This is a genomic window from Paracoccus sediminilitoris, from assembly GCF_003259195.1.
GTDB classification, from domain to species: Bacteria; Pseudomonadota; Alphaproteobacteria; order Rhodobacterales; family Rhodobacteraceae; genus Paracoccus; species Paracoccus sediminilitoris.
In genome coordinates this window covers 56295-112525 of the sequence record NZ_QJPK01000001.1, presented here as the reverse complement: position 1 = coordinate 112525, position 56231 = coordinate 56295, and the positions used below count along the sequence as shown (strand labels likewise).

Sequence of the window (56231 nt, the reverse complement as noted above, 5' to 3'; positions counted from 1 at the left end):
GTCGAAGACAGCGAGGAACTTGCCGATGCCGTCGCCTCGCGCCTGCGGCTGGAGGGGCATGGCGTCGATCATGCAGCGACGCTTTCGGATGCTGGACATTTTCTGGGAACCGCACCTTACGACATGATCTTGCTGGATATATCGCTTCCCGATGGCGACGGTCGCGATTTCCTGGTGCGCGAAAGGGCGGCGCGGCGGGACACGCCGGTGATCATGATGACGGCCTCGGCCTCGGTCAGCGACCGGGTGATGACGCTGGATCAGGGTGCCGACGATTACATCACCAAGCCCTTCGATTTCGCCGAATTGCAGGCGCGCTGCCGGGCGGTTCTGCGCCGTCGCGACGGTGCGATCGACAGCCGGCGCCATTTCGCGGGCTTCGTCTTCGACCAGCTGGCCGCGACCCTGACCATCGGCGACGAGGTCCGAGAGCTGCGCGCCCGCGAATTGCGCCTGCTGGAGATCCTGCTGTCGCGCCCCGGCCAGGCCTATTCCAAGGCGCATCTGATCGACCGGCTGTTTTCGTTCGACGAAGAGGTCAGCGACAACGCCATCGAGGTCTATGTAGGCCGGTTGCGCAAGAAGCTGGACGGATCGGGGGCACGGCTGGAAACGCTGCGCGGCGTCGGCTATCGCCTGATCCCCGAATGATGCGTGGGTTGCTGGACCCGACGCGGATCGTGTCGCTGCGCCGGCGGCTGGTCTGGCAGTTCCTGCTGCTGTCGGCGGTGCTGGTGCTGGGGCTGTTCCTGGTGGTGGGCTGGGTGGCCGAGCGCGCGTCGCGCGCGTCGCAGGATGCGGTGCTGGGCGCGGCCGTCACCGCCATCACCGAAGGCATCCGCAGCGTCGACGAGGGGCTGGAGCTGGACCTGCCCTATGCGACCTTTTCCATGCTGGGGGCGATGGGGGATGAGCGCATCTTTTATCTGCTGACGGTCGCGGGGCAGGGCGTCACCGGATACGAGGATCTGCCCCCTCCGCCCAGCCCCGCCACCGACATGACCCCGGTTTTCTATGGCGCCGATTATCGCGGGGCGCGGCTGCGTCTGGCCTCGGTTGGTCGGATGATGCTGATCCAGAACCGCCTGCAGCCGGTGACCGTCACCTTGGGCCAGACGCGGCTGGGGCAGGCGGCCATCGCGCGGGACACGGCGCGCAGCGCGGCCTGGGCCGCCCTGGGCTTCATGCTGCTGGCGTTGCCCGTGGCGCTGTTGGCGGCGCAGGCGGTGCTGCAGCCGATCCGCGCGCTGGCCGATGTGATGGGGCGGCGCGGCCCGCGCGACCTGCGCCCCGTGCGACACGCCACCCCGCGCGAGCTGACGCCGCTGCTGCGGGCGCTGAACGGGCTGATCGCGCGCCTGCGCGCCGCGCTGGAGCTGGCCGAGACCTTCATCTTCGAGGCCGCCCACCGCATCCGCACGCCTTTGTCGCTGGTCCGCGCCGAGGCCGAGCTGGCGCTGGCGGAAACCAGCGACGAGGCAACCCGCATCCGCCTGCGCCGCATGGTCCGCGCCATCGGCGAAAGCAGCCGGTCGGCGAACCAGATCCTGGACCATGCGATGGTGATGTACCGCACCGACCAATATGCCGCCGCCCGGGTCGATCTGGCGGCGCTGGCCCATGACGGTCTGCGCGCCATCGGTCCCATCGCCGAGATGCGCGACATCCGCATCACCCATGACATCGCCCCCTGCCTGATCGAGGGCGACGAACGGATGCTGGAAATCGCCTTGCGCAATCTGCTGGACAACGCCATCAAATATGCCGCGCCCGAGGGCCATGTCGATCTGACCCTGACCTGTACGGACGGGCAGGCCTGCCTGATCGTCAGCGATGACGGGCGCGGCCTGTCCGACGATCCCGCCCAGCTGATCGGGCGGTTCCGGCGGGGCGGCAACGTGGGGGATACCGGCGGATCGGGCCTGGGTCTGACCATCGTGACCGAGGTCGCCCATGCCCATCGCGGGCGATTTCAGCTGAAGCCCGGTCAAAGGGGGGGAACATGCGCCTTGCTGCATTTGCCTTCGGCCTGATCGGGCTGGCGCTGTCCGCTGCGGGCCAAGCCACCGCGTTGGAGCCAGAGGCCGAACGCATCTTCGGGTCGCCCGATGCCCCCGCGATCCAGGTCCTGTCGGTGACCGACCTGGCGGCCTTTTCGCCCGTGCTGCAGGATTACGTGGACCGTCATCCGGACCGCAGCATCCGATATGTGCAGGCGTCCTCGACGCAGATCCATGCCGCCATCCATGACGAAGGCGCGCAGTTCGACCTGGTCATCTCCTCGGCGATGGACCTGCAGATGAAGCTGGCCAATGACGGCTTGGCGGCATCGGTCGAATTGCAGGTGGCGGGGCTGCCCGATTGGGCGCGCTGGCGCGATCAGCTGTGGGGCATCGCGCTGGAGCCGGTGGTGACGCTGGCCTCGCGGCAGGCCCTGGGGGATCTGCCGGTGCCGAAGACGCGGCGCGACCTGATCGCGCTGCTGCGCGAGAATCCCGACCGCTTCCGCGGCAAGGTGGCGGCCTATGACCCGCTGGTCTCGGGGGTGGGCTATTTCCTGATCGCGCAGGACGACCAGGTCTCCGACGGGTTCTGGCGTCTGGCCGAGGTGATGGGTCGCCTGAATGCACGGCTTTTCTGCTGTTCGGGCCAGATGATCACCGAATTGCGCGAAGGGCGCATCGCCATCGCCTATAACGTGGTGGCCAGCTATGCGGCGCGGTTCCGGCCCGACGACCCCGACCTGGTGCAGCTGGCCTTCGAGGATTACACCTTCGCCATCATCCGATCGGCCCTTGTGCCGGTGAACGCCCCCGACCCTGAAGGGGCGCGGGACCTGCTGGGCTATCTGCTGTCGGACCCGGCGCAGCGGCTGATCGCGGACAGCGCGGGCGTGGCGCTGATCGCCGGGACGGGCCCCGCGCCGGTGCCGCAGCTGCGCCCGATCCGGCTGGATGCGGGGCTGCTAGTCTATGACGACCGGTTGCGGCGGGCGGGGCTGTTGTCGGAATGGCGGGCGGCGTTGATCCAGCCCTAGGTGGTGGCGTCGATCAGCCGCGCCAGGCCCTGCGGGTCGGACAGGAAGGGCGAATGGCCCCAAGGGCGGTGATGGACGTGATCGACGCCTGCGCGGTCGATCATCATCCGCTGCAGGGCGGGCGGGATGGCGCGGTCGTTTTCGCAAATGACATAGTAACGGGTGATCCGGTGGCGGTGCGCCAGCCGGTCCCGCATCGGGCCCAAGGGTTGCGGTCGCAGGGCGTCGACCGGCGCATGGGGGCAGTCGTGATACATCATCCGCCGCGCGTGATCCGGCGGCAGGATCAGCCGCCCTGCATCGTCGCGCGGCCAGTGGCGCGGCGGTGCGGGTAGCAGGCGGTCCAGCGTCGCAAGGTTGTCCCCCGCCAGCGGCAGATAGGAACACAGATGCATCAGCAGGCGGGCGGGGGTGGTCATCGCCTCGGCCACCATGCCCCCCATGGAATGGCCGACGACCAGGGGGCGGTCCATGGCGGGCAGGGCCGCGGCGCAATTGGCCAGCGTGGTGTCCGGGGCATCGGGCAGGTCGGGACAGGCGACACGGTGCCCCATCGCGCGCAGCGCCGCCGCTGTCGCGTCCCAGCACCAGCCGCCATGCCATGCCCCGTGGATCAGAAGGATATCCGCCATGACGGCAAGCCTTGCCCGCTGCGCCCCGCGCATGCAAGGGCTTGACCGGGCGGCGGGGCCGGCCCTGAATGGGCGCGCTTTGGGGGGACGGCATGATCGACAAGCTGGAGATGTTCCTGGCGGTGGCCAAGGAATGCCATTTCGGACGGGCGGCGCAATCCCTGGGGATCACGCAGCCGACGCTGTCGGCGGGGATCAAGCAGCTGGAGGAACAGCTGGGCGTGCTGCTGATCTTTCGCGGATCGCGCTATGGTGGGCTGACGCCCGAGGGGCAGGCTGCGCTGGTCTGGGCGCGCCGCATCGTGGGCGACACCCGCCAGCTGCGCGACGAGATGCGCGCCACCCGCCACGGGTTGTCGGGCCAGCTGCGCATCGCCGTGGTGCCGACCGCGCTGACCTGGGCCGCGCGGATCGCGGCGCGCTTCGGGGATGCCCACCCCAAGGTGGGCTTCACCATCCTGTCGCGCGCCTCGACCGAGATCCTGAAGATGATCGACGATCTGCAGGTGGATGCGGGCATCAGCTATCTGGACAATGAACCGCTGGGCAAGGTCAGCGCCGTGCCGCTCTATGAGGAACGCTATGTCCTGATTGCCCCGGCGGGTCATCCCTTGGCGCAGGCGGGTGTCGTGGCCTGGTCGGCGCTGGACGGGCATCGCCTGTGCCTGCTGACCCCCGACATGCAGAACCGCCGCATCATCAACCGCCGCCTGGCGGATGCGGGCGTGACGCCGATGGCGACGGTCGAATCCAACTCGACCGTGGTGCTGGTGTCGCAGGTGTTGGCGGGGGGATGGCTGACGATCCTGCCGCAGGATCTGGCCAGCTTTCTGACCGAAGGCAAGCCGCTGTCGCTGGTCCGGCTGGAAGGGCCCGCCACCGGCCATGCCGTGGGTCTGATCGCACCGTGGCGTGAACCCCATACCCCCGTGTTGGAGGCCTTGCTGACAGAAGCGCGGCGGATGGGTGACGATAGATGAATTCTATCGATTGACGGATCAGCGATATTGATTTGCCATGGATCAGGGTGTCTGGTGACAGTCCAGACCTTTGAAAGGCCAGCCATGCTTGACCAAGCGCCAGCCCCCGACGATATCCGCGACCTTGTATCCCCCCTGCTGACGCTGGAGGGGCCGCTGCTGCCGATGCTGCATGCGATCCAGGCCGAATGGGGCCATGTCCCGCAGGCGGCGGTGCCGGTTCTGGCTGATCTGCTGAACCTTGGCGTGGCCGAGGTGCATGGGGTCATCAGCTTCTATCACGATTTCCGTAAGGAACCGGCGGGGCGGCACATGCTGAAGATCTGCCGAGCCGAGGCCTGTCAATCCGTCGGCGGCAATGCCATGGCGCAGCGGATGCTGGACCGTCTGGGCGTCGATTGGCATGGCACGACCCGCGATGGCGGCGTCACGGTCGAGCCGGTCTATTGCCTGGGCATGTGCGCCTGCGGACCTGCGGTAATGCTGGATGGCCGCGTCATCGGGCGCATTGATGATGCACGCCTGGACCGTTTGATGACGCAGGTGGGCGCATGAAGATCTGGGTTCCCATGGACAGCGCCGCCAAGGCGTTGGGTGCAGACGAGGTCGCCGATGCCATCGCCGCGCAGGTCGGTCCCGATGTGCGCATCATCCGCAACGGCTCGCGCGGCATGGTCTGGCTGGAGCCGCTGGTCGAGATCGATCGCGGCGACGGGCGCGTGGCCTATGGCCCTGTGACGCTAGACGATGTCGCGGCGCTGCTGGACGGGACGCTGGAAAGCCTTGGCCGGGTCGAGGATATTCCCTTTTTCGCCCGCCAGACGCGGCTGACCTTTGCGCGCTGCGGGGTAATCGACCCGCTGGATCTGGACGATTACGCGGCCCATGGCGGTCTGGCGGGTCTGCGCCGTGCCATCGGCATGGACAGCGCCGCCATTGTGGCCGAGGTTACCGCCAGCGGGCTGCGCGGGCGGGGCGGGGCCGGCTTTCCGACGGGCATCAAGTGGAAAACCGTGGCCGAGGCGGTCGCGGACCAGAAATACATCGTCTGCAACGCCGATGAGGGCGACAGCGGCACTTTTGCCGACCGGATGATCATGGAGGGCGACCCCTTCACCCTGATCGAGGGCATGGCCATCGCGGGACTGGGGGTCGGGGCCACGCGCGGCTATGTCTATCTGCGCAGCGAATATCCGGATGCGATCCGGGTGATGGAGGCTGCGGTCCGGATCGCGCGTCAGCGCGGCATGCTGGGCGCGGACGTGCTGGGATCGGGGCAAGCCTTCGACATGGAGATCCGCACGGGCGCCGGCGCCTATGTCTGCGGAGAGGAGACCAGCCTGCTGAACAGCCTGGAGGGCAAGCGCGGGACGGTGCGGGCGAAACCCCCTCTGCCGGCGCTGGAAGGGTTTCTGGGCAAGCCCACGGTCGTCAACAACGTGATCAGCCTGGCCACCGTGCCGGTGATCTTTGAAAAGGGCGCGCAGCATTATGCCGATTTCGGCCTGGGCCGGTCGCGGGGCACGGTGACGTTGCAGATCGCGGGCAATGTCGCGCGCGGCGGGTTGTTCGAGACCGCCTTTGGCATGTCCCTGGGCGAGGTCGTGAACGAGATCGGCGGCGGCACCCGATCGGGACGTCCGGTCAAGGCGGTGCAGGTGGGCGGACCCTTGGGTGCCTATATGCCGGTGTCGAAATTCGACACACCGATGGGCTACGAGGATTTCGACGCAGCGGGCGGGCTGATCGGGCATGCCGGGCTGGTCGTTTTCGACGACACGGCCGATATGCTGCAGATGGCGCGTTTCGCGATGGAATTCTGTGCCGTTGAATCCTGCGGGAAATGCACACCCTGCCGGATCGGCGCGGTGCGGGGCGTGGAAACCATCGACCGCATCGCCGCAGGTGATGCAGGTGCCGCCGACCTGCTGACCGATCTGTGCGAGACGATGAAGGACGGGTCGCTCTGCGCCTTGGGTGGCTTTACGCCCTATCCGGTCATGTCCGCGCTGACGCAATTTCCAGACGATTTCGCCACCCGGAGGGAGGCCGCCGAATGAAAGACTTCATCATCCCCCAATTCGCGCCCGGCGACGAACGCGACATGGGCACGCCCGCACGCCATGGCCCGCCAGTCACCCTGACCATCGACGGGGCGCAGGTGACGGTCCCCGAGGGCACGTCGGTGATGCGCGCGGCCATGATGGTCGAGGTGCAGATCCCCAAGCTGTGCGCCAGCGACAACATGGAGGCCTTCGGGTCCTGCCGCCTGTGCGTGGTCGAGATCGAGGGACGGCGCGGCACGCCCGCCAGCTGCACCACGCCGGTGACCGAAGGGATGGTCGTCCACACCCAGTCCGAAAAGGTCCGTCGCATTCGGCGCGGCGTGATGGAGCTGTATGTCAGCGACCATCCGCTGGACTGTCTGACCTGCGCGGCCAATGGCGATTGCGAATTGCAGGACGCGGCGGGGCAGGTGGGGCTGCGCGATGTGCGCTATACCCCCGGCCAGAACCATTTCGACGCCTCGGGCACCGGGGCGCGCAGCCAGGCCGAGGCGCGGGCGCGCGGCGGGCAGGACAATCCGCTGTTCATTCCCAAGGACGACAGCAACCCCTATTTCACCTATGACCCCAGCAAATGCATCGTCTGTTCGCGCTGCGTGCGGGCCTGCGACGAGGTGCAGGGAACCTTCGCGCTGACCATCGAAGGGCGGGGTTTCGACAGCCGCGTCAGCGCCGGCACGGCGGCGGACAGTTTCCTGACCAGCGATTGCGTCAGCTGTGGCGCCTGCGTGCAGGCCTGCCCGACGGCGACGTTGCAGGAAAAATCGGTGGCCGCGCTGGGAACGCCCACGCGGTCGGTCATCACCACCTGCGCCTATTGCGGCGTCGGCTGCAGCTTCAAGGCCGAGATGAACGGCGACACGCTGGTCCGCATGACGCCGTGGAAGAACGGCAAGGCGAACCGCGGCCACAGCTGCGTCAAGGGGCGCTTTGCCTATGGCTATGCCGCGCACAAGGACCGCATCCTGTCGCCGATGATCCGCGACAGCATCGACGAACCCTGGCGCGAGGTCGCCTGGGACGAGGCGCTGGCCTTCGCCGCGGGCCGCATGCGCGGCATCCAGGAACGCCACGGACGGCGGTCGGTCGGGGTCATCACCTCCTCGCGCTGCACGAACGAGGAGACCTATCTGGTCCAGAAGCTGACCCGCGCGGTCTTTGGCAACAACAACACCGATACCTGCGCGCGGGTGTGTCATTCGCCCACGGGATACGGGCTGGGCAAGACCTTCGGCACGTCGGCAGGGACGCAGGATTTCGATTCTGTCGAACACACGGACGTGGTGCTGATCATCGGCGCGAACCCCACCGACGGGCATCCGGTCTTTGCCAGCCGCCTGAAGAAGCGCCTGCGCCAAGGGGCCAAGCTGATCGTCGTCGATCCGCGCCGCACCGACATCGTGCGCAGCCCGCATGTCGAGGCCGCCTATCACCTGCCGCTGCGTCCCGGCACCAATGTCGCCGTGGTCAGCGCCATGGCCCATGTGATCGTGACCGAGGGTCTGATGGACGAGGCCTATATCCGCGACCGCTGCGACTGGGACGAGTTCCAGCATTATGCCGAGTTCATCCGCGATCCCCGCCACGCCCCCGAGGCGACCGAGGCGCTGACGGGCGTTCCGGCCGCCGACCTGCGTGCGGCCGCGCGGCTGTTCGCGACGGGCGGCAATGGCGCGATCTATTACGGGCTGGGCGTGACCGAGCACAGCCAGGGGTCGACCACGGTCATGTCCATTGCCAACCTGGCGATGCTGACCGGCAATATCGGCCGGCCCGGCGTGGGCGTGAACCCTCTGCGTGGTCAGAACAACGTGCAGGGTGCCTGCGACATGGGGTCCTTCCCGCACGAGTTGCCGGGATATCGCCACGTCAAGCTGCCCGATGTGCGCGCGATCTTCGAGCAGGCCTGGGGGGTCGAGATCGACCCCGAGCCCGGCCTGCGCATCCCGAACATGCTGGATGCGGCGGTCGAGGGGACGTTCAAGGGGCTTTATTGCCAGGGAGAGGACATCCTGCAGTCGGACCCGGACACGCATCACGTCGCGGCGGGTCTGAAGGCGATGGAATGCGTCATCGTCCACGATCTGTTCCTGAACGAGACGGCGAATTATGCCCATGTCTTCCTGCCGGGATCGTCTTTCCTGGAAAAGGACGGGACCTTCACCAATGCCGAGCGCCGCATCAACCGCGTGCGCAAGGTCATGGCGCCCCGCAACGGGTACGAGGACTGGGAAGTCACCCAGATGCTGGCCAACGCGATGGGGGCTGGTTGGCATTACACCCATCCCAGCCAGATCATGGACGAGATCGCCGCGACCACGCCCAGCTTTGCCGGCGTCAGCTATGAACGGCTGGAAGAGCTGGGGTCGGTGCAATGGCCCTGCAACGAGGCGCATCCCGAAGGGACGCCGCTGATGCATGTCGACGGCTTCATGTCGGGCAAGGGGCATTTCATCATCACCGAATACGTGGCCACCGACGAACGCACCGGGCCGCGTTTCCCGCTGCTGCTGACCACCGGGCGCATCCTGTCGCAATACAATGTCGGCGCCCAGACCCGGCGGACCGAGAACAGCGTCTGGCACGATCAGGACGTGTTGGAGATCCATCCCCATGACGCGGAAGTCCGCGGCATCAATGACGGCGACTGGGTGCGGCTGGCCAGCCGGGCGGGGGAGACCACGCTGATGGTCACGCTGACCGACCGGGTGGCGCCGGGGGTGGTCTACACCACCTTCCATCATCCCGCGACGCAGGCTAACGTGGTGACCACCGATTTTTCGGACTGGGCGACCAATTGCCCGGAATACAAGGTCACCGCCGTGCAGGTCAGCGCCTCGAACGGTCCGTCGGACTGGCAGGAGCGCTATGCCGAACAGTCCGAACGGTCACGGCGGATCCTGTCAGCCGCGGAGTAAGCCATGCCCCTGCCATCCCCCGTCCATCCCGTGGACGCCACGCATCACCGGTCTGGCAGCGCCACGCCGGTGCGGCGGATGCTGGCCGAGGAGACGCCGGTGGCGATGGTTTATGGCGGCACGACCCAGGCCGTGATGATGGCATCGCCCGCCGACCTGGAGGATTTCGCGGTCGGGTTTTCCCTGACCGAGGCGATCGTGACGGCGACCACGCAGATCGCTTCGATCGACGTCATGGATCATCCGCGCGGGGTCGAGGCGCAGATGTGGCTGAGCGAGGACCGGGCCGAGACGCTGGCCGCGCGGCGGCGCTTCATGGCGGGGCCGGTCGGGTGCGGGCTGTGCGGGATCGACAGCTTGGATCAGGCCACGCGGGGCTTGCCCGACCTGTCGGGCGTCGGGCCCGTGCTGGATGCGGCCCAGGTGGCGCAGGCGACCGATCTGTTGCGCGACTGGCAGCCCCTGCACGATCAGACCCGCGCCGTTCATGCGGCGGGGTTTCTGCTGCCAGGCAAGGGCATCGTTCTGGCGCGCGAGGATGTGGGCCGCCACAACGCGCTGGACAAGCTGATCGGCGCGATGGCCCGCCAAGGCGTCGATGCGGGACAGGGTGCCTTTGTCCTGACCAGCCGCGTCAGCGTCGAGATGGTGCAGAAATGCGCCATCGCGGGGGCGGGCCTGCTGATTGCCGTGTCGGCGCCCACGGCCCACGCGCTGCGACTGGCCCAGGACGCCGGCATCACCGTCGCCGCCTTTGCGCGCGGCGAGGGTTTTGACCTGTTTTCCCACCCCGAACGGCTGAATGCCAAGGTATCCGATGTCGCCTGAAAAGATGGTCATGATGGCCAACCAGATCGCAACCTTCTTTGACAGCCAGCCAGGGGATTCCGCCGACAGGATCGCCGCGCATCTGAAGGATTACTGGGAGCCGCGGATGCGGGCGCAGCTGCTGACCTATCTGGAAACAGGCGGCGGTGGGTTGAAGCCGTCGGTGCTGGCGGCCGCCGAACGACTTTAGGGACAGGATGCAACCCTTGCCTGCCATCCGGTGTTGCGCTGGAGAATGGTGAACCAACGGGCCCGGGGACAGGCATTACATGCAGCAGAATTCGGACGTCTTCGACCTTGCTTCGGCAAAGGTCTGCGTGGTCATGAACCGCAGTTCGGGCAAGAAGAAACATCAGGCCCTGACCGACAAGCTGCAATCGCAGCTGGCCCCGGCCTGCGGCAGCTTTCAGCTGCGCCAGAGCCGCAAGGGGGCGCAATTGCCGGCGCTGGCACGTCAGGTCGCGACCGAGGGGTTCGATCTGGTGATCGCGGCAGGCGGTGACGGCACGCAATCGGCGGTCGCGGGCGCGTTGGCGGGAACCGACACGGTGATGGGCGTGCTGCCCGGCGGGACCTTCAACTATTTCGCCCGCGATCTGGGCGTGGGCGAGGACATCGACAGCGCGCTTGAGACGCTGCTGGACGGGCGTGTCGATGCCACGGATGTCGGTGACATCAACGATCTGGTCTTTCTGAACAATGTCAGCCTTGGCGCCTATCCGCAGATCCTGAAGACTCGCGAAGGGATCTATAAGCGATGGGGGCGGTCGCGGATCGCGGCCTATTGGTCGGTGCTGGTGGCGCTGCGTCGCCTTCGCCGCCCGATGCAGCTGATCGCCGAGGTCGACGGGCAGGAGCGCGAATATACCAGTGCCTTGGTCTTCGTCGCCCGTAGCGCCTATCAGCTGGACAGTTTCGGGCTGGAGGGGGCTGATGGCATCCGCGATGGCAAGTTCGCCGTGCTGATCGCCAAGGCGCGTCAGCCTTTGCCCCTGATCCGCTCGGCCTTGCGTCTGGCCATGGGCCACAGCGCCAAGGACAGCGATTTCGACCTGATCGTGACGGACCGGTTGCAGATGCGCACCCCCAAGAAACGTCAGTTGGTGGCGCATGACGGCGAAAAGACCGTGTTGCACAGCCCCTTCGACCTGAAGGTGCGGCATGGCGCGCTGAAGGTGCTGTTGCCCGCCGACGGCAGCAACAAGACCGACGATGTGCGGGGGCGGTCGTGACCCGCATCATTCATCTGACCGACCTGCATTTCGGATTTCACCGCAGCGAGCTGATCGGCCCGCTGCTGAGCCGGATCGAGGCGTTGCGGCCCGATCTGGTGGTCGTGTCGGGCGACATCACCCATCGCGGATTGCCTGCACAGATGCAGCTGGCGCAGGATTTTCTGGGACGGATCACCGCGCCGGTGATGCTGATGCCGGGCAATCACGACGTTCCGCTGTTGAACCCCATCGCGCGGCTGTTCTGGCCGTTCTCGGGGTTCCGCGAGTATTTCGGGCCCGATGTGACGCCGACGGCGCGGGTGGGGCAGGCGCAGGTCTTTGCACTGAACAGTGCCGATCCGTATTCCTGGCAGCGGGGCAAGATCCGGCGTGGAGAGATCGGGCGGGTGATCGGCGGGCTGGACCCGTCGGCCACCAATATCGTGGCGCTGCACCATCCCATGGAGCAGTTGCCCGGCATCGACAAGCAGCCCGCGCGCCGTGCGGAGGAGGCGATGGGCAGGTTGCAGGAGGCGGGCGTCCATGTCGTGCTGAGCGGGCATCTGCATCGCTGGGCGGTGGACAAGGTGCTGGCGACCGGACGCTGGCCGCAGATCCTGCAGGTGCAGGGCGGCACCGCGCTTTGCGCACGGCTGAGCGACATGAAGAACGAGTTCGCGTTGCTGATCATCGACGGGACCGAATTGCATGTCGAACATCACGTCGCGCCGATGGGCGTGAATGCCTTCGAGGAACCGGTAATCAGCACCTATAGCCGGGCAAACGGCCCCTGGAGGCGCGTTTAAGCGTTGAGTTTCGCGGAAAATGCGCTTATAGCGGGCGCAGTCAAACGGGCGACATGGTCAGAACAGGCCGCTTACAGACGGGTCGGGTGTCAAGCCTCGACCCTTTGTCGTTGTCCGGACCGACATCATAAAGACCGGCGGAGCCAACCGTCAGGCCAGTAAAAGACACATAAAGGATACTGAACACGCATGTGCGCTAAAGCGACTATGGAGGAGTTCGAGGCCCTTCTGAACGAAAGCCTCGAGATCGACACCCCGGACGAAGGTTCGGTTGTCAAAGGCCGCGTCATTGCCATCGAGGCAGGCCAGGCCATCATCGACGTCGGCTACAAGATGGAAGGCCGCGTTGATCTGAAAGAATTCGCGAACCCCGGTGAAGACGCCAACCTGAGCGTCGGCGACGAAGTCGAGGTCTATCTGGACCGCGTCGAGAACGCCCGTGGCGAAGCCAGCATCAGCCGTGAGAAGGCCCGCCGCGAGGAAGCTTGGGATCGTCTGGAAAAAGCCTATGGCGACGAAGAGCGTGTCGAAGGCGCGATCTTTGGCCGCGTCAAGGGCGGTTTCACGGTCGATCTGGGTGGCGCTGTTGCGTTCCTTCCCGGTTCGCAGGTCGATGTCCGCCCCGTGCGCGACGCTGGCCCGCTGATGGGTCTGAAGCAGCCGTTCCAGATTCTGAAAATGGATCGCCGCCGTGGCAACATCGTCGTGTCGCGCCGCGCCATTCTGGAAGAATCGCGTGCCGAACAGCGCGCCGAAGTCATCGCCAACCTGACCGAAGGTCAGACGGTCGACGGCGTGGTCAAGAACATCACCGAATACGGCGCCTTCGTCGATCTGGGTGGCGTTGACGGCCTGCTGCACGTTACCGACATGGCATGGCGTCGCGTCAACCACCCGTCCGAGATCCTGGCGATCGGCGAGACCGTCAAGGTCCAGGTCATCAAGATCAACAAGGACAGCCACCGCATCAGCCTGGGCATGAAGCAGCTGCAGGCCGATCCGTGGGATACGGTCGCCGACAAGTTCCCGATCGAGTCGGTCCACCAGGGCCGCGTGACCAACATCACCGATTACGGCGCCTTTGTGGAGCTGGAGGCCGGTGTCGAAGGCCTGGTCCACGTTTCGGAAATGAGCTGGACCAAGAAGAACGTCCATCCGGGCAAGATCGTCTCGACCAGCCAAGAAGTCGAAGTGATGGTTCTGGAGATCGACGAAGCCAAGCGTCGCGTTTCGCTGGGTCTGAAGCAGACCATGCGCAACCCGTGGGAAGTCTTTGCCGAAACCCACCCGACCGGCACCGTCATCGAAGGCGAAGTCAAGAACATCACCGAATTCGGTCTGTTCGTGGGTCTTGACGGCGACATCGACGGCATGGTTCACCTGTCGGACATCAGCTGGGATGCACGCGGCGAAGACGCGATCCAGGACTTCCGCAAGGGCGACGTCGTCAAGGCCGTCGTTCAGGACGTGGACGTGGAGAAGGAGCGTATCTCGCTGTCGATCAAGTCGCTTGAGAACGAAGGCATGGCGGAAGCTGTGGACGGCGTGAAGCGCGGCTCGATCATCACCGCCGAGATCACCGCGATTGAAGAGGGTGGCATCGAGGTCGAGTATAACGGCGTCAAGTCGTTCATCCGCCGCAGCGATCTGGCCCGTGACCGCCAGGACCAGCGCCCCGAGCGCTTCCAGGTCGGTGACAAGGTCGACGCACGCGTCACCAACGTCGACACCAAGACCCGTCGTCTGGGTTTGTCGATCAAGGCACGCGAGATTGCTGAAGAAAAAGAAGCGATCGACCAGTATGGCAGCTCGGATTCGGGCGCGTCGCTGGGCGACATTCTTGGCGCGGCGCTGGGCAGCAAGAACTGATCCAGCCTGATGGCCAAGCCACTGCCCGTCCCGGTTTTTCCGGGGCGGGCTTTTTTTTGCCTGATATGCATGCACCCCGTCCAAGTGCCTTGCGCGAAACGGATAAAGCTGACAACGCTATGAAACCAGTGACTTCTGTGTCGCGTTGAGCGGGCTGACGGGGGCGATTACCCCCATTGAGCTGTTCCCGTCGCCAAGCGGCGTGCAGAACGCATCTATTTGGGGGAAGGCATGATCCGTTCCGAGCTGATCCAGATGATCTCTGACGAGAATCCGCATTTGTTCCGTCGTGATGTCGAGCGCATCGTCAACACCGTGTTCGAGGAAGTCATCAACGCCATGACGCGTGGCGACCGGGTGGAGTTGCGCGGCTTTGGCGCGTTTTCGGTCAAGCAGCGCGATAGCCGCGTCGGGCGCAATCCCCGGACCGGCGAGGCAGTCGAGGTCGAGGAAAAGCACGTCCCCTTTTTCAAGACTGGCAAGCTGTTGCGTGACAGGTTGAACGGCGACGCCTGAGCGTCGTAAAAGGGACCAAGCCTGGCGCGACCGGGCGGGACAATTCAAGGGACACCCCCCATGCGCTTTATCCGTCTGATCTTCGTGGCCTTCCTGGCATTGGTTCTGGTCGCCGTTGCCTTGGCGAACAGGCAGGTTGTCACGTTGTCGCTGTTTCCTGCCAATCTGGGGCAGTTTCTTGGCGGGACATGGTCAGTGGCGGTGCCGCTGTTCCTGGTCATCTTTGTCGCCTTCGCGCTTGGCATGCTGGCCGGCCTGATCTGGGAATGGATGCGTGAAGCCAGTATCCGCAAGACCGCCCGTCAGCGGAGCCTGAAGGTCGAGCAGCTGGAGAACGAGGTCGGGCAGCTGCGTGAGAACCATGCCGCGCCGCGCGACGACGTGCTGGCGATCCTTGAGCAGCCTTCGGTCAAGAGCCGCCCTGCAACCGGGCGTGCCCAATTGCCTGCGGCGCGCTGAGCGGTGGCCGATGTCAAGATTTGCGGGCTGAGCAAGCCTGCGCATGTCCATGCCGCCGCCGAGGCCGGGGCCCGTTTCGTGGGGTTCGTGTTCTTTGCGAAATCGCCGCGCGCCGTGACAGCGGATGAAGCGTCGCAGTTGTCGCAGTTGGTCCCGGTGGGCGTCGCGCAGGTCGGGTTGTTCGTGAACCCGGACGATGCGCTGCTGCAGCAGGTTCTGGCGAAGGTGCCGTTGGACATCATTCAGCTGCATGGGTCGGAGACGCCGGATCGGGTCACCGAGGTCAAGGAACTGATGGGATTGCCGGTGATGAAGGCGGTCGGCATCAGCGGGCCGGAGGATCTTCCGGCGTTGACGGATTACGGGTTGGTGGCCGACATGCTGCTGGTCGATGCCAAGCCGCCTAAAGGGGCCGATCTGCCCGGTGGGAACGGGTTGGCCTTTGACTGGCGGTTGCTGGTCGGGCGGCATTGGCTGCGCCCTTGGATGCTGGCGGGTGGTCTGACGCCCGAGAATGTGGCCGAGGCGGTGCGGTTGACCGGCGCGCCTGTGGTCGATGTCAGTTCGGGCGTTGAATCGGCCCCGGGAGTGAAGGAATCGGGATTGATCTCGGCGTTTGTTGCGGCCGCAGCGGGTGATGTTGCGCGTTGATATGCGTGATGTTGCGTGGCGTTCGCCGGGGGTGTTGCGTGGTCAAGTCCTTGTATCGAAAGGGAAACCGGCGGCCCTTACGCAACCCTTGGTTTAGCGATTGACTTTGCGAACGGCCCAAGGTAGAACCTTTACATGCTGGGAGAGATGGGCAAGCGGCCAAGGGAAACCTTGGGCCGCTTTTTTCGTCTTTCGGCTCGTGCGGACAGGACACGAGGCGGGACAGTTTGCATGAACGATATGGAATGGCGCGGGGGCACGACCTCCGAAGGACCTTTCGTGGCCGGATCTGTGCCTGAGAAGGCGGAGCTGCGGTTTCCCGAAATTGCCCCCGACGAGGACGAGATCACCGTCCTGAGGTGGCTGTTTTGGGATTACGTCAAGGACCTTCGGGGGCATCAGGCCGAGCTTGTGTCGGCCAAGGCCGGGGATCTTGATCCGGCCAAGCTGAAGAAGGCCATGGACACCGCAAAGACCGCCCGTGAGGCGGTCCAGCTGCTGATGGCGGAAAGGAACAAGGTTGACAAACTTCGCAGAGAGATCGCGGGCGGGGTCGCCGAAGGCTGCCTTGACCTTGACGCGGCAAGAGATGAGATCGGGCGCCGGCTGGCTTGCCTCCGCCGGGCCGGAGGAGGTTGAGGCCTTCCTGGGGGGGCTGTCGGAAAACGCCTTGGGCAGTCTGCCGTGGCTGTTCGAATTCTGGGCCCTGCCGCACCAGTTGCCCCCCGAGGGTGACTGGAAAAGCTGGGTCATCATGGGGGGACGCGGCGCGGGAAAGACCCGCGCCGGGTCGGAATGGGTGCGGCAGATGGTAGAGGGACCGACCGTCGATGCGCCGGGACAATGTCATCGGGTGGCGCTGGTTGGGGAGACCTTCGACCAGGTCCGCGAGGTGATGATCTTTGGCGAAAGCGGCATCCTGGCCTGTTCGCCCCCCGATCGCCGTCCGGTCTGGGAGGCCGGGCGGCGCAGGTTGGTCTGGGCCAATGGGGCAACGGCGACGGTCTATTCGGCGCATGAGCCCGAGGCATTGCGCGGCCCCCAGTTCGATGCCGCTTGGGTCGATGAGCTGGCCAAGTGGAAGAAGGCCGAGGATGTCTGGGACATGCTGCAATTCGCATTGCGGCTAGGGTCGCATCCGCAGCAGGTGATCACGACGACGCCGCGCAATGTCGGGGTGTTGAAGCGGATCCTTGGCAATGCCTCGACTGTGGTGACCCATGCGCCGACGGATGCGAACCGCGCCTATCTGGCCGAGAGTTTCCTGGCCGAGGTTCAGAGCCGCTATGGCGGGACGCGGTTGGGGCGGCAGGAGCTGGACGGGGTGCTGCTGGACGATATCGAGGGCGCTCTGTGGACGACCGCGGTGCTGGAAAGCGCGCGGGTCGATCAGCTGCCCAAGCTGGACCGGGTCGTGGTGGCGGTCGATCCGTCGGTCACGAATGGCAAAGCCAGCGACGAATGCGGGATCGTCGTCGCGGGCGTGGTCATGGAGGGCGAGCCACGCGATTGGCGGGCCTATGTGTTGGAGGATGCCAGCGTGCGGGGCGGCCCGTCGGACTGGGCGCGGGCCGCGATCGCCGCGATGGACCGGCACGGGGCCGAGCGTCTGGTTGCCGAGGTCAACCAGGGTGGCGACATGGTCGAGAGCGTGATCCGGCAGATCGATCCGCTGGTGCCCTTCAAGGCGCTGCGGGCGTCACGCGGGAAGGGTTTGCGTGCCGAGCCTGTCGCCGCGCTCTATGAGCAGGGGCGGATCAGGCATGCGCGGCAGGGAGGTCTGGGACGGCTGGAGGACCAGATGTGCCAGATGACAGTTCGCGGCTTTGAAGGGCGCGGCAGCCCCGACAGGTTGGATGCCATGGTCTGGGCCATGCACGAGCTGATGATCGAGCCGGCCGCAAATTGGCGACGTCCGCAGATGCGGCGGCTTTAGCGGGCAGGGCGGGGGCATGGCCCCCAGGAAAATTGGACAACGAAGAAGGGGCTGACCTGCGGGTCGGCCCTTTTTCATGTCAGATGACGGAGGCGAAGATGGCGTTTCGGATGTTTTCACGGGAGGGCAAGCCCCAATCCGTGCCTGAAAGGAAGGCGAGTGCCACGGGCCGGGTCGTGGCCTTTGCCAGCGGCGGCGGGCGGACGGTCTGGTCGGCGCGCGACACGGGCAGTCTGACGCGCGGCGGCTTTGTCGGAAATCCGGTGGGGTTCCGTTCGGTTAAGTTGATCGCCGAAGCGGCGGCGGCGGTACCGTTGATCTGCGCCAACCGCGATCAGCGTTTCGAGATGCATCCGGCGATCGATCTGCTGCGCCGACCCAATCCGGGGCAGGGTCGGGCCGAGCTGTTGGAGGCCTTGTTCGGGCAGATGCTGCTGTCGGGCAACGGCTATCTGGAGGCGGTGGGTCTGACCGAGGCGGGCCTGCCCGAGGAACTGCATGTCCTGCGCGCGGACCGGATGACCATCGTGCCGGGGGCGGATGGCTGGCCCGTCGCCTATGAATATGCGGTGGGGGGGCGCAAGCACCGGTTCGACATGACGGGCAGCCCCGATCCGATCTGCCATATCAAGAGCTTCCATCCGGTTGACGACCATTACGGATTGTCGCCCATGCAGGCGGCAGCGGTGGCCTTCGACGTGCATAACAGTGCCTCGGCCTGGTCGAAGGCATTGCTGGACAATGCGGCGCGGCCAAGCGGGGCCATCATCTACAAGGGGATGGACGGGCAGGGCACGCTGAGCGCCGATCAGTATGATCGCCTGGTGGGCGAGATCGAGATGAACCACCAGGGCGCACGCAACGCGGGCAGGCCCATGTTGCTGGAGGGGGGCCTGGATTGGCGCCCGATGGGCTTCAGCCCCAGTGACATGGAGTTCCACGAGACGAAGCTGTCGGCGGCGCGGGAAATTGCCCTAGCCTTCGGCGTGCCGCCGATGCTGTTGGGGATTCCGGGCGATGCGACCTATGCCAATTACGCCGAGGCGCACCGGGCCTTCTATCGCCTGACGGTGCTGCCGCTGGCGACGCGGGTGACCGCGTCTGTTGCGTGGTGGCTGTCCGAGCATCTGGGCGAGGAGATCGAGCTGCGTCCCGACCCTGACCAGATCCCGGCCCTTGCCGAGGATCGCAACCAGCAATGGGCGCGGATCGCGGCGGCGGATTTCCTGACGGATGCGGAAAAGCGCGCGCTGTTGGGCCTGCCCCCGATGGATGGGGGCTGAGAGGATGGAGGGGTCGCGTTTCGTCAAGGACGGTCTGTGGCAGGACCAGCGGATCGACGCGCAGGAACGGATCATGGCGCTGCAATTCGGGCAGGTCGAACGTCGGCTGGAGCGGATCGAGGCCATGATCGAAGGGTTGGAACGGCGCCTGTGGATGACCGTCTATGGCGTCGTCGCCGTGATCCTGACGCAGGCCGTCCAGGGGATACTGGATTATGCACCAAGAGGAGGCTGAAGGATGGTTCCGGGGCTGGAAGTGAAATTCGCGGGCGGCGCGCCCGTGCTGTCCGACGGACAGGTGATCGAAGGCTATGCCAGCCTGTTCGGCCTGACCGACCAAGGCGGCGATGCGGTCGCAAAAGGGGCTTTTACGGCCTCTCTGGCGCGGCTGGCGGGCAAGGGGGACAAGGTGCGGATGCTGTGGCAGCACGATCCGACCCGCCCCATCGGTGTCTGGGACGAGATCCGCGAGGATGATGCGGGCCTGTGGGTCAAGGGCCGGCTTCTGCCCGAGGTGGCGCAGGCCCGCGAGGCGGCGGCGCTGATCCAGGCGGGCGCGATCGACGGGCTGTCGATCGGCTATCGCACCATCCGCGCCGAGCGCAGCCAGAAGGGCGCGCGCATCCTGACCGAGGTCGAGCTGTGGGAGGTGTCGCTGGTGACCTTCCCGATGCTGCCCGAGGCCAAGGTGGGGCGCAAGGACGCCGACGATCTGCGCGAGGTCGCAGCATTGTTCACGGCCGCAACGCAGGCGCTGCGCGGCTGACAGGTTTCAGGGATGCGCCCATGACGCGCGTCCCGTTCAGGTTCGGACCAAGACCCCGCTGCGGGTGGGTCCAGCAACAGGGGCGGTCGCCCCGATCATCGTGACGAGGAGAAGACCATGACCGAGGTGAAAGCCGCGGGCGGCGGCGACATGCCTGCCGATCTGCGCGGGGCCATGATGGGGTTCGTGAGCGAACTCAAAGGCTTTCGCGAAGACATTCAGACCAAACTCAATGCACAGGAACACCGTATGACCATGATCGATCGCAAGACTGCACTGCGTGGCCGCGCCCCCCTTTCCGCAACCGCCGAGGTCGAAGTGCCGCATCAGAAGGCGTTCAACGCCTATCTGCGCAGCGGTGACGATGACGGCCTGCGCGGCCTGGTCATCGAGGAGAAGGGCCTGACCGTCGCCAGCGATGGCGGTTTCCTGGCGGCGCCCACTGTCGCCGCATCGGTTCAGCAGGTGCTGCAGGGCGGTGCGTCGCTGCGTCGTCTGGCCAATGTCGTGACCATCGAGAGCGCTGCCTATGAGGTGCTGGTCGACAAGGGCGACATGGGTGCGGGCTGGGCCACGGAAGCGGCGGCGGTCGAAGGTGCCGCGGGTGGGATCGAGCGGATCTCAATTCCGGTCCACGAGCTGTCTGCCATGCCCAAGGCCAGCCAGCGTCTGCTGGATGACGCGGCGTTCGATGTCGAGGGTTGGCTGGCGGAACGCATCGCCGACAAGTTTGCCCGTTCGGAGGCCGCGGCCTTTGTCGCCGGCGATGGCGTCGACAAGCCGCGCGGCTTTTTGGCCTATCCCACGGCGCTGAATGCGGCGGCGACGGACGGCCAGATCGGGACCGTGCTGACCGGCAAGTCGGCCGATTTCGCGCTGACCAACCAGGCCGATTGCCTGATCGACCTAATCTATGCGCTTGGTGCGAAATACCGTGCGAATGCGTCCTTCGTGATGAATTCAAAGACGGCCGCGCGCATCCGCAAGATGAAGGATGCCGATGGCCGCTTCCTGTGGAGCGATGCGCTGAGCGTCGGCCAGGTGCCGCAGCTGCTGGGCTATCCGGTGCTGATCAGCGAGGACATGCCCGACATCGCTGCGAATTCGAAATCGGTAGCGTTCGGTGACTTCCACGCCGCCTATACAATCGTGGAGCGTCCCGACCTGCGCGTGCTGCGTGACCCCTTCAGCGCCAAGCCGCATGTCCTGTTCTATGCCACCAAGCGCGTCGGCGGCGGCGTAACCGATTTCCGCGCTGTCAAGCTGCTGCAGTTCACCTGATCCCCTTGCGGGACAGGTGAGGGGAAGGGGGCGCGCGCGTCGCCGGTCATACCGGTGAAGCAACTGTCCGCGCGTGCTGATGGCTGGCGTGCGGGCGCGTCTCCTTTCTTTCGTGAACCTGGACAAGACGGATCATCCCCCGGCCTGGGGGATGTGTCCTGGTGGATATGTGCGGACGGCAGGACGGGAGGTTCGCAAGATGATGCTGATAGAGGAAACGGCGCCAGCGGCGGAGGCGCTGCCGGTGGCGGCGCTGCGCGGGCATTTGAGGCTTGCCTCGGGCTTTGACGGGCCGGACGATGCCGCCGAGACGGCGGCGCTGACCGGATTTCTGCGCGCCGCGATCGCCACGATCGAGGCGCGGACGGGCAAGGTGCTGCTGAAGCGGCGCTTCCGGATGCAGCTGGACGATTGGCGCGACAGGCTGGGCCAGTCTCTGCCCTTGGCGCCGGTGCATTCGGTTGACAAGATCGAGATCGACGATGGGAACGGTACGATCACCGCGCTGCCCCCGGAAGGGTGGCGGCTGGTGCCCGATGGGCAGAGGCCGGTGATCCTGCCGACGGGGGTCGTGCTGCCACATGTGCCGCGCAGGGGCAGCGTCACCGTCAGCTTCATCGCGGGCTTTGGCGATGCCTGGTCGCAGGTGCCTGCCGATCTGGCGCAGGCGGTGATCCTGCTGGCGGCGCGGTATTATGATGACCGCAGCCAGGACGGCCTGCGCCAAGCACTGCCGTTCGGGGTTAGTGCGCTGATCGAGAAATGGCGCGCGGTGCGCACTTTGGCCGGACGCGGCCATCAGGGGTGGCGCTGATGGCGGTGCCGGATCTGAGAACGCAACTGATGCTTGAGCAGGCCGACCGGGTTGCGGACGGTCTTGGCGGGCATGTTGCGACGTGGCGGCAGCTTGGCATGATTTGGGCGCAGCTGGATGCGGGTTCCGGCCGCGAGGACGGCGCCATCAGCGCGGTGCGCTGGCGCATCACGGTGCGGGCGGCCCCCGTGGGCAACCCGCGTCGGCCCAAGGCGGGACAGCGCTTTCGCCAAGGGGAACGGTTGTTCCTGATCGAAGCCGTTGCAGAGCGTGACGCGCACGGTGCCTTCCTGACCTGCCATGCCCGAGAGGAGAACGCGACATGAGTTATGGTGCGGGCGTCGCCCTTCAGGCGGCGGTTTATCAGCAGCTTCGCAGCCACCCGGCCCTGGCCGACCTGGTCGGCGATGCGATCTTCGATGCGATGCCGGTCGAAGCGCCGAGCGGCGTCCATGTGTCGCTGGGGGCCGAAGATGCGCGCGACGCCAGCGATACCTCGGCGCGCGGATCGCGGCATGATTTCGTCATTTCGGTGATGTCGGGCAGCGATGGTGCGGGCTTTGGTGCCGTCAAGGCGGCGGCGGTGGCCGTGGCCGATGCGCTTGAGGAGGTTCCCTTGCAGCTGTCGCGGGGGCGGCTTGCAGGTTTGTGGTTTCTGCGCGCCTCGGCGCGTCGAGTGAAAAACGGTGCCGCCCGGCGGGTCGATCTGACCTTTCGCGCGCGTATCGATCTGATCTGAGGAGACAGGATCATGGCAGTACAGAATGGACGCGATCTTCTGATCAAGATGGACATGTCGGGTGACGGATCGTTCGAGACGGTGGCGGGCCTGCGTGCCACGCGCCTGTCCTTCAACGCCGAAACCATCGACGTGACCAGCATGGAGAGCGAGGGCGGCTGGCGCGAGCTGCTGGGGGGTGCTGGCGTGCGCAGCGCCTCGGTTTCCGGTTCGGGCGTCTTTCGCGACGAGGCCAGCGACGGTCGTGCGCGGCAGGTCTTCTTCGACGGCGAATTGCCGCAGTTCCAGATCGTCATTCCGGATTTCGGTCAGGTGTCCGGCCCGTTCCAGATCACATCGCTGGAATATGCAGGCACCCATGACGGCGAGGCCACCTATGAGATCTCGATGGCTTCGGCGGGCATGTTGCAGTTCGAGGCGATGTGATGGCCAATCCGATGCGAGGCGAGGTGGAGATCGTGCTGGATGGCCAGCCCCACATCGCACGACTGACCCTTGGTGCGCTGGCCCAGCTTGAAGCCAGGCTCGCGGAGGACAGTTTGGCCGACCTGGTCAGACGTCTTGAGGAAGGGCGCTTTTCAAGTGGCGACATCGTGGCGGTGCTGGTGGCAGGGCTGTGCGGCGGCGGATGGGTCGGCTGCGCCGAGGATCTGCTGGAACAGCAGATCGAGGGCGGGCCGCTGGCTGGAGCCCGCGCCGCCGCCCAACTGATCGCCCTGGCATTTCGGGACGTCGCATGAAGGTCGGCTCGACGCTGGATTGGCCGGGGCTGATGCGCGCCGGAATGCGCGATCTGAGGCTGACGCCGGACCAGTTCTGGCAGCTGACGCCGGCCGAGCTGGCCCTGATGCTGGGCGTCGAACCCGCTCCTGCCCGCATGACGCGCGATCGCTTGGCGGATCTGCTGATGAAATTTCCCGACACGCCCGGCAGGGCGGGCGTGTCGGCGCAACCGGATGGGGTGGCTGATGGCGCTGAATGACGATGTCGGATCTTCGTTGGACCTGCTGGAGGAGGATCTGAGCCGCAACGCCCAGATGACCAGCGAATTTGAAAAGGAACTGGGCCGCCTGCGCCAGTCCATGCTGTTCACCTCGCGCGAGGTGACGACATTGTCTTCGGGCCTTGAACGCGGGCTTGGGCGGGCCATCGATGGATTGGTGCTGGACGGTGGCAAGCTGTCAGACGCGCTGAAAACGGTAGGCCAGTCTTTGGCAGACACCGTCTATTCCATTGCGATGAAACCGGTTGAAACCGCACTGGCGGGTTCGTTGGCCGGTGGCGTGGCGTCGATCATGGGGAATGGCAGCTTTGGCCAAGCCATCACGCCCTTCGCCAAGGGGGGCGCCTTTTCCCAAGGTCGAACCACGGCGGTCGGTGGGATAGCCAGTGCGCCCACCGCGTTTCCCATGCGGGGCGGGACCGGCCTGATGGGTGAAGCTGGTCCCGAGGCGATCATGCCCCTGCAGCGCGGCGCGGATGGCAAACTGGGTGTCGCCGCAGCGGGCGGAGGAGGTGGGGTCAACGTGACGTTCAACATCCAGACGCCCGACGTCGCGGGCTTCAAGCGGAGCCAGTCGCAGATCGCCGCCCAGATGTCGCGCGTTCTTGCACGCGGCGACCGCAACAGCTGAAACGAGGTAGCATCATGGCATTTCATGAGGTGAGATTTCCCGCGGGCCTGTCCTTCGGCGCCATCGGCGGCCCGGAAAGGCGGACCGAGATCGTGTCCATGGCCAATGGTTTCGAGCAGCGCAATACGCCCTGGGTCCATGCCCGCCGTCGTTTTGACGCGGGCATGGGCCTGCGGTCCCTGGACGATCTGAGTGCCGTCATCGCGTTCTTTGAAGCGCGCGCAGGTCAATTGCACGGGTTTCGCTGGAAGGATTGGTCGGATCATAAAAGCTGCCTTCCCTCGGTTGCGCCGGTGTTCAGCGATCAGGTCATTGCCACGGGTGATGGGCAGACCCGCCGGTTCCAGCTGACCAAAGAGTATCGTTCGGGCGACACGGTCTATCGCAGGCCGATTGCCAAGCCAGTGTTGAACACGGTCCGTGCGGGCATCGGCGGCGTCGAGGTCTTCATCGGGACCAATTATGAGGTTGATCATGCCTCTGGCATCATCACCTTCGGTGCGGCGCCCGAAACCGGAGCGGAAATTACGGCAGGGTATGAATTTGACGTGCCGGTGCGGTTCGATACGGACCGGATCGCGGTTTCGGTCGCGTCGTTCCAGGCGGGACAGGTGCCCGACATTCCGGTGATCGAGGTGCGGCTATGACCACGACAACAATCGCGCGGGCCTGGTCCGTTCGACGCAGCGATGGCATGACCCTTGGGTTTACGGACCATGACGCGCCCTTGGCCTTTGGCGGCATAACCTATCGCCCGGATATGGGTTTGACCGCACAGGCCATCGCGCAGGCCACCGGACTTGGGGTGGACAACACCGAGGTTTCGGGCGCGCTGGACGATGATGCGATCACCGAACGTGATCTGATGGCGGGTCGTTGGGACGATGCGCAGTTGCAGATGTGGAATGTGGACTGGTCCGATCTGACGCAACGGACCTTGGTCTTCAAGGGGACCTTGGGCGAGGTGACGCGCGTCAACGGCGCATTCCGGGCCGAACTGCGCGGCCTGGCCGACCGGTTGAATGCTCCACAGGGCCGGGTCTATCACCCCCGCTGTGCGGCGCGTCTTGGCGACGATTCTTGCAAGGTGGATCTGGACAGCGAGGTGATGGCCGCGCAGTTGACGGTGGCCGAGGTAAAGGACGCGCGGATCTTTACGTTCAAGGATTTCCCGCGCTTTGCCGGCGACTGGTTCGAACATGGACGGCTGTTGATCCTGGACGGATCAGCCGAGGGACTGCACGGCATCGTCAAGAATGATACCGCGCACGAGGACGGCAGCCGGACGATCGAATTGTGGTCGGGACTTTCTGTTCCTCCCGTGCCGGGTGATGGGCTTAGGCTGGTCGCGGGATGCAACAAGGCTGCTGCGACCTGCAGGCTGAAGTTCAACAATTTCCTGAACTTTCGAGGCTTTCCGCATCTGCCGCCCGAGGATTGGCTGATGGCGCCGCAGGCGGGTGCGCGCCATGGATGATGCGATTGTCGCGGCGGCGCGCGAATGGCTGGGCACGCCCTATGTCCATCAGGCCAGCGTCAAGGGATGCGGCGCCGACTGCCTGGGGTTGATCCGGGGTGTGTGGCGACAGCTTTACGGGTCCGAGCCGGAAGCGACGCCAGCCTACACCGCCGATTGGGCCGAATGCGGACAGACCGAGGTATTGCACGACGCGGCGATGCGCCATCTGGTGCCTGTCACACCCCAGTATGACTGGCGGATCGGTCAGGTCCTGCTGTTTCGCATGCGTCAGGGTGCCATCGCAAAGCATCTGGGCATCCTGTCCGTCACAGGAGCCGAGGCGCGCTTTTTGCACGCTTATACTTATCACGGGGTGATCGAAAGCCCGCTGACACGGCCTTGGCAGTCAAGGGTCGCCGCGCGCTTTCGTTTTCCCTGAGCATTTCCACTAAAGGAGGCCCTTATGGCCACGATTGTCCTGTCAGCGGTCGGTGCATCGCTTGGCGCGGGTTTTGGCGGTGCCGTTCTTGGGCTGTCGGGTGCAGTTCTGGGCCGCGCGGCGGGTGCCTTGGCCGGTCGTGTCATCGATCAACGTTTGTTGGGCGGAGGGTCCAAGGCCGTCGAGACCGGGCGCATCGACCGTCTGCGTATCCAGACCGCGGGAGAGGGCATTGCGATCCCGCGCGTCTGGGGCCAGATGCGACTTCCCGGACATGTCATCTGGGCCTCGCCGTTGGAGGAGGTCACGCGTTCGGAAAGCGGTGGCGGCAAGGGCGCACCCAAGCCGCAGGTCACGCAGATCAGCTATCGACTTTCGCTGGCATTGGCGTTGTGCGAGGGACCCATCCTTAGCGTCGGGCGGGTTTGGGCCGATGGCGAGGAGATTGCAGCCGACGATCTGAACATGCGCGTCTATGGCGGTGATGAAGGGCAGATGCCCGATCCGGTCATCGCCGCCCATGAAGGCGATGAGGCGCCTGCCTATCGCGGCGTTGCCTATGTGGTGCTGGAAAATCTGTCGCTGGAACGCTGGGGCAACCGCATGCCGCAGTTGAGCTTCGAGGTGACATGTCCGGCGCGTGACGGATCGGGCCTGTGCCGGGACGTGCGGGCTGTCGCGATGATTCCCGGGACGGGGGAATACTCGCTGGCGACGACCCCTGTTTCGACCGGCGAAGATCTGGGAGAGAGCCGCAGTTTCAACGTGAATACGCCGATGGGGGGGACCGATTTTTCGGCTTCACTGGATGTCTTGGGTCGTGAACTTCCGAATGTGGGTTCGGTGTCCATGGTCGTATCCTGGTTTGGCAGCGATCTGCGGATCGGACATTGCACGGTCCAGCCAAAGGTCGAGTTCAGGGAAGTCGATGGCGACGAGATGCCGTGGCACGCAGGCGGCATTGGTCGCGCGGCCGCGCAGGAGGTCGCGCGCAAGGAAGGACGCCCCATCTATGGCGGGACGCCCGCCGACCGGGCCGTGATCGAAGGACTGCGTGCGCTGTCTGCGACGGGACGAAAGGCGATCTTTTATCCGTTCATCCTGATGGAGCAGCTTGCCGGCAATAACTTGCCGGATCCCTATGGCGATGGAGAACAGCCAGTCATGCCATGGCGTGGCCGCGTGACCACAAGCGTTGCCCCGGGCCTGCCGGGTACTTCGGACATGACCCAGGCTGCTGTCGACGAAGTGGCGCAATTCTTTGGCCAGGCTAAGATCGATGATTTTCACCGCCTTGGTGACAGCGTCATCTACGGTGGCCCCGAGGAATGGTCCTATCGCCGTTTTATCCTGCATTATGCGCATCTGTGCGCGGTTGCTGGAAATACCGACGCCTTCCTGATCGGGTCCGAGATGGTTGCCATGACCCGCATCCGGGGCCCGCAGAACAGTTACCCAGCCGTCGAGGCGCTGCGTCGGTTGGCGGCCGATGTTCGGGAGGTCCTGGGTCCGGGTGTCAAGATCGGCTATGCGTCGGATTGGTCCGAATATTTCGGACATCATCCAGGCGATGGCGAGCTGTTCTTTCATCTGGACCCGCTTTGGGCCGACCCGAATATCGACTTCATCGGCATCGACAACTACATGCCGCTGTCGGACTGGCGCGATGGCGACGATCACCTGGATGCGCATTGGGGGCGGATCGACAACATCGACTATCTCAAGGCGAATGTCGCGGGTGGTGAGGGCTACGACTGGTACTATGCGAGCGATGCAGACCGCGATGCGCAGATCAGGACGCCGATCACCGATGGCACTTATGACGAGTCTTGGGTTTGGCGTTACAAGGATCTGGCGGGGTGGTGGCAGAACCTGCACTATGACCGTCCGCAGGGTGTGCGACAGCGGCAGGCCACGGCATGGGTGCCGGGGTCCAAACCGATCTGGTTCACCGAACTGGGCTGCGCGGCGCTGAACAAGGCGACCAATCAGCCCAACAAGTTCCTGGATGCCATGAGCTCGGAGAGCATGCTGCCGCATTATTCGAACGGGGTTCGCGACGATGCGATACAGGCGGCTTATGTCGAAGCATCGATGGGATTTTGGAATGATCCGGCCAACAACCCGCGCAATTCCGACGGCATGGCGATGCTGGATACCAACAGGGCGCATGTCTGGTGCTGGGACGCGCGACCTTATCCGGCATTCCCGGGGCGGGACGATCTGTGGTCCGACGGCCCGGCTTGGGATCGGGGGCACTGGCTGAATGGCCGTGCAGGCGCTGTCACCCTGAGGGCGGTGGTTCGCGATCTGTGTCGTCTTGCTAATGTTGAGGATGTCGATGTCAGCGAGATTTCGGGGGTGGTCCGGGGCTATGTCCTGCAAGGCAGCGAATCCGCCCGTGCCGCGCTGCAGCCCCTGATGCTGGCCCATGGCTTCGATGTGGTCGAGCGGGATGGCAAACTGAAATTCATGGCGCGCGACGGACTTGCGAAGGCACGGATCGGTACCAACGAGCTTGCCATTGCGGATGACATTTCGGGATTTGAGACGACGCGCTTGGCCGATAGCGCCATGACAGGTCGGATCAGGCTGAGCCACGTTGCGGCTGGCGGAGACTATTCGGTGGCGACTGCGGAATCCGCCTTGGCGGATGATGCCCGGCAAGCCGTTTCCGATAGCGAATTCGCCATGTCCCTGACCCGACCCGAAGGTCAGGCCATAGCAGATCGCTGGATTGCCGAGGCCGAAGTGGCGCGGGATACGGCGCGCTTTGCCCTGCCGCCGTCAATGGCGGATTTGGGTCCGGGCGACGTAATCCTGTCCAGCATACCCGGCCAAGAGGTCCTGCGCTGGCGCATTGACCGCGTTGAACGGGCAGGGGTGATGACTGTCGATGCTGTGCGGGTCGACCTGGGGGTTTACTCTCCGCGCCTGAGTTATCAGGAGCAGGGGGGGATTGGTCGCTACTCGCCACCGACACCGGTGCATCCCATCTTTCTGGATCTGCCGCTGTTGCGCGGAGACGAGGTCCCGCACGCACCCCATTTGGCGGTTGCAGCCTATCCCTGGCCCGGAACGGTCGCGGCCTATGCCTCGGTCGATGACGAGGGTGGGTTCGATACCAACCTGTTGCTAAACCGCCGTTCGCTGATCGGGCGGACATTGACACCCTTGGCGCGGGCGCGTCCGGGCGTCATCGACAGGGGGGCGCCGCTGCAACTGCGGTTGACCAACGATCCGCTTCGGTCCGTGACCGAACGCGCGCTGCTGTCTGGGGCGAATGCGCTGGCGATCGGTGACGGCACGATCGACGGATGGGAAGTCATGCAATTCGCCAAGGCAGAGCTGATTGCCCCCAATATCTGGCAGATCAGCAAGCGGCTTCGGGGGCAGGCGGGTACCGACGCGATCATGCCCGATATCTGGCCAGCAGGAAGCCTGGTGGTTCTTTTGGACGGTTCGCCCAAACAGGTCGATCTGCCCCCTTCGGCGCGTGGACAAGAGCGTTTCTGGCGGATCGGGCCGGCGCTTCGCAGTCCGGACGATGCCAGCTATCGCAGTCTTGCGACGGTCGCGCCGGGTGTCGGCCTGCGCCCATATTCGCCCTGCCATCTTCGGATGGAGGGGCGGCACCTGTCATGGATCAGGCGTGGCCGAGTTGAGAGTGATGGATGGGATGGTTCGGACATCCCTCTGGGCGAGGAGACCGAGAGCTACCTTCTGCAGCTAGAGCAGGAGGGGCGTCTGTTCTTTGAGACGCAGACATCCGGCCCGCATCTGACATTGCCGGATCTGGCATGGGTCCAGATCAAACCTGGACGGCTCACCGTCCGGGTCTGCCAGTTGTCGCGCACCTTCGGTCGCGGCCCTTTTGCAAGGAGAGATTTCGATGTCCAATGAAACCGCGCGTCTTCAGATGTCGCTGCTGCAACCGGCCCAAGCCCAGAAACACGTGACCGTCAACGAGGCGCTGATGCGGCTTGACGGTCTTGTGAATATGGTTTTGCAAAGCACGTCAGTCGCCATGCCGCCTGAGGTTGCGTTGGACGGCCAGTGCTGGGGGGTTCCGCAGAGCCCAGTGGGGGACTGGGCGGGGCATGCGGGGCAGGTGGCGGTCGCGACGAACGGGGGATGGGTCTTCGTGCCCGCCGCACGGGGTATGCAGGCCTTCGTCGCGGATCGGGGAGTGACGGCCATCTGTGATGGCAGCCATTGGGTCGCGGGTGCGCAAAGCCTTGGCACGTTCGGGTCCGGATTGATGTCCGGAATGGCCGAGGCCGAGTTCGACGTGACAACCGGGGCGTCGATGATCACCGATGTGTTCATCCCGGCGGGCGCCATGGTCATTGGTGCCGTTGCGCGCGTCGTGGAGCCGATCACGGGGACCTTGACCAGCTGGCGGATCGGGACGAATGGCGCGACCAACCGATTTGGCCAGAACCTTGGCAAGGATGCAGGGTCTTGGGCAAGGGGGATGCTTGGAAGCCCCATGACATATTACCAACCCGAGCCTTTGACGATCTCGGCCGAGGGAGGCACCTTTGCAGGCGGCCGCATCAGGCTGTCCGTGCACTGGTGGGAGCTGCGTCTGCCTCTCTGACCAGCTTGGGTCCGCCCGGCTTTTCCCTGTCGCAAATCTGGTTTATGACTTGAAGACGAGCGACCTGGCGGACCCGATATGAATATGCTGCATGCAGAAAAAATTCCCGTGTCGATGGACCGCGATGCCATCTGGGCGCAGCTGCGCGATGAGGCGCGCGAAGCCGTGGCGAACGAACCTTTGCTGGGGTCGCTGATCCATGCCGGATTGCTGCACCATGCCAATCTGGAAGCCGCGCTTGCCTTTCGGTTTTCGCTGAAGTTGGCGTCGGGTGAAATGAGCGAGCAGATCCTTCGTGAAATCGCCGATCAGGCCTATTCCGAGGCCCCCGAACTGGGGGATGCGGCCCGCGCTGATCTGATGGCGGTTTACGACCGGGACCCCGCCACCCATCGCCTTCTGCAGCCTGTGCTGTTTTTCAAGGGCTTTCAAGCGTTGCAGGCCTATCGAATGGCCCACTGGCTTTATACCAATGGCCGTGCCGACATGGCCTATTTCGTACAGATGCGCTGTTCGGAATGCTTCGGCGTGGATATTCATCCAGCTGCGACGATCGGAACCGGCGTGATGATCGACCACGCCCATTCCATCGTTATCGGCGAAACGGCAACCGTGGGAAACGATGTGTCGATGCTGCATTCCGTGACGCTGGGTGGAACCGGCAAGGAGGATGGCGATCGCCATCCTAAGATCGGGGACGGAGTGCTGATAGGTGCCGGAGCCAAGGTGCTTGGCAATATTCGGATCGGCCACCATTCGCGGATCGCGGCGGGGTCGGTTGTCTTGCACGAGGTGCCTCCGTGCAAGACAGTGGCGGGTGTGCCGGCGCGGGTTATCGGCGATGCAGGTTGTTCCGAACCCTCGCACAGTATGAACCAGTTGTTGGGTCTTCAGGATTTCGGCTGATCAGAGCCAATCTTTCGTGCCGCTGCCGCAAAGTTCGGGCAGAGTGATCGCGCGTTGACCCAACCGGTCATCAAGACCTTGGATCAGGCGCGGTGCGATCGACAATCCCTGGTAGATCATCGCGGAATAGATCTGCACCGCCGATGCCCCGGCGCGCAGCTTTTCCCACAGGTCGTCGAGGCTGGAGATGCCTCCGACCCCGATGAGCGGCATCTGGCCGTCTGTCGCCTTGTGCAGCAATGCCAGGACGCGCGTTGATTTCTTAAAGAGCGGGCGACCCGACAAGCCTCCCGCCTGGCCAGCATGAGGGCCGTTGATTCCTTCACGACCAAGCGTGGTGTTCGTGGCGATAATGCCGTCCAAGCCTGCATTTCTTGCGACCGAGGCCACCTGCGATATTTCCGCATCCGACAGGTCGGGCGCAATCTTGACGAAGACCGGCGGCTGAGAGTTCAGGGCGTCGCATGCTGTCAGAACGCGGTCCAGAAGCGCCGCCAAGGCAGCAGCACCTTGAAGGTCGCGAAGCCGTTCCGTGTTCGGGGACGAGACGTTCACCGTCACGAAGTCGGCTTTGGCACCAGCGATCGACACGACCTTGGCGAAATCCTCGGCGCGGTCCTCGCTATCCTTGTTCGCACCCAGGTTGAGCCCAACGGGAATGCCTGTGGAACGCGCGGCAAGGCGCTGGCCGATCACCTCGGCGCCTTCGTTGTTGAACCCGAAGCGGTTGATGATGGCTTGTTGATCCGTCAGACGGAAAAGGCGGGGTTTGGGGTTGCCGGGCTGGGGCCGTGGAGTTGCTGCGCCGATTTCGATGAAGCCGAAGCCGGACTTCATCAAGGCGTTGATGGCCTGTCCGTTTTTGTCATACCCCGCCGCCAGACCGACAGGGTTCGCAAGATCCATGCCCGCCAGATTGATACGCAGTCGGTCCGAGGTGACAGGCATGCCGTGCAACGGTGCCACACCCGCCGCAAGGGCGCGGATCGACAGGTCATGCGCCCTTTCGGGGTCGAGGCGGTGCAGAGCTGTCAGGCCAAGCTTTTCAATAAGGTTCATTCCAGATCCCCGGCCTCGTGGCCATCGATGTCGCGGGACCACAGGACATCCGATTGACGCAAGACGCGATAGAGATGAGGGAACAGATCACCCCCCCGCGAAGGCTCCCATCGCAGATCATCCTTCATCGCCTGCGGATCGCAGGCCAGAAGGACCAGTCCGCTTTCCCCTGCAAAATGCTTTGATAACGTCACGGGCAACTGCATCGCCGTAGAGAAATGAATATAGCCGTCGGATAGATCGACAGGTGCGCCTGCCGTCTGGCCGTCGCTTTGCATCTGGGCCCATTCAGGGGTGCGGAGAACCTTGTATATCAACATGCGCGTATTTGCCGTTCAGACGGGCACCGGGTCAAGATCTGATCTTGTCGTGCCATGTCGCATGGGAAAGTTTGACCTGCATGATCCACCGCGCCAATCTGGCGGGGCCGCCATATCGGGCCACAAAGGGAATCATGCATGACACGTCGCCTTCTTGCCGCTGCATCGGCGCTTGCGCTGTTCGCCGGAACCGCCAATGCCGAGATGGTGCTGGACATCCTTCACACCAATGACGTCCACAGCCGGATCGAACCGGTCAACGAATATGACAGCACCTGCGATGCTGAGACCTTGGAAGCGGGCGAATGCTTTGGCGGCGTGGCCCGTATCGCAAGCAAGATCAGCGAGTTGCGTGACCAGATCGCGGCCCAGGGCGGCAACGTGATCGTGCTGGATGCTGGTGACCAGTATCAAGGTTCGCTGTTCTATTCGACCTATAAGGGCGAAGACGTCGTCGAGTTCATGACGGCAATCGGCTATGATGCGATGGCTGTGGGCAACCACGAGTTTGACGATGGGCCCGAAGGACTGGCCTTGCTGACCAATGGCGTGGAATTTCCCGTTATCTCCAGCAATCTGGATGTTTCTCGGTCCAAGATTCTTTCGGATCAGGTTGGTAAGCACACCATCCTTGAGGTCGGTGATCAGAAGGTCGGCATCATCTCGGCATTGGCAACCGATACGGTCGAAACATCGTCGCCCGGCGCGGATGTCATCTTTCAGGATGAGGTCGAGGGGCTCAAGGCTGCCGTACAGGACCTCACCGATCAGGGTGTCGACAAGATCATCGCGCTGACCCATGTCGGCTATCTGCGCGACAAGGAGCTTGCCGCCGCCGTTCCGGGGATTGATGCGATTGTTGGCGGCCATTCCCATACCTTGCTGGGCGATATGGAAGGTGCCGCCGGCGCCTATCCGACGATGATCGATGGCGCCGACGGTGTCCAGGTGCCGGTGGTGCAGGCCTATGCTTACAGCAAATACCTGGGGCATCTTAAGCTGACCTTCGATGACGCCGGTATTCTGACCAAGGCCGAGGGTGCGCCTATCCTGCTGGACAGCACGGTCCCTGAGGACGAGGCGATCGCTGCGCGCGTGGCCGAGATGGCCCAGCCCATCGCTGAATTGCGTGCCGAGGTCGTGGCCTCCAGCACTGCTGCCATCAATGGAGACCGCGAGGTCTGTCGCGTTCGCGAATGCGAGATGGGCAACCTTGTTGCCGACGCCATGCTGGACCGGGTCAAGGATCAGGGCGTCACGATCGCGATTCAGAACGGCGGCGGGCTGCGTGCGTCCATCGATGAGGGCGATGTCACCATGGGCGAGGTCTATACCGTGTTGCCCTTCCAGAACACGTTGGCAACCTTCCAATTGACGGGCGCTGATATCGTCGAGGCATTGGAGAACGGTGCCAGTCAGTATGAGGAGATGGCTGGCCGCTTTGCACAGGTTTCGGGGCTGAAATACACCGTCGATCCCGCTGCCGATGCTGGCGAACGCATCAGCGATGTCATGGTGCAGTCCGATGGCGAATGGGCCCCCATCGATCCCGCCGCGACCTATGGCGTGACGACGAACAACTACATGCGGGGCGGTGGTGACGGCTATGCCGCCTTTGCGCAAAACGGTCAGAATGCCTATGATTTCGGGCCCGACCTGGCTGAGGTCGTGGCCGATTACCTTGGTGCGCAGCAGGGCGGCTATGAGCCCTATACCGACGGCCGCATCGTGGTGAAATGACGCATTGGCGGATGCCGGCCGTTTGGCGCGGCATCCGTCCCTAATCTGGGCGTTGGCTTGGCCGTATCTATCGGCTAAGCGGGCCTGATGAAAACCGGTTTCCCTCTTGCATTTCCTGGCCAGACGATCGGCCTTCTGGGCGGGTCATTCGATCCGGCCCATGATGGGCATGTCCTGATCAGCAAGGTTGCCTTGCGGCGTCTTCGGCTGGATCGGGTCTGGTGGCTGGCAAGCCCCGGAAACCCGCTGAAGGCCCATGGACCCGCCCCGCTTGAAACGCGCATGCAGAGGGCCAGAAGGTTGATCCGCGATCCCCGCATTGTCGTGACCGATATCGAATCCCGCCTTGGGCTGCGCAAGACCGCCGATACCCTGCAGGCGGTCGTGGCGCTTTATCCCGGAACGCGCTTTGTCTGGCTGATGGGGTCGGACAACCTGGTGCAGTTTCATCACTGGGATCGCTGGCGCCAGATCGCAGAGACCGTGCCCATGGCCGTCATGGCCCGGCCGGGCAGCCGCCTTGCGGCGCGACGGTCCGTTGCAGCGCAGGTGCTACGTCCCTTTCAGTTCCCTGAATACCGTGCCGCCCTTATCACACAGGCATCTGCGCCAGCCTGGGCCTTTCTGAACCTGCCGATGTCGGGCTTGTCCTCGACCGCGCTCCGCCAAAAGGGTGCAGCATGAACCTCTCTCGTCGCGGGTTTCTTGTTTCGGGACTGGCTGCCGGGCTGATCCCGGGAGGTGCTTTCGCCCAAGGCCTGGAACAACGTCCACCAGTGCGCCCCGCGCCGGATCCGCGCGATCTGATCGCCGGCTCCGGCCTGCCGGGGCAGGTGGGTTTCGCCCTGAGCGACGCGCGGGGGAATGCCATGTCCCTTGGTCATGCCGCCTTGCCGATCGCCCCCGCCAGCACGATGAAGGTCCTTACCGCGCTTTTTGCGTTGGACCGCCTTGGCGCGTCCCATCGTTTTCGCACACGGATCATCAGGTCCGGCGACATGCTGATCCTTGCCGGTGGCGGTGATCCGGTCCTGACTACCGATGATCTGGCCAAGCTTGCCGCGCAGCTTGGCGCGTCCGGGCAAACGCGCCCGACGCGTTTCGCCGTCTGGGGTGGTGCGCTGCCTCGGATGCGTCAGATCACCCAGCAGCAGGCGGATTACCTGTCCTACAATCCTGCGATTTCGGGGGTGATGCTGAACTTCAATCGCGTCCACCTGGGGTGGCGCCGGGTCGGAGTCGATTACCAGCTTTCGCTGGAGGCGCGCGCCGCCCGTCATTCCCCCCGTGCTTATACCGTGACGGCAACGCCTGCGTCGCAATCCAGCCTGTTCACCTATCGCGCCGATGAAGATCGCGAATATTGGACCGTGTCACGCGCCGCGATGGGGCGGAACGGCAGTCGCTGGCTGCCTGTGCGCCTGCCTGAACGCTATGCGGGGGACGTTTTCCAGACGCTGTGCCGTGCGCAGGGCGTGGTGCTGCCTTCCCCCGAGGTCATCGATGATTTGCCCAAGGGCATGACCGTCGCGTTCCACGACAGCCCGCCCCTTGAAACGATCATCCGCGACATGCTGAAATATTCCACCAATCTGACCGCCGAGACGCTTGGGCTGCATGCCAGTGGCGCACAGGATCTTGAACGCTCGGCGCAAGGAATGCGTGGATGGTTGGGGGATATTGGCCGGGGGATGCGGCTGGCCGATCATTCGGGCCTGTCTGCCGACAGTCTGATCTCGGCCTTCGGGATGGTTCGCGTTCTGAATGGTCCGGGGCGGGATCTGAACCTGCGCCCATTGCTGAAAGCGGAACCGCTTGACGCGGATCTTGGCCACGACGCGAGCATCCCTCACAAGGTCGCCGCCAAGACCGGCACGTTGAATTTCGTGTCCAACCTGGCGGGCTATGTGACCACCCCCAATGGCCGAGAGGGCAGTTTCGCGATCTTCTGCACCGATCCGCCGCGCAGGAATGCCAGCACGGGACTTGAGCTGCCCGCCGGGGTCAGCACGTGGACCCGTGCGGCCAAGACCCTTCAGCGGGACATGATCGGTGCTTTCGCCGACCGCCTTCGGGATCAAAGCGTGATGTGACGAACCCGCGCCGACAGCTCGATCGCGGCGGCGTGCAGACGAGAGATGTTCAACTGGTCGCGGATCTCGGCCAGCATGACGATTTCACCCTCATAGAGGCGTCCATCGGCAGCACCCACGTCGCAGGCCAATGCATAAGCTGTTTCATACAGTTTTTCGGGCAAGGCATCCCGGATCAGGCCGAACATGGCGTCAAGGCCGTCTTCCTCGTCGAACAACGTCATCACGGTCTGGCTGACGGCGCGGATGCGGTCATCGTCATAGGAGGCGAAGACGGGCGCGTGGTCCACCATGCGCTGGATCGCCACCAGCTCGGACGTGCGGATCGTGCTGTCCGAAGCCGAGACGGCCACCATCACCGCGACAAGCGCGTCACAGGGCGACAGGGAAGGCAGGTCGATGGTCATGGTGATCTCCGGTTGGGTCGGGCGCAGATTATTGACGATGGCGCGCGCTTTCAATAAGCGTTCCGGACCCCTAGCAGGAGAAGACACCATGACCACCTTGCGCGAAGCCGCAATGCAATCGAAGGCCTGGCCGTTCGAAGAGGCGCGCCGGGTGCTGAAACGTTACGAGAAGAAGGCGCCCGAAAAGGGCTATGTTCTTTTCGAGACGGGCTATGGACCATCGGGTCTTCCCCATATTGGAACCTTCGGCGAAGTCGCGCGCACGACGATGATCCGTCGCGCCTTCGAACTGATCAGCGACATCCCGACGCGGCTGATCTGTTTCTCGGACGACATGGATGGCATGCGCAAGGTTCCCGAAAACGTTCCCGATCAGGACAAGCTGCGGGAAAGCTTGCAGATGCCGCTGACCTCGGTGCCAGATCCCTTCGGCAAGTTTGACAGCTTTGGCGACCACAACAACGCGATGCTGCGTCGTTTCCTGGACACGTTCGGGTTCGAGTACGAATTCGTCAGTGCGACCGACTATTACAAATCCGGCAAGTTCGACGAAACGCTGCTGCGGGCCGCCGAGAAATACGACGAGATCATGGAGGTCATGCTGGCCAGCCTGCGCGAGGAGCGTCAGCAGAGCTATAGCTGCTTTTTGCCGATCAGCCCCAAGACGGGGCGTGTCCTCTATGTGCCGATCAAGCATGTCGATGCCAAGGCCGGCACCATCACCTTCGACGACGAAGACGGCGAGGAAATGACGCTGCCTGTGACCGGCGGCCAGGTCAAGCTGCAGTGGAAGCCCGATTTCGGCGCCCGTTGGGCCGCTCTGGATGTCGATTTCGAGATGTACGGCAAGGATCACAGCACCAACACTCCGATCTATGACCGCATCTGCGAAATCCTGGGCGGCCGCAAGCCCGAGCATTTCACCTATGAGCTGTTTCTGGATCAGGACGGCCAGAAGATCAGCAAGTCCAAGGGCAACGGCCTGTCGATCGACGAATGGCTGACCTATGCCTCGACCGAGAGCCTGTCCTATTTCATGTATCTGAAGCCGAAGACGGCCAAGCGGATGTATTTCGACGTCATCCCCAAGGCCGTCGACGAATATCATCAGCAGCTGCGCGCCTATCCCGACCAGACGCCGGAACAGCAGCTGGCCAACCCCGTGTGGCACATCCACGGCGGCGATGTGCCTGCCTCGGACATGGTGGTGCCGTTCCAGATGCTGCTGAACCTGGCATCGGTCGCGGGGCAGACCGGCAAGGAAGGGCTGTGGGGCTTCATCCAGCGCTATGCGCCGGAGGCCACGCCCGAAACCCATCCGGGACTGGATGCGGCTGCGGGCTTTGCGCTGCGTTATTTCGACGACTTCGTGGCGCCCACGCGGACCTTCCGCGATCCGACCGAGGTCGAGCGTCGCGCGATGGAGGATCTGGCTGGTCGTCTGGCCGCATGGAACCAGCCTGCAGACCCCGAAGCGCTGCAATCCATGGTCTTTGCCATCGGCAAGGAACACGGGTTCGAGCCGCTGCGCACGTGGTTCTCGGCGCTTTACCAGGTTCTGCTGGGTGCCGATCAGGGGCCGCGCTTCGGTGGCTTCATCGCACTTTACGGCATCGATGAGACGCGCAAGCTGATCGAAGCGGCGCTTGCGGGCGAACTGACGAAAAAGGCATAGGGAACAGGGGGCTTCGGCCCCCTTTTTCATGGGGCCCGTTGCGTGATCCGCTGTTGCGCCGAACTTCCCGTTCAGGGTGGGTTAACCATTCATCAACTATTTCCTTTCGCATCACGCCGGGACTTTTTCCGCCCGGCCGTCATGCCGATGAAAAGGGATAGCCGATGAACATTGCGATCACGAACGGGCTCTTGTTGACACCTTCGGACTTTCGCGCAGGGCTTGGGGTCTGGTCGCGCACGGATGGCACATCGGGCAGTCCGACATGGGATCAGGCCGACAACGCATCCGTCGTACCGGCGGACCAAGATTTTGGCGCCTGCTTTGAAGTGATCAAGCAGCAGACGACGACCAGCCTGCGCTTCATGGGCGAAACGCCGATGATCCCCGGCGTCTACCTGCGGATTTCGGCGCGGGTCAAGGCGGTGGCCGGGGCGCTGGCCAGCGCCCGCATCGCCGGATGGGCGGGTGACGGGCAGCGCAACCATGTCGATGGGGTGGTCGAGGTCGGACCCACCACGGCAATGCGCAGCTATGGCGAAGTCATCGAAGTCAGCGCGATCGTCGGGATCGGGTCGCGCAAGGGGGTCGATATGGCCTGGGGCACCAAGCCCGTCTTCGGACATTTCGGGCTGGACCTGGTCGGATCGAACGGGGGCGTCTTCCGCGTCGAATCACTGCGGATCGACGACATCACCGCCGCCTTCGTGCCGTCCCTGCTGGATTGGGTCGACGTGCGCGATTTCGGCGCGGTGGGTGACGGCGTCACCAACGACCGCGATGCCTTCATCGCCGCCGACCGGGCCAGCAATGGCGGTTGGGTGGTGGTACCGGAGGGCAATTTCTTCATCGCCGGTGATCTTTCCCTCAACAGTCCGGTCCGGTTCAAGGGGCGGATCAGCACGCCGGTATCGACGCGCGTGGCCTTCCTGAAAAGCTTTGATTTCCCCACCTACGCCAGCGCCTTTGGTGACGAAACGCTTGGCATCAAGAAGGCCATCCAGGCCTTGCTGGGTTACACCGATCACCTGTCTCTGGATCTGTGCGGGCGTCGTGTGGACCTGGACGAACCGCTTATGCTGGATCAGTTCGCCCCCGATCTGGACGGCTTTTCCAACCGACGGCTGATCCGCAACGGCGGCATCCAGGCCAAGGCCGGTCCCGCCTGGAATACCGGGCGCTGGAGCAGCGTGGCAACCTACAAGCCGACGAACCCGATGATGCTGACTGGCGTGGCCAACGTGGCGCAGATCGAGGTCGGCAGCCGGGTCATCGGCAGCGGTGTCGGCCGCGAGGTCTATGTCAACGCACGAAATATCAGCGCGGGCACCCTGACCCTGTCGCAACCGCTTTATGGCGGGGCCGCGACCCGGACCTACAGCTTTGAGCGGTATCGGTATCTGTTCGACTTCTCTGGTGTCCGGCAACTGGACCGGCTGCATTTTGTCGATATCGATTTCGGCTGCGAAGGCATTGCCAGCGGCATCATGCTCTCCGCGAAGGGTGAGATGATCCAGGTCAAGGACTGCTATTTCACCCGCCCCAGGGATCGCGGCATCACATCGATCGGGCGCGGTTGTCAGGACTTGCTGGTAGATAATTGCCAGTTCCTGTCGAATGACATGGAGCTGCCCGCGCAGGAACGCACCACCGTCGCCATCAACGTGAACGCCAACGACGTCAAGATCCGCAACAACCGCTTCGTTCGCTTTGCCCATTTCATGGTGGCCAATGGCGGGGGGCACATCATCTCTGGGAACCACTGGTTTCAGGGCGACGGGTCGGGGCAGGGGCTGCGCTATGCGGGCCTGGTGCTGACCCAGCCGAATGTCCAGACCACGGTCAGCGGCAACTATATCGACAATGCTTCGATCGAATGGACGAACGAACACAGCGCCTATCCGGTCTTCAACAACAACGAGTTCAGCTTTGGCGGCCTGACGCTGACCGGGAACACCTTCCTGTGCTCGAACACCGCGTCGTGGTTCACCTGGATCACGGTCAAACCGTATGGCAGCGGGCATTTCATCCAAGGCCTTAACGTGGTCGGAAACGTGTTCAAGGCACTTTACGGCAATGTCGAACGGATTGACCGGGTCGATACCTCGATCGCGGATCTGAACTACAACAACATGCGCAACCTGCAATTTCAGGCCAACACCTTCAATGGCGTGAATACCTATGTGGCCAACCCGCTGATGATCCAAGTGTCGCAGAACAATCCCGGTGCGAACTGGACGACCGGGAGTATCACCGGCCTGCCCTTCCAGGGATGGGCGAAATCGGTGCAATCTGTGGTGGCCGAAACGGCACTGCTTGCCTCGGACAATTCGCGCGTCGATGCCAGCCCCAACGTCCAGTTCGAAGTCGGCAGCGCGCGGCGCCAGATCCGTCTCGGCTGGGCGCAGCCCCTTAAGGGGCGGGTGTGTGTCTATGTGCGGATGGATCGTCCGCAATAGGGCGACAGGGATCAGGGAATATGGGGGCGTCGGTCGCAAGACCGGCGCCCTTTTGGTGAATTTTTCACAAATTGATATCCCCAGTTGTGAAAACATTAACAAAAAAATCGTTTGAAAAAAAAGAGTTAACTTTTCTGACGTTTCATGATTAACATTCTTGGAAACATGGCAGGGCATCAGGGGAAGGATGCGCAACCTGTCATGACATGGCCGAGAGGAGGGGATGTCATGAGCGCTGATAACATTCAGAAACACGCGGTTCCGGCGGGCTTGGAAAACGCACATGTCGGACCTGACGATTACGCGCGTCTCTATGCCGAATCGATCGATGATTCCGAAGCCTTCTGGGGTCGTGAAGGCAAGCGGCTGGACTGGATCAAGCCCTATGCCAAGGTCAAGAACACCGATTTCACCTTCGGGCAGGTCGACATCAAGTGGTACGAGGACGGCGTCTTGAACGCCTGCGTGAATTGCGTGGATCGTCACCTGCCCACACGCGCCGATCAGACCGCCATCATCTTTGAACCCGACGATCCGCAGACCCCCGCGCAGCACATCACCTATGCGCAGTTGTCCGACAGCGTGAACCGCTTTGCCAACGTCCTGCTGAGCCAGGGCATCATGCGGGGCGACCGCGTCGTGATCTATATGCCGATGATCCCCGAAGCCGCCTATGCCATGTTGGCCTGCGCGCGCATCGGCGCGATCCATTCGATCGTCTTTGCGGGCTTTTCGCCCGATGCGCTGGCCAACCGGATCAACGATTCCGGCGCCAAGGTTGTGATCACCGCCGATACCGCGCCGCGCGGCGGTCGCCGCACGAACCTGAAGGCCAATGCCGACGCCGCATTGCTGCATTGTTCGGACAAGGTGCGCTGTCTTGTGGTCAAGCATACGGGCGACCAGACGACCTGGATCCAGGACCGCGACGTGGACGTCAAGGCACAGATGCAGCAGGTCGGCCCTGACTGCCCGCCGCGCCCGATGAATGCCGAAGATCCGCTGTTCGTGCTTTATACATCGGGCTCGACCGGCAAGCCCAAGGGCGTGGTGCATACGACCGGCGGCTATCTGGTCTATGCCGCGATGACCCATCAATACACTTTCGACTATCACGACGGCGATGTCTTCTGGTGCACGGCCGATGTGGGCTGGGTCACGGGGCACAGCTATATCGTCTATGGTCCGCTGGCCAACGGCGCGACGACGCTGATGTTCGAGGGCGTGCCGACCTGGCCTGATGCCAGCCGCTTCTGGCAGGTCTGCGAAAAGCACAAGGTGACGCAGTTTTACACCGCGCCGACCGCGATCCGGGCGCTGATGGGCAAGGGCCCGGAATTCGTCGACGGCCACGACCTGTCCAGCCTGCGCATCCTGGGGACGGTGGGCGAGCCCATCAACCCCGAAGCCTGGAACTGGTACAACGACCATGTCGGCAAGGGCCGTTGCCCCATCGTCGACACCTGGTGGCAGACCGAAACCGGCGGCCACCTGATCACGCCGCTGCCCGGTGCGACGGAAACCAAGCCCGGCTCCGCGACCGTTCCTTTCTTCGGCATCCGGCCCGAGATCCTGGACCCGTCCAGCGCCGAACGCATCGACGGAAACCCTGCCGAGGGGGTACTGTGCATCGCCGACAGCTGGCCCGGACAGATGCGCACCGTCTGGGGCGATCACCAGCGATTCATGGAAACCTATTTCCAGCAATATCCCGGCTATTACTTCACCGGCGACGGCTGCCGCCGGGATGAGGACGGCTATTACTGGATCACCGGTCGCGTCGATGACGTCATCAATGTCAGCGGCCACCGCATGGGCACCGCCGAGGTCGAAAGCGCCCTTGTCGCCCATGAAAAGGTCGCCGAGGCCGCGGTGGTCGGTTACCCCCACCAAGTCAAGGGCCAAGGCATCTATGCCTATGTCACGCTGATGAACGGGATCGAGCCATCGGACGAATTGCGCGCCGATCTGGAGCGATGGGTCCGCGCCGAGATCGGCCCCATCGCCAAGCCCGACCTGATCCAGTGGGCGCCCGGTCTGCCCAAGACGCGGTCTGGCAAGATCATGCGCCGCATCCTGCGCAAGATCGCGGAAAACGACTATGGGGCCTTGGGCGACATCTCGACCCTAGCCGAACCCGAGGTCGTCGACGAATTGATCGAAAACCGCATGAATCGCGGCTGAGATCGGCAGGGGTGACGCGCAGGCGTCACCCCGCAACACCGCCCCGGCTGTCCCGCCAGGCACAGGGCGTCTTCAAAAGGCCAAGGCGGATCGACATGTCTGAACAGGGAGGACCTAAGGGACATGAGTGACAGACAATCTTCGAATGCCTATTGGCAGGCCAATCTTCGCATCATCTATGGCTGTATCGCCGTCTGGGCGCTGGTGTCATACGGTGCCGCGATCATCTTCCGGCCGCTGCTGCAATCCATTCCAATCGGAGGAACGGATCTGGGTTTCTGGTTTGCGCAGCAGGGTTCGATCCTGTGTTTCATCGTGCTGATCTTTTTCTATGCCGCACGCATGAACAAGCTGGATGCCGAATACGGCGTGGACGAGTGAGGATGCGGACATGAGCCAGTTTACCCTTAACCTGCTTTTCATCGGTGCCTCTTTCGCGCTGTATATCGGCATCGCGATCTATTGCCGTGCGAAATCCACCGCCGAATTCTATGCCGCGAACCGGGGCGTCAGCCCGGTGGTGAACGGCATGGCGACGGCTGCCGACTGGATGTCGGCCGCGTCCTTCATCTCGATGGCTGGTCTGATTGCGTTTACCGGCTATGACAACTCGACCTACCTGATGGGGTGGACGGGCGGCTATGTGCTGCTGGCCCTGCTGCTGGCACCTTACCTGCGGAAATTCGGCAAGTTCACCGTGCCGGAATTCATCGGTGACCGCTTCTATTCGCCGACCGCGCGCATCATCGGCGTGATCTGCCTGCTGATCGTCTCGATCACCTATGTGATCGGCCAGATGACCGGCGTGGGCGTCACCTTCTCGCGCTATCTCGAGGTGTCGAACTCGACCGGTCTGTGGATCGGCGCGGCGCTGGTCTTCTGCTATGCCGTCCTTGGCGGCATGAAGGGCATCACCTACACGCAGGTGGCCCAATATGTCGTGCTGATCATCGCCTATACCATTCCGGCGGTCTTCATCTCGTTGCAGCTGACGGGCAACTTCCTGCCGCAGCTGGGCCTGTTCGGCACGCACGAGGCTTCGGGCATGGCCTTCCTGGCCAAGCTGGACATGCTGGTGACCGACCTTGGCTTCCGCCAGTACACGGCGCATCACAACTCGACGCTCGACATGGTGCTGTTCACCATGGCGCTGATGATCGGCACCGCGGGCCTGCCGCACGTCATCATCCGCTTCTTCACCGTTCCCAAGGTGTCGGACGCGCGCAAATCGGCTGGCTGGGCGCTGGTCTTCATCGCGCTGCTCTACACCGTCGCCCCGGCGGTGGGGTCGATGGCGCGCTTCAACCTGACCGCCACCATGTGGCCGGGCGCACAGACCGGCGACACCTACAGCCAGCCGGCCGTATCGCTGGACAGTATCCAGAACGATGCCGACAAGGCGTGGATGCGCAACTGGCAGGTGACCGGCCTGCTGAACTGGGAAGACAAGAACGGCGACGGCCTGATCCAGTACTATAACGACGCGGCCACCACCGGCCCCGTGACAGAAATGGCCACCGCCCAAGGCTTGGCCGGGAACGAGCTGACCACCGTGAACAATGACATCATGGTGCTGGCCAACCCCGAAATCGCCAACCTTCCCGGTTGGGTGATCGCCATCGTCGCCGCCGGCGGTCTGGCCGCTGCCTTGTCCACGGCTGCGGGCCTGCTGCTGGCGATCTCGGGTGCCGTCAGCCACGATCTGATCAAAGGCACATTGCGTCCGAACATCAGTGAAAAGGGCGAACTGATGGCCGCCCGCATCTCGATGGCGCTGTCCATTCTGGTGGCGACGCTTCTTGGTCTGAACCCGCCGGGCTTTGCGGCGCAGACGGTGGCGCTGGCCTTCGGCCTCGCCGCAAGCTCGATCTTCCCGGTTCTGATGATGGGCATCTTCTCGAAGACCGTCACCAAGGAAGGCGCGATTGCGGGGATGCTGGCGGGGATCATCTCGACCCTGCTCTATATCTTTGCCTACAAGGGTTGGTTCTTCATCAGCGGCACCAACATGCTGGAGGATACGGCAGCGAACTGGCTGTTCGGCATTTCGCCTGCATCGTTCGGCACCATCGGCGCCCTGATCAACTTCGTGGTCGCCTATCTGGTGTCGCAGGCCACCGAAAAGCCCCCGGTCGAAGTGCAGGAACTGGTCGAATCGATCCGCGTTCCGCGCGGCTCGGGCAGCGCGGTTATGCACTGAACGACAGTGCCGCGTCCCCGTCACGGGGGCGCGGCAGCCCAACCGCAAAGGTCACAAGGTGATGACGCAAAGCATCGTCGATTTCATCGCCACCGTTCACCCCTATGACAGCCTGGGACGGGATGAGCTGACGCGTGTCGCCAGCTTTTTCAGCCGCAGGACATATCCGGCCGGCGACCAGATCTATCGCCTTGGCGAACGTCTGCCCGGCCTTTACCTGATCGAGGAAGGCACCGTCACCGTCACGGACCGCAACGGCGACAGCGTATCCCGCCTGGGGCCGCGCAACTCGTTCGGGGAACGCGGGCTGCTGCGCGACGGCGTGGCCGTGACCTCGGCCCATGCGACCGATACCGCGCAGGTGCTGATGCTGCCGGCCGAGCCGCTGCGCGCGCTGATCGCCCGCCACCCCGTCGTGGCGCGCTTCTTCGACCGATCCGGGGCGCGGGGCAGCGATGTCGCGACCCTGAGGGTGGCGGATTTGCTGTCGGCCAATCCCCAGAGCTGCCCACCCGACACCCCCATCATCGAGGCCGCCCGCATGATGCGCGACGCCCGCATCAGCAGCCTTGGCATCACCCAAGGCGCCCGGCTGATCGGGTTGGTCACCATCCGCGACATGTCCAACCGCGTCGTGGCCGAAGGGCGGGACATGCGCCAGCCGGTGTCGTCGATCATGACGCCGGACCCCGTGACGCTGGCGCCGACCGCCCTGGGGCATGATGTCCTGAACATCATGGTCGAACGCCGTGTCAGCCATCTGCCCGTGGTGCGGAACGGGGAATTCGTGGGCATGATCAGCCAGACGGACCTGACCCGGGCGCAGTCGATCTCGGCATCGGGGTTGATCCGGGAAATCACCCTCGCCGAAAGCGCGGACCAGATGGCCAAGGTCACGGCGCGCATCCCGCATCTTCTTGTCCAGCTGGTTCAGGTCGGTCAGCGCCACGAAGTGATCACTCGGATGGTCACCGACATCGCCGATGCCGTGACGCGTCGCCTGCTGGATCTGGCGCAGGCGCGGCTTGGGCCACCGCCTGCGCCCTTTTTATGGGCCGCCTGCGGGTCGCAAGGGCGCCAGGAACAGACCGGCGTCAGCGATCAGGACAATTGCCTGATCCTGGCCCGGGGTGCCGATCCGAACCATCCCTGGTTCCGCGACCTGGCCCGCCAGGTCTGCGACGGGCTGAACATCTGCGGCTATGTCCATTGCCCCGGCGACATGATGGCCACGAATCCGCGTTGGCGGCAGCCCTTGCAGGTCTGGCAGGGCTATTTCCGCGACTGGATCAGCCATCCCTCGCCCGAGGCGCAGATGCTGGCTTCGGTCATGTTCGACCTGCGCGCCATCGGCGGCGATGCGCGCCTGCTGGAGGGGTTGCAGGCTGAAACCTTGGGACAGGCCTCGCAGAATTCGATCTTCGTCGCCCATATGGTGGCCAATTCCCTGAAACACCGTCCGCCCTTGGGAATGATCGGGCGCTTTGCCACCATCCGGACGGGCGAACATCGCGATCACATCGACATGAAGCATAACGGGGTGGTCCCGGTCACCGATCTGGCCCGCGTCTATGCGCTGCAGGGCCGGTTGGGGTCGGTGAACACCCGCGCCCGGCTGGAGGATGCCGAGGCGCGCGGTGTCATCTCGGGCAGCGGCGGGCGCGACCTGATTGCCGCCTATGACATGATCCAGACGACGCGCCTGCAAAACCAGGCGCATCTGATCAAGGCCGGTCGCAAGCCGGACAATTACCTGTCGCCAGCGGATCTGCCGGATCTGGAACGCAGCCATCTGCGCGATGCCTTCGTGGTGGTACGCTGGATGCAATCGGCGGCGGGACACGGAAAGGGAATGCTGGGATGAACGGGATCGGAACTGACCTTTTGGGCGTGATCGTCGTGGGCATCGGGGCGGCGGCGGTGCTTTATGCCGGCATGCATGCGGTGCGACGGTTCGGGCTGTCGCCCGCGCCGTGGCTGTTGCCGGCAGGGATCGGGCTGGCGATGGTCGCCTATTCCGTCTGGAACGATTACGGCTGGTATGGCCGCGCGGTCGATCAGCTGCCGCAGGATGCACAGGTCCTGCTGGTCGGGCGCGAGAAGCTGCCTTGGGCGCCCTGGACCTATCTGGCGCCCGTCGCGATGCGCTTTGCCGTGCTTGATCCCGCGACCGTCAGCGACGGGGATGACGGCACGCGTCATGCCCAGATCATGCTGGTGGAACGTCGCGGGCGGACGGTGATCGTGCCGCAGGATTTCGACTGCAAGGGCCAGCGCATCCGTCCCGCGCGTGGTGACTGGACGCCTGCGCAGACCGACGACACGGCCTATGCGGCGGTCTGTTCGGGGCAGGGGGCCGTTGTCCATGGCTGACATCCTGGTCATCGAGGACGAGGATAACATCGCCGTCGCGCTGGATTTTCTGCTGACGCGCGACGGGCACCGCCATGCGCGATTGGCGACGGGCGGCGGTGCGCTGGACCGCATCCGTGACAGCCGCCCCGACTTGGTTTTGCTGGACGTGATGCTGCCCGAAGTGTCCGGATACCAGATCGTGCAGGAGATTCGCGCCGATCCGGCCCTGCAGGGCGTCCGCGTCCTGATGATGACCGCGCGGGGATCGGTGGTCGAACGCCGCAAGGGGCTGGCCCTAGGGGCCGACGGTTTTATCGCCAAACCGTTCGAGCTGGCCGAGCTGCGCGGCGAGATCGCCCGGCTGCTGGCGCGATGATGCGCGCGCTGTCACTGCGGCTGCGCATTCTGGCGCTGTTCGCGGGGCTGGCGCTGTGCCTTCTGATCATCGCGGGGCTGGCGCTTGCGGTGCTGGCCCGCGCAGGCGACCCGACCGACCCCGATCCCTTGATCCAGGCGGCGATGATCGCGGGTTTCGGCATCACGGCGGCGGTGACGGGGCTGTGGCTGCTGTTCGATCTGCATCTGGCGCGCCCATTGGAACGCCTGGCGGGTGCCTTGCGCACCGGTACGGTTCCAGATGCGACGGCGCGCCATCTGGGTGATCTTGGTCCTGCCGCGCGCGATGCGGCGGCGGCCCGCGCCAGTGCCGATCAGGCCCTGCAGCAGGCCATCGCGGATCACGCCGCCGAACAGCAATCCGAAAAATCCAGCCTCGAGGCGATCCTGGCCGATTTCGGGGCCGGTGCCGTGATGACCGATGCCGCCGGGCGGGTGGTCTTTTACAATGCCAGCGCCGCGGGGTTCCTGCCGGGGCTGGCGCTGGACAGGCCGCTGGCCGGCCACCTGCAGACGGGCGCGCTGGACGCGGCGCAGATGCGGCTGCGGGCCGGGGCGCCCGCGACCGATTTGACCTGCCTGACGACGCAGGGCCAGCGGCTGTCCTGCCGCTTGCGCCGCATGCCCGACGGCCTGCTGCTGATCCTGCGCGACCGCCATGTCGACCGGCCCGCGCCGCGCGACACGCTGGAGGCGCTGCGCCGTCACGCAGCCACGCTGGTGCCGATGCTGGACGCACTGGACGGTCCGATCCCGCCTGCCTTGGCCCAGGCCATCCGGTCCGAAGGGCAGGGACTTGCCCGCACCACCCGCGCCCTGTCGCAGATCCTTGCCAGCGATGCGCCCCGATCGACCGCCACCCTGACCGAGATCGCCGCCGGGCTGCCCCTTGCCCAAAACCTGCCGCCCGCGCTGTTTCAGGCAGATGCGGCGCAGATGAACGCGCTGCTGTCCATGCTGCATGCGCGGTTGCTGGACCGCGGGCTGACGCCGCAGCTGGACCTGCATCCCGACCATGACGGGCAGGCGCGCCTTGTCCTGCAGTGGGCAGGCGACCCACTTGCCATGGACATGCTGGAGGCATGGCTGGCCATCCCCCCCGATCCCAGCCATCCGGATCTGACCGGGCACGAGATCCTGGCTCGCCACGGCACCGGCATCTGGTCGGATCCTGCCGGTGAGCAGGGGCGACTGATCATGCCGCTGACCATCCTGGACCAGACCGCGCAGGACAGCGGCGTCACCTATGATTTTGCGCTGGCGTCGCGCGGTGCGGCCTCGGGGCGGTTGGTGGACCTGAGCTGCGTGGTCTTCGACACGGAAACGACGGGGCTTTCGGACAGCGACGCCATCGTCCAGATCGCGGGGCTGCGCCTGGCGCGCGGCCGTCTGACCGGCGAACGGTTCGAGACGCTGGTCAATCCTGGCAGGCCCATTCCCCCATCATCGACCACCATTCACGGGATCACCGACGCGATGGTGGGCCAGGCCCCCGACCTGACGGCGGCCCTGACGGCATTCCGCCATTTCTGCGGCGATGACGTGCTGGTTGCGCATAATGCGCCCTTCGACATGGGTTTCCTGCGTCGTGCGGCACGTCAGACGGGGGCGCATTTCGACAATCGGGTTCTGGATACCGTGTTGCTGTCGGCCATGGTCTGGGGTCAGTCCGAGGATCACAGCCTTGACGCGCTGACGGCACGGCTTGGCATCACGATCCCGCCGCACGATCGTCATACGGCGATGGGCGACACAGCCGCCACGGCCAAGGCCTTCCTGAAGCTGGTGCAGGCCATGCAGGCAAAAGGGATCGTCACCTTTCACGACGCCCAGCAGCAGGCGCGCCGCCACCGCCGTCTGATCGCGGACGCCAACAGCGCCTAAAGTGGAATTTGCGGGGCGTCGGGGTCGATGAGGAATGGCCGCGCGGGCGGGTCTTCCGTCAGCCCGTCAAACCCTTCGCCCAAGGGCGGAGGCGGCGGGGCGTCATCGCGCCGCCGGATCACGATATCGCCGTTTTCCAGCCGTTTGGGGGGATGATAGTTCCCGAGGTCATCCACCATGACCGCCAGATCCTGCAGCACCGGTGCCATGCGATCCAGCGCCGTGGCCAGATCGTCGATCTGGGGACCGCCATCCTGCATGAAATTGCGCAGCATCATGTCGAAACCGCGTTGGAACAGGCTGCCCGCATCCTCATCCTGCGCGGATGCGGGGGCGGCTGACATGATGGCGGCAAATGCCAGGGCCGGTAAGCGTGTCATGGCTTCAAGATGGGGCAGGCAGGGCGCGGGGGCAAGCCCCGGCGTTATGCAGCGCCCTGTTGCTGGGTCCGGTCATGCATGGCGCGGAACTTGTCCCACGCCTCGTTCAGGCGACGGGTGCGGGCTTCGGCCAAGCGGATCGCCTCGGGGGGCAGGCCGCGGCCGATGGCGTGATCGGGATGGGATTCCCGGATCAGCTGGCGCCATTTCTTGCGCGCCTCGGGCAGGGGGGTGTCGGGGCTGACGCCCAGCAGGTCGCAGGGCGGGCAGCTGGATTTCGGATCGTGCCGACGCCGGATCTCGGCCATCTGGGCGGCGGTCAGTCCGAAGATGCGGGCGACCTCGTCCAGGAAGATCACCTCGGCCTCGTGCAGGTCGCCATCCGCCAAGGCGATGATCAGCAACCCCTCCATTACGTCGAACAGCACCGGATCGCCGGGGCTGAACATCGACGCGATGCGCCGCGCCCAGGCATCGAAACCGGCGACATCCTGACGGGCCAGATCAAAGACCCGCGCAGCGTTCTTTTCCTCGGACCGGGGAATGACGAAGACGCGGCGGAAAGCGGCCACCTCGGACCGTTCGACACGGCCATCGACCTTGGCCAGCTTGGCGCCAAGCGCGATCACCGCAATGGTGAAGGCGACCGAACGTTCAGGCGGCACCGCGGCGCGCGGGCTGCCCAAGAAGACGGCCAGACGATCGCCGATCCGCTGCCAGAAGCTGCGGGGCTTCGGCAGTTCGGGGCAGGGCCCTTGGCATAGTTCGGGTGTGGCGCAGCAATCCATGAACCAAGTCTAGCGGCTTATCCGGTGGGGCGATAGGGGCGCGATGTCACGCGTTCGTGGCTTGGGTCGTGGCCGGGGCGGTCAGGTCGAAGGACATCAGCACAAGGTCGTGGAACCGACCGAATTTCCACCCGGCATCCGGGATCGTCCCGTTCTGGACATAACCGACGCGGCGATGGAACGCGACCGAGCCTTGGTTCGACCCGGTGATGGCCGCGACCATGATCCTGTGCCCGTGCCCGCGCGCATGATCGTGGAGGGCATCGATCAACCGCCGTCCCAGCCCCGCACCATGCAGGTCGGGCGCGATGCTGATGCTGTGTTCCATGCTGTGGGCATAGCCCGCGCCTGCGCGAAACTGGGCATAGGTGGCAAAACCCGCGACCCGCCCGTCCAGTTCGGCCACCAGGAAGGCATGGCCCGCAGCCTGGCGGTCGCGGATCAGGTCGCGGATTTCAGGCAGGCCGCGTTCGGTCGGCCAGAAGGTGATGACCGTATCGCGGATGATCGGGCTCCAGATCGCGGCAATCCCCGGTGCATCACCAGAGGTCGCGTCACGCAGGATCGCGGTCATCCCCGGTGGCAGCCTTCCGCAAGACTGCGGATGAAATCCAGGATCTCGGGCACGGGGCGGCCTTCGCCGATCTGCTTGACGATGGCGCTGCCCACGACGCAACCATCCGCGACGCTGGCGATCTCCTGCGCGGCCTCGGGGGTGGAGATGCCAAAGCCCACAACGACGGGCAGGCCGGCGGCGACGCGGATGCGGGCAACCTCGGGGGCGACATCGGCGGCATTGGCCGCCGCACCGCCGGTGATGCCCGTGACGCTGACGTAATAGACAAAGCCCGACGTGTTCGCCACGACCGCCGGCAGGCGCTTGTCGTCGGTGGTGGGCGTGGCCAGCCGGATGAAGTTAAGCCCGGCATCGGCGGCGGGGATGCACAATTCGGCATCCTCTTCTGGGGGCAGGTCGACGATGATCAGCCCGTCCACGCCCGCCTCGGTCGCGTCCTTCAGGAACTGGGTGACGCCGCCTGTGCGCGCATAGATCGGGTTGTAATAGCCCATCAGCACCACCGGCGTGGTGTCGTCCTGTTCACGAAAGCGACGCAGGATGTTCAGCGTGCGGGTGACGCTGCCCCCTTGGGCCAGCGCGCGTTGGCCCGCCGCCTGGATCGTGCCACCGTCGGCCATGGGGTCGGTGAAGGGCATGCCCAGTTCGATGACGTCGACGCCTGCGTCCGGCATGCCGCGCATGATCTCCAGCGCGGTGTCGTCATCGGGGTCCGATGCCATCATGTAGGCCACGAAGGCTTTCTTGCCCTCGGCCTTCAGCGCTGCAAATCTGTCGTCGATTCTGGTCATGTCTGCCCCCGCACGTCTTTCCACCAGACCTAGCCGCCCTGACGCGCGGGCGCAATGCGCCGCGGGCTGGACTTGCAGGGCCGGGACGCGTAACAGACGCCGGAATTCAAAAGCAGAAGGGTGCTGTCATGGGCTTTCGCATGGGGATTGTCGGGCTGCCGAATGTCGGCAAGTCCACGCTGTTCAACGCTTTGACGCGCACTGCCGCAGCGCAGGCCGCAAATTTCCCGTTCTGCACGATCGAACCGAACGTGGGCGAGGTCGCCGTGCCCGACCGCCGGTTGGACATCCTGGCCGAAATCGCGGGCAGCAAGCAGATCATCCCGACGCGGATGACCTTCGTGGATATCGCGGGCCTGGTGAAGGGCGCCAGCAAGGGTGAGGGTCTGGGCAACCAGTTCCTGGCCAACATCCGTGAAACCGACGCCATCGCGCATGTCCTGCGCTGCTTCGAGGATGGCGATGTGACCCATGTCGAGGATCGCGTCGATCCCGTCGCCGATGCCGAGATCATCGAGACCGAGCTGATGATTTCGGACATGGAGTCGATCGAACGCCGCCTGGCCAACATCGCACGCAAGCTGAAGGGCGGCGACAAGGAGGCGGCGGCGCAGGAACGTCTGCTGAAGCAGGCGCTGGCGGTTCTGGAAGACGGCAAGCCCGCCCGCACCGTTTCGGTCGACGAAGACGACCGCAAGGCGTGGAACATGCTGCAGCTGCTGACTGCCAAGCCGGTGCTTTATGTCTGCAACGTGTCCGAAAGCGAAGCCGCCGAAGGAAACGCCCTGTCGGAACAGGTCCGCAAGATGGCGGAGGCGCAAGGCGCGGGCCATGTCGTGATTTCGGCCAAGATCGAGGAAGAGATCAGCCAGCTGGACACCGAGGAAGCGCAGATGTTCCTGGGCGAGATGGGCCTTGAGGAAGCGGGCCTGGATCGCCTGATCCGGGCGGGATATGACCTGCTTGGCCTGCAGACCTACTTCACCGTAGGCCCCAAGGAGGCTCGCGCTTGGACCATCACTAGGGGCACCCTCGCCCCACAGGCGGCCGGCGTGATCCATGGCGATTTCGAAAAAGGCTTCATTCGCAGCGAAACCATCGCCTATGACGACTATGTCGCGGGCAAGGGCGAAGCCGGCGCCAAGGAGGCCGGCAAGCTGCGCGTCGAAGGCAAGACCTATGAGGTCAAGGACGGCGACGTCCTGCATTTCCTGTTCAGTTCCTGAGGCGACCGGAACGACAATGAAGATCGGCCCCGGCATTCTTGCCGGGGCCGTCGTCGTTTGGGAAAGGGCGCGGACGCGATCAGTTCGCGATGACGGTGCAATCCTGCGAACGGCTGTGCAGGCGGTCGCAGGCCAGTTGCGCGACGCCCTTGGTCAGGTTGCCAAAGCGCGGTTCGAACCCGCGATTGGTGTTCGCGACCTCGCGCCGGGCGCCACCGAAGATGCTGCCATCCTGCAGGGCCATGCTGACCAACTGATGCTCGGCCTCGACCTTGGAGGTATACATGCCAAGCGCGATGCCCCAGTTGCGTCCGCTGTCGGCGGGACGGCGCACCACTTCAAGTTCCTCGACGGGGCTGCGGTCGCCTTCACCCATGGCGGCAAGGATCACGGTTTCCGAACGCGGTCTGGGAGCGTGCGAACTGTCCAGCTGCATGTCCTCGGCCGACGCCTGCTGCACGGGTGCTGCTGCGACGGGCGCAGGCGCAGACGCCTCGCTGATCACATCGGCGGTGCTGGCACTGCGGCGGGGCGACCGGACGGGACGCTTGGAGGCGGCCAGCACGGGCTTGGCCAAGCTGGCCGAGGGTTCCTCGTCCATCGCGACGGCGTTGGCGACGGCCTGTTCGATCGCGCGGTTGCTGCTGCCGGGGCGGGCTTTGGGGCGATTGCTGCTGGCCAGGACGGTGGTCGCCGTGCCGGGTTCGACGGCGGTGGCCTTGCGCAGGGCCTCGGTCAGGTTCATCGCGGGCCGTGCGGCGACCAGCGTCGAAGCGGCAGCGGCAGGACGGGTCGACGGTGGCGGCGAGGCCTGCAGCACAAGCCGCTGCGGTTCGGGGCTGGTCGCCGCAGGGGTGGGCTCAACCTGGGCACGACGCGTCGGCGCGGCCTGGGCGACCAGACGCGGACGGGCAGGGCGAACCTCACGGACGCGGTCGGGGATACGGGTGAAGCTGCTGTCCAGCAGTTCGGCCATCACCTGGTTGCGATGGGCGGTCGACGTGCCGCCGAAGACGCTGGCGATCAGGCGCTTGTTGCCGCGCTGCGCCGAGGCCGTCAGGTTAAAGCCGGCGGCGCGGGTGTAACCCGTCTTGATGCCGTCGGCACCCTGATAGGCGTCAAGAAAGCGGCGATTGGTCGAAGCGACCTGCGCGATCCCCGCATCCGCCGAGCGCCGCGAGAAGAGGTTGTAATATTGGGGGAAATCGTAAAACAGGTGGCGGCCAAGCTGGCTCATGTCATGGGCGGTCGAATAGTGACCGTCCTGCGTCAGGCCGTTGGCATTGCGGAACTGGGTGTTGTTCATGCCAAGGGCGCGGGCCATCTGGGTCATGCGTTGGGCGAACGCGTCCTCGGAGCCAGCGATGCCTTCGCCGATGGCGGTCGCGGCATCGTTGGCCGACTTGATCGCCGCGGCGCGGATCAGGTATCGCAATTCGATCTGCTGTCCGGCGCGCAACCCCAGCTTGGATGGGGGTTCCGCTGCCGCGTTGGACGAGATGGTGAATTTCGAATCCAACCGCACCTGACCGCTTTCGATGGCGGTGAAGGCCAGATACAGCGTCATCATCTTGGTCAAAGAGGCCGGATGAAGCCGGGTGTCGGAATTCTGCCGATAGATGGGCTGTCCCGTGCGGGCGTCCATCACATAGGCGGCGAACGGGGCTGCGGCTGCCGGAAGGCCAAGCACCAGAACGGCAAGCAGGGCATGGCTCCACAGCCGGAATGCGGTAAGGATTCGGGTCACTGTCGCTGTCTTTCTGCCTCAAGCGGGCATGTCGTTCATCGCATGCCCGTCGTTAATTCTTTGATAATAGCACGACGATTTTATTCCGGAAACCGTGCATTCATTTAATTTTGC

General features: G+C 64.4%; 57 protein-coding genes (2 of these 57 cut by a window edge). 47 read left to right on the top strand and 10 right to left on the bottom strand.

The window, feature by feature from the left end:
* The 3 genes in view from DKT70_RS00545 to DKT70_RS00535 are tightly spaced (each overlapping or abutting the next) and all read left to right on the top strand, a layout consistent with a single transcriptional unit that may run on beyond the window.
* Positions 1-651, top strand: partial view of a response regulator transcription factor gene (locus DKT70_RS00545; protein ID WP_072297896.1) — the 3' portion only. Its footprint begins 15 nt before the window's first position; 651 of the gene's 666 nt are visible here — the last part of the coding sequence; the start codon falls outside the window, past its left edge; it ends in the stop codon at positions 649-651.
* Entirely contained in the window at positions 651-2033 is a 1383-nt protein-coding gene (locus DKT70_RS00540; RefSeq protein WP_158529911.1) for a sensor histidine kinase, read from the top strand. The genes DKT70_RS00545 and DKT70_RS00540 overlap by 1 nt, the downstream gene beginning before the upstream one ends.
* A complete protein-coding gene (locus DKT70_RS00535; protein ID WP_111557342.1) occupies positions 2003-3037 on the top strand; it encodes an ABC transporter substrate-binding protein in 1035 nt (344 codons plus the stop codon). The genes DKT70_RS00540 and DKT70_RS00535 overlap by 31 nt, the downstream gene beginning before the upstream one ends.
* On the opposite strand, the gene DKT70_RS00530 is transcribed toward DKT70_RS00535, so the two are convergent.
* A complete protein-coding gene (locus DKT70_RS00530; protein WP_158529909.1) occupies positions 3034-3669 on the bottom strand; it encodes an alpha/beta hydrolase in 636 nt (211 codons plus the stop codon). The two genes, DKT70_RS00535 and DKT70_RS00530, sit on opposite strands and share 4 nt — an antisense overlap.
* Before the next feature lie 92 nt (positions 3670-3761).
* On the opposite strand from DKT70_RS00530, the gene DKT70_RS00525 reads away from it, so the two are divergent.
* The 31 genes from DKT70_RS00525 (at position 3762) to cysE (ending at position 31836) form a co-directional block, all read left to right on the top strand.
* Positions 3762-4649 carry a LysR family transcriptional regulator gene (locus tag DKT70_RS00525; protein ID WP_111557851.1) on the top strand — a complete coding sequence of 296 codons (888 nt, stop codon included), beginning with the start codon at positions 3762-3764 and terminating at the stop codon, positions 4647-4649.
* A gap of 84 nt (positions 4650-4733) precedes the next feature.
* Entirely contained in the window at positions 4734-5204 is a 471-nt protein-coding gene (locus DKT70_RS00520; protein ID WP_111557340.1) for a formate dehydrogenase subunit gamma, read from the top strand.
* Positions 5201-6709 carry a formate dehydrogenase beta subunit gene (locus tag DKT70_RS00515; protein WP_111557339.1) on the top strand — a complete coding sequence of 503 codons (1509 nt, stop codon included), beginning with the start codon at positions 5201-5203 and terminating at the stop codon, positions 6707-6709. The genes DKT70_RS00520 and DKT70_RS00515 overlap by 4 nt, the downstream gene beginning before the upstream one ends.
* Entirely contained in the window at positions 6706-9633 is a 2928-nt protein-coding gene (gene fdhF, locus DKT70_RS00510; RefSeq protein WP_111557338.1) for a formate dehydrogenase subunit alpha, read from the top strand. Before DKT70_RS00515 ends, fdhF begins: the two co-directional genes overlap by 4 nt.
* Before the next feature lie 3 nt (positions 9634-9636).
* Positions 9637-10461, top strand: coding sequence for a formate dehydrogenase accessory sulfurtransferase FdhD (gene fdhD, locus DKT70_RS00505; protein WP_111557337.1), 825 nt, complete (start codon positions 9637-9639; stop codon positions 10459-10461).
* Complete coding sequence (locus DKT70_RS00500) at positions 10451-10651, top strand: formate dehydrogenase subunit delta (protein WP_072297889.1); 201 nt, start codon at positions 10451-10453, stop codon at positions 10649-10651. Before fdhD ends, DKT70_RS00500 begins: the two co-directional genes overlap by 11 nt.
* A 79-nt stretch (positions 10652-10730) precedes the next feature.
* The gene (locus DKT70_RS00495) at positions 10731-11693 is read left to right on the top strand and encodes a diacylglycerol/lipid kinase family protein (protein ID WP_111557336.1); all 963 of its coding nucleotides are present in this window, start codon (positions 10731-10733) and stop codon (positions 11691-11693) included.
* Positions 11690-12481, top strand: coding sequence for a metallophosphoesterase family protein (locus tag DKT70_RS00490; RefSeq protein ID WP_111557335.1), 792 nt, complete (start codon positions 11690-11692; stop codon positions 12479-12481). Before DKT70_RS00495 ends, DKT70_RS00490 begins: the two co-directional genes overlap by 4 nt.
* A gap of 189 nt (positions 12482-12670) precedes the next feature.
* The gene (gene rpsA / locus DKT70_RS00485; RefSeq protein ID WP_072297886.1) at positions 12671-14350 is read left to right on the top strand and encodes a 30S ribosomal protein S1; all 1680 of its coding nucleotides are present in this window, start codon (positions 12671-12673) and stop codon (positions 14348-14350) included.
* Positions 14351-14581: 231 nt separating this feature from the next.
* Positions 14582-14866: an integration host factor subunit beta gene (ihfB, locus tag DKT70_RS00480; RefSeq protein ID WP_111557334.1), complete on the top strand. Its 285-nt coding sequence runs from the start codon at positions 14582-14584 to the stop codon at positions 14864-14866.
* A gap of 60 nt (positions 14867-14926) precedes the next feature.
* Complete coding sequence (locus tag DKT70_RS00475) at positions 14927-15325, top strand: LapA family protein (protein ID WP_111557333.1); 399 nt, start codon at positions 14927-14929, stop codon at positions 15323-15325.
* 3 nt (positions 15326-15328) lie between these two features.
* Positions 15329-15976 carry a phosphoribosylanthranilate isomerase gene (locus DKT70_RS00470; protein ID WP_111557332.1) on the top strand — a complete coding sequence of 216 codons (648 nt, stop codon included), beginning with the start codon at positions 15329-15331 and terminating at the stop codon, positions 15974-15976.
* A 135-nt stretch (positions 15977-16111) separates the two neighbouring features.
* Positions 16112-16615 carry a permease gene (locus DKT70_RS00465; RefSeq protein ID WP_233490353.1) on the top strand — a complete coding sequence of 168 codons (504 nt, stop codon included), beginning with the start codon at positions 16112-16114 and terminating at the stop codon, positions 16613-16615.
* Positions 16566-17912 carry a DNA-packaging protein gene (locus DKT70_RS00460; protein WP_111557330.1) on the top strand — a complete coding sequence of 449 codons (1347 nt, stop codon included), beginning with the start codon at positions 16566-16568 and terminating at the stop codon, positions 17910-17912. Before DKT70_RS00465 ends, DKT70_RS00460 begins: the two co-directional genes overlap by 50 nt.
* Before the next feature lie 98 nt (positions 17913-18010).
* Complete coding sequence (locus DKT70_RS00455) at positions 18011-19195, top strand: phage portal protein (protein WP_199559501.1); 1185 nt, start codon at positions 18011-18013, stop codon at positions 19193-19195.
* Between the two features lie 4 nt (positions 19196-19199).
* A complete protein-coding gene (locus DKT70_RS00450; RefSeq protein ID WP_072297881.1) occupies positions 19200-19430 on the top strand; it encodes a GTA head formation protein, RCAP_rcc01685 family in 231 nt (76 codons plus the stop codon).
* A gap of 3 nt (positions 19431-19433) precedes the next feature.
* Positions 19434-19961, top strand: a complete 528-nt coding sequence (locus tag DKT70_RS00445) for an HK97 family phage prohead protease (protein WP_072297880.1) — start codon at positions 19434-19436, stop codon at positions 19959-19961.
* 117 nt (positions 19962-20078) lie between these two features.
* Positions 20079-21242, top strand: a complete 1164-nt coding sequence (locus DKT70_RS00440) for a phage major capsid protein (protein ID WP_111557329.1) — start codon at positions 20079-20081, stop codon at positions 21240-21242.
* Between the two features lie 199 nt (positions 21243-21441).
* Positions 21442-22056, top strand: a complete 615-nt coding sequence (locus DKT70_RS00435; protein WP_111557328.1) for a head-tail connector protein — start codon at positions 21442-21444, stop codon at positions 22054-22056.
* Entirely contained in the window at positions 22056-22382 is a 327-nt protein-coding gene (locus tag DKT70_RS00430) for a head-tail adaptor protein (RefSeq protein WP_111557327.1), read from the top strand. Before DKT70_RS00435 ends, DKT70_RS00430 begins: the two co-directional genes overlap by 1 nt.
* Complete coding sequence (locus DKT70_RS00425; protein ID WP_111557326.1) at positions 22379-22795, top strand: DUF3168 domain-containing protein; 417 nt, start codon at positions 22379-22381, stop codon at positions 22793-22795. The genes DKT70_RS00430 and DKT70_RS00425 overlap by 4 nt, the downstream gene beginning before the upstream one ends.
* A 12-nt stretch (positions 22796-22807) precedes the next feature.
* Positions 22808-23221, top strand: a complete 414-nt coding sequence (locus tag DKT70_RS00420) for a phage major tail protein, TP901-1 family (protein ID WP_111557325.1) — start codon at positions 22808-22810, stop codon at positions 23219-23221.
* Positions 23221-23535, top strand: a complete 315-nt coding sequence (locus DKT70_RS00415; protein ID WP_111557324.1) for a gene transfer agent family protein — start codon at positions 23221-23223, stop codon at positions 23533-23535. Before DKT70_RS00420 ends, DKT70_RS00415 begins: the two co-directional genes overlap by 1 nt.
* On the top strand, positions 23532-23777 hold the full coding sequence (locus DKT70_RS00410) for a rcc01693 family protein (RefSeq protein WP_111557323.1): 246 nt from the start codon (positions 23532-23534) through the stop codon (positions 23775-23777). Before DKT70_RS00415 ends, DKT70_RS00410 begins: the two co-directional genes overlap by 4 nt.
* Entirely contained in the window at positions 23764-24429 is a 666-nt protein-coding gene (locus tag DKT70_RS00405) for a phage tail tape measure protein (RefSeq protein ID WP_407672176.1), read from the top strand. The genes DKT70_RS00410 and DKT70_RS00405 overlap by 14 nt, the downstream gene beginning before the upstream one ends.
* Positions 24430-24443: 14 nt before the next feature.
* On the top strand, positions 24444-25076 hold the full coding sequence (locus DKT70_RS00400; RefSeq protein WP_111557321.1) for a DUF2460 domain-containing protein: 633 nt from the start codon (positions 24444-24446) through the stop codon (positions 25074-25076).
* Entirely contained in the window at positions 25073-25906 is an 834-nt protein-coding gene (locus DKT70_RS00395; RefSeq protein ID WP_111557320.1) for a DUF2163 domain-containing protein, read from the top strand. Before DKT70_RS00400 ends, DKT70_RS00395 begins: the two co-directional genes overlap by 4 nt.
* Positions 25899-26327, top strand: coding sequence for an NlpC/P60 family protein (locus DKT70_RS00390; protein ID WP_111557319.1), 429 nt, complete (start codon positions 25899-25901; stop codon positions 26325-26327). The genes DKT70_RS00395 and DKT70_RS00390 overlap by 8 nt, the downstream gene beginning before the upstream one ends.
* 24 nt (positions 26328-26351) lie before the next feature.
* Positions 26352-30230, top strand: a complete 3879-nt coding sequence (locus DKT70_RS00385) for a baseplate multidomain protein megatron (protein WP_111557318.1) — start codon at positions 26352-26354, stop codon at positions 30228-30230.
* Positions 30220-30930, top strand: a complete 711-nt coding sequence (locus DKT70_RS00380) for a DUF2793 domain-containing protein (RefSeq protein ID WP_111557317.1) — start codon at positions 30220-30222, stop codon at positions 30928-30930. Before DKT70_RS00385 ends, DKT70_RS00380 begins: the two co-directional genes overlap by 11 nt.
* A 114-nt stretch (positions 30931-31044) precedes the next feature.
* Complete coding sequence (cysE, locus tag DKT70_RS00375) at positions 31045-31836, top strand: serine O-acetyltransferase (protein WP_199559518.1); 792 nt, start codon at positions 31045-31047, stop codon at positions 31834-31836.
* On the opposite strand, the gene DKT70_RS00370 is transcribed toward cysE, so the two are convergent.
* Both DKT70_RS00370 and DKT70_RS00365 read right to left on the bottom strand, forming a co-directional pair.
* Positions 31837-32895 carry a quinone-dependent dihydroorotate dehydrogenase gene (locus DKT70_RS00370; protein ID WP_111557315.1) on the bottom strand — a complete coding sequence of 353 codons (1059 nt, stop codon included), beginning with the start codon at positions 32893-32895 and terminating at the stop codon, positions 31837-31839.
* On the bottom strand, positions 32892-33215 hold the full coding sequence (locus tag DKT70_RS00365) for a DUF952 domain-containing protein (RefSeq protein WP_111557314.1): 324 nt from the start codon (positions 33213-33215) through the stop codon (positions 32892-32894). Before DKT70_RS00365 ends, DKT70_RS00370 begins: the two co-directional genes overlap by 4 nt.
* A 138-nt stretch (positions 33216-33353) precedes the next feature.
* Here DKT70_RS00365 and DKT70_RS00360 point away from each other — a divergent pair, with 138 nt between their 5' ends.
* From DKT70_RS00360 to dacB, 3 genes are all read left to right on the top strand, one after another.
* Positions 33354-34955, top strand: a complete 1602-nt coding sequence (locus DKT70_RS00360) for a bifunctional metallophosphatase/5'-nucleotidase (protein ID WP_111557313.1) — start codon at positions 33354-33356, stop codon at positions 34953-34955.
* Positions 34956-35042: 87 nt separating this feature from the next.
* Complete coding sequence (locus DKT70_RS00355) at positions 35043-35639, top strand: nicotinate-nucleotide adenylyltransferase (protein WP_111557312.1); 597 nt, start codon at positions 35043-35045, stop codon at positions 35637-35639.
* Entirely contained in the window at positions 35636-37048 is a 1413-nt protein-coding gene (gene dacB, locus DKT70_RS00350; protein WP_111557311.1) for a D-alanyl-D-alanine carboxypeptidase/D-alanyl-D-alanine endopeptidase, read from the top strand. The genes DKT70_RS00355 and dacB overlap by 4 nt, the downstream gene beginning before the upstream one ends.
* Here dacB and DKT70_RS00345 read toward each other — a convergent pair.
* On the bottom strand, positions 37033-37455 hold the full coding sequence (locus DKT70_RS00345) for a tellurite resistance TerB family protein (RefSeq protein ID WP_111557849.1): 423 nt from the start codon (positions 37453-37455) through the stop codon (positions 37033-37035). The two genes, dacB and DKT70_RS00345, sit on opposite strands and share 16 nt — an antisense overlap.
* Positions 37456-37543: 88 nt before the next feature.
* Between DKT70_RS00345 and DKT70_RS00340 the strand changes: the two genes are divergently transcribed.
* From DKT70_RS00340 to DKT70_RS00300, 9 genes are all read left to right on the top strand, one after another.
* Positions 37544-39130, top strand: coding sequence for a lysine--tRNA ligase (locus tag DKT70_RS00340; RefSeq protein ID WP_111557310.1), 1587 nt, complete (start codon positions 37544-37546; stop codon positions 39128-39130).
* Between the two features lie 164 nt (positions 39131-39294).
* A complete protein-coding gene (locus tag DKT70_RS00335; protein ID WP_111557309.1) occupies positions 39295-41589 on the top strand; it encodes a glycosyl hydrolase family 28-related protein in 2295 nt (764 codons plus the stop codon).
* A 228-nt stretch (positions 41590-41817) separates the two neighbouring features.
* A complete protein-coding gene (gene acs, locus DKT70_RS00330) occupies positions 41818-43773 on the top strand; it encodes an acetate--CoA ligase (RefSeq protein ID WP_111557308.1) in 1956 nt (651 codons plus the stop codon).
* Positions 43774-43896: 123 nt separating this feature from the next.
* The gene (locus DKT70_RS00325) at positions 43897-44154 is read left to right on the top strand and encodes a DUF4212 domain-containing protein (RefSeq protein WP_111557307.1); all 258 of its coding nucleotides are present in this window, start codon (positions 43897-43899) and stop codon (positions 44152-44154) included.
* 10 nt (positions 44155-44164) lie between these two features.
* Positions 44165-45973: a sodium:solute symporter family protein gene (locus tag DKT70_RS00320; RefSeq protein ID WP_111557306.1), complete on the top strand. Its 1809-nt coding sequence runs from the start codon at positions 44165-44167 to the stop codon at positions 45971-45973.
* A 61-nt stretch (positions 45974-46034) separates the two neighbouring features.
* Positions 46035-47837: a DUF294 nucleotidyltransferase-like domain-containing protein gene (locus tag DKT70_RS00315; RefSeq protein ID WP_111557305.1), complete on the top strand. Its 1803-nt coding sequence runs from the start codon at positions 46035-46037 to the stop codon at positions 47835-47837.
* A complete protein-coding gene (locus tag DKT70_RS00310) occupies positions 47834-48346 on the top strand; it encodes a hypothetical protein (RefSeq protein WP_111557304.1) in 513 nt (170 codons plus the stop codon). The genes DKT70_RS00315 and DKT70_RS00310 overlap by 4 nt, the downstream gene beginning before the upstream one ends.
* Entirely contained in the window at positions 48339-48704 is a 366-nt protein-coding gene (locus tag DKT70_RS00305; RefSeq protein WP_111557303.1) for a response regulator transcription factor, read from the top strand. The genes DKT70_RS00310 and DKT70_RS00305 overlap by 8 nt, the downstream gene beginning before the upstream one ends.
* Positions 48704-50608, top strand: a complete 1905-nt coding sequence (locus DKT70_RS00300; protein WP_233490351.1) for a 3'-5' exonuclease — start codon at positions 48704-48706, stop codon at positions 50606-50608. Before DKT70_RS00305 ends, DKT70_RS00300 begins: the two co-directional genes overlap by 1 nt.
* Here DKT70_RS00300 and DKT70_RS00295 read toward each other — a convergent pair.
* From DKT70_RS00295 to trpA, 4 genes are read right to left on the bottom strand one after another with little or no spacing between them, the layout of a single operon-like run.
* Entirely contained in the window at positions 50605-50988 is a 384-nt protein-coding gene (locus DKT70_RS00295; RefSeq protein ID WP_146612576.1) for a hypothetical protein, read from the bottom strand. The genes DKT70_RS00300 and DKT70_RS00295 overlap by 4 nt on opposite strands.
* Before the next feature lie 44 nt (positions 50989-51032).
* On the bottom strand, positions 51033-51776 hold the full coding sequence (locus DKT70_RS00290) for a molecular chaperone DjiA (RefSeq protein WP_111557300.1): 744 nt from the start codon (positions 51774-51776) through the stop codon (positions 51033-51035).
* A gap of 46 nt (positions 51777-51822) precedes the next feature.
* Positions 51823-52350 carry a GNAT family N-acetyltransferase gene (locus DKT70_RS00285; protein WP_111557299.1) on the bottom strand — a complete coding sequence of 176 codons (528 nt, stop codon included), beginning with the start codon at positions 52348-52350 and terminating at the stop codon, positions 51823-51825.
* Positions 52347-53144 (bottom strand): tryptophan synthase subunit alpha, encoded by a 798-nt coding sequence (gene trpA / locus DKT70_RS00280; RefSeq protein WP_111557298.1) that lies wholly within the window; start codon positions 53142-53144, stop codon positions 52347-52349. The genes DKT70_RS00285 and trpA overlap by 4 nt, the downstream gene beginning before the upstream one ends.
* A 128-nt stretch (positions 53145-53272) precedes the next feature.
* Between trpA and ychF the strand changes: the two genes are divergently transcribed.
* The gene (gene ychF / locus DKT70_RS00275; protein WP_111557297.1) at positions 53273-54370 is read left to right on the top strand and encodes a redox-regulated ATPase YchF; all 1098 of its coding nucleotides are present in this window, start codon (positions 53273-53275) and stop codon (positions 54368-54370) included.
* Between the two features lie 79 nt (positions 54371-54449).
* Here the strand turns inward: ychF and DKT70_RS00270 are convergent, their stop codons facing one another.
* Together DKT70_RS00270 and DKT70_RS17970 are read right to left on the bottom strand one after the other, a co-directional pair.
* On the bottom strand, positions 54450-56015 hold the full coding sequence (locus DKT70_RS00270) for a serine hydrolase (RefSeq protein WP_111557848.1): 1566 nt from the start codon (positions 56013-56015) through the stop codon (positions 54450-54452).
* 120 nt (positions 56016-56135) lie between these two features.
* Positions 56136-56231: the 3' portion of a hypothetical protein gene (locus tag DKT70_RS17970; RefSeq protein ID WP_158529907.1), read on the bottom strand. 48 nt of this gene lie beyond the right edge of the window; the window shows 96 of its 144 coding nt (coding positions 49-144); the start codon falls outside the window, past its right edge; its stop codon occupies positions 56136-56138.

Coding starts and splice junctions, on each gene's coding strand:
- DKT70_RS00540 (WP_158529911.1), top strand. CDS start 651: ATGCGTGGGTTGCTGGACCCGACGCGGATCGTGTCGCTGCGCCGGCGG.
- DKT70_RS00535 (WP_111557342.1), top strand. CDS start 2,003: ATGCGCCTTGCTGCATTTGCCTTCGGCCTGATCGGGCTGGCGCTGTCC.
- DKT70_RS00530 (WP_158529909.1), bottom strand. CDS start 3,669: ATGGCGGATATCCTTCTGATCCACGGGGCATGGCATGGCGGCTGGTGC.
- DKT70_RS00525 (WP_111557851.1), top strand. CDS start 3,762: ATGATCGACAAGCTGGAGATGTTCCTGGCGGTGGCCAAGGAATGCCAT.
- DKT70_RS00520 (WP_111557340.1), top strand. CDS start 4,734: ATGCTTGACCAAGCGCCAGCCCCCGACGATATCCGCGACCTTGTATCC.
- DKT70_RS00515 (WP_111557339.1), top strand. CDS start 5,201: ATGAAGATCTGGGTTCCCATGGACAGCGCCGCCAAGGCGTTGGGTGCA.
- fdhF (WP_111557338.1), top strand. CDS start 6,706: ATGAAAGACTTCATCATCCCCCAATTCGCGCCCGGCGACGAACGCGAC.
- fdhD (WP_111557337.1), top strand. CDS start 9,637: ATGCCCCTGCCATCCCCCGTCCATCCCGTGGACGCCACGCATCACCGG.
- DKT70_RS00500 (WP_072297889.1), top strand. CDS start 10,451: ATGTCGCCTGAAAAGATGGTCATGATGGCCAACCAGATCGCAACCTTC.
- DKT70_RS00495 (WP_111557336.1), top strand. CDS start 10,731: ATGCAGCAGAATTCGGACGTCTTCGACCTTGCTTCGGCAAAGGTCTGC.
- rpsA (WP_072297886.1), top strand. CDS start 12,671: ATGTGCGCTAAAGCGACTATGGAGGAGTTCGAGGCCCTTCTGAACGAA.
- ihfB (WP_111557334.1), top strand. CDS start 14,582: ATGATCCGTTCCGAGCTGATCCAGATGATCTCTGACGAGAATCCGCAT.
- DKT70_RS00475 (WP_111557333.1), top strand. CDS start 14,927: ATGCGCTTTATCCGTCTGATCTTCGTGGCCTTCCTGGCATTGGTTCTG.
- DKT70_RS00465 (WP_233490353.1), top strand. CDS start 16,112: ATGCTGGGAGAGATGGGCAAGCGGCCAAGGGAAACCTTGGGCCGCTTT.
- DKT70_RS00460 (WP_111557330.1), top strand. CDS start 16,566: ATGAGATCGGGCGCCGGCTGGCTTGCCTCCGCCGGGCCGGAGGAGGTT.
- DKT70_RS00455 (WP_199559501.1), top strand. CDS start 18,011: ATGGCGTTTCGGATGTTTTCACGGGAGGGCAAGCCCCAATCCGTGCCT.
- DKT70_RS00450 (WP_072297881.1), top strand. CDS start 19,200: ATGGAGGGGTCGCGTTTCGTCAAGGACGGTCTGTGGCAGGACCAGCGG.
- DKT70_RS00445 (WP_072297880.1), top strand. CDS start 19,434: ATGGTTCCGGGGCTGGAAGTGAAATTCGCGGGCGGCGCGCCCGTGCTG.
- DKT70_RS00440 (WP_111557329.1), top strand. CDS start 20,079: ATGACCGAGGTGAAAGCCGCGGGCGGCGGCGACATGCCTGCCGATCTG.
- DKT70_RS00435 (WP_111557328.1), top strand. CDS start 21,442: ATGATGCTGATAGAGGAAACGGCGCCAGCGGCGGAGGCGCTGCCGGTG.
- DKT70_RS00430 (WP_111557327.1), top strand. CDS start 22,056: ATGGCGGTGCCGGATCTGAGAACGCAACTGATGCTTGAGCAGGCCGAC.
- DKT70_RS00425 (WP_111557326.1), top strand. CDS start 22,379: ATGAGTTATGGTGCGGGCGTCGCCCTTCAGGCGGCGGTTTATCAGCAG.
- DKT70_RS00420 (WP_111557325.1), top strand. CDS start 22,808: ATGGCAGTACAGAATGGACGCGATCTTCTGATCAAGATGGACATGTCG.
- DKT70_RS00415 (WP_111557324.1), top strand. CDS start 23,221: ATGGCCAATCCGATGCGAGGCGAGGTGGAGATCGTGCTGGATGGCCAG.
- DKT70_RS00410 (WP_111557323.1), top strand. CDS start 23,532: ATGAAGGTCGGCTCGACGCTGGATTGGCCGGGGCTGATGCGCGCCGGA.
- DKT70_RS00405 (WP_407672176.1), top strand. CDS start 23,764: ATGGCGCTGAATGACGATGTCGGATCTTCGTTGGACCTGCTGGAGGAG.
- DKT70_RS00400 (WP_111557321.1), top strand. CDS start 24,444: ATGGCATTTCATGAGGTGAGATTTCCCGCGGGCCTGTCCTTCGGCGCC.
- DKT70_RS00395 (WP_111557320.1), top strand. CDS start 25,073: ATGACCACGACAACAATCGCGCGGGCCTGGTCCGTTCGACGCAGCGAT.
- DKT70_RS00390 (WP_111557319.1), top strand. CDS start 25,899: ATGGATGATGCGATTGTCGCGGCGGCGCGCGAATGGCTGGGCACGCCC.
- DKT70_RS00385 (WP_111557318.1), top strand. CDS start 26,352: ATGGCCACGATTGTCCTGTCAGCGGTCGGTGCATCGCTTGGCGCGGGT.
- DKT70_RS00380 (WP_111557317.1), top strand. CDS start 30,220: ATGTCCAATGAAACCGCGCGTCTTCAGATGTCGCTGCTGCAACCGGCC.
- cysE (WP_199559518.1), top strand. CDS start 31,045: ATGGACCGCGATGCCATCTGGGCGCAGCTGCGCGATGAGGCGCGCGAA.
- DKT70_RS00370 (WP_111557315.1), bottom strand. CDS start 32,895: ATGAACCTTATTGAAAAGCTTGGCCTGACAGCTCTGCACCGCCTCGAC.
- DKT70_RS00365 (WP_111557314.1), bottom strand. CDS start 33,215: ATGTTGATATACAAGGTTCTCCGCACCCCTGAATGGGCCCAGATGCAA.
- DKT70_RS00360 (WP_111557313.1), top strand. CDS start 33,354: ATGACACGTCGCCTTCTTGCCGCTGCATCGGCGCTTGCGCTGTTCGCC.
- DKT70_RS00355 (WP_111557312.1), top strand. CDS start 35,043: ATGAAAACCGGTTTCCCTCTTGCATTTCCTGGCCAGACGATCGGCCTT.
- dacB (WP_111557311.1), top strand. CDS start 35,636: ATGAACCTCTCTCGTCGCGGGTTTCTTGTTTCGGGACTGGCTGCCGGG.
- DKT70_RS00345 (WP_111557849.1), bottom strand. CDS start 37,455: ATGACCATCGACCTGCCTTCCCTGTCGCCCTGTGACGCGCTTGTCGCG.
- DKT70_RS00340 (WP_111557310.1), top strand. CDS start 37,544: ATGACCACCTTGCGCGAAGCCGCAATGCAATCGAAGGCCTGGCCGTTC.
- DKT70_RS00335 (WP_111557309.1), top strand. CDS start 39,295: ATGAACATTGCGATCACGAACGGGCTCTTGTTGACACCTTCGGACTTT.
- acs (WP_111557308.1), top strand. CDS start 41,818: ATGAGCGCTGATAACATTCAGAAACACGCGGTTCCGGCGGGCTTGGAA.
- DKT70_RS00325 (WP_111557307.1), top strand. CDS start 43,897: ATGAGTGACAGACAATCTTCGAATGCCTATTGGCAGGCCAATCTTCGC.
- DKT70_RS00320 (WP_111557306.1), top strand. CDS start 44,165: ATGAGCCAGTTTACCCTTAACCTGCTTTTCATCGGTGCCTCTTTCGCG.
- DKT70_RS00315 (WP_111557305.1), top strand. CDS start 46,035: ATGACGCAAAGCATCGTCGATTTCATCGCCACCGTTCACCCCTATGAC.
- DKT70_RS00310 (WP_111557304.1), top strand. CDS start 47,834: ATGAACGGGATCGGAACTGACCTTTTGGGCGTGATCGTCGTGGGCATC.
- DKT70_RS00305 (WP_111557303.1), top strand. CDS start 48,339: ATGGCTGACATCCTGGTCATCGAGGACGAGGATAACATCGCCGTCGCG.
- DKT70_RS00300 (WP_233490351.1), top strand. CDS start 48,704: ATGCGCGCGCTGTCACTGCGGCTGCGCATTCTGGCGCTGTTCGCGGGG.
- DKT70_RS00295 (WP_146612576.1), bottom strand. CDS start 50,988: ATGACACGCTTACCGGCCCTGGCATTTGCCGCCATCATGTCAGCCGCC.
- DKT70_RS00290 (WP_111557300.1), bottom strand. CDS start 51,776: ATGGATTGCTGCGCCACACCCGAACTATGCCAAGGGCCCTGCCCCGAA.
- DKT70_RS00285 (WP_111557299.1), bottom strand. CDS start 52,350: ATGACCGCGATCCTGCGTGACGCGACCTCTGGTGATGCACCGGGGATT.
- trpA (WP_111557298.1), bottom strand. CDS start 53,144: ATGACCAGAATCGACGACAGATTTGCAGCGCTGAAGGCCGAGGGCAAG.
- ychF (WP_111557297.1), top strand. CDS start 53,273: ATGGGCTTTCGCATGGGGATTGTCGGGCTGCCGAATGTCGGCAAGTCC.
- DKT70_RS00270 (WP_111557848.1), bottom strand. CDS start 56,015: ATGGACGCCCGCACGGGACAGCCCATCTATCGGCAGAATTCCGACACC.